The following is a 57671-nucleotide window of genomic DNA, read 5'->3' as shown; positions in this document are numbered from 1 at the left end:
CTACCACTAGAGTTGTCCTTCGAATTGTTTCGTGATGGCGACACCGTTCTTTGTAACTCTTTAGTACCGGCTTCGTTTTTTAATAATTCGCCTTTTTTGCCTGCCTCTTGTGCAAACAAAATTGCTGCAGAAAAAATGGCTATCAGTGTAAAAGTTTTTTTCATGTTTTATTTTGGTTAGTTGTAAAGTGCTTATTTCAGTAATCGTGCCAAAAATAAAAGGATGAAATCAATTTATTGGTGTTTTGAGCTAACTTTTTCCTAATGAATACAATACTTTTTATTAATAAATACCGAAGCGCTAGAGTAAATCAATCAGGTACAGATTAATCCTAGCCGTTTTTTAAAAATGATGTACTCGTAGTTAAAAAAATCAGATCTTTTTTACTGATGGAGTAACTCGTCGGTAAGCCCAAATATTACTTTTCCGGTTTTTAAGTCAAACAAATAGTTAACTGGAATATACCCGTACATGCCGATTGCTTTGTTTTTTGAAAAATAAATCGGTTGATCGTATAGTAGCTTTTACCTAGTATAATAATCCAATAGTTAATTCGTTTAACGATGTCTTTCGTTAGCAACTAAAAATATATCCGCATTTTTAACTTCTCCTTCATCATTTAAAAAACCTTATTTTTGTAAGGTAATTTTTATGCTATAGCCATGTTTTCGGAAAAGCTTTTAAAACAGTTAGACTTTATAAAGGAAATTGACAAAGTCAAATACATCCAACGTAAAACCAAATTATTTCATAGTGATCGCAATGAAAACGATGCCGAACACAGCTGGCATTTGGCGCTTATGGCAATGGTATTGGCGGAGCATTCCAATGAGGATATTGATGTTTTAAAAGTGGTGAAGATGGTATTGATACACGATATTGTGGAGATTGATGCGGGAGATACTTTTATTTACGACACCGTAAACAACCATACCAATACCGATGCAGAAAGGTTGGCTGCACAGCGAATTTTCGGATTATTACCTCAAGCACAAGCCGTGGAATTGATAGCTGTTTGGGAAGAATTCGAGGCTGGAAATACAGCGGAGGCCAAGTTTGCCAAAGCAATGGACCGTTTAGAACCCTTATTGCAAAACATCTCTAATAATGGTGGAACTTGGAAAGAATTTGATGTAAGTTATGATAAGGTAATGGAGAAAAAGAAAGTTATTGGCGAGGGCTCCACTGCAATTTGGAAATATGCAGAGCATTTAATTGACTATAGCGTAGAAAAGGGAATACTCAAAAAATAATAATTTTTTAGATGTCTTCATGGCATTAATTTGGAGTTGATGAAAAAAGCAGAAGCATTGAAATGGAGGATGTGTGAGACCTGTTTGGGGCGTGGAAAAAAAAGCCGTAAACTCAGTACAAAGGCTCGACGCGAATATGAATTGTTGCTCGATGCGTTTATAAAAAACCCTGGAGAACAGACCGAACCCGTACGTCCAAAGGGACATCAATATGATTGTGAACAATGTGGTGGATCGGGTTTGCTTTCGACTGCTGTTTTTCCTTTGGCAGATATACAAAACCATCCACATATTGCCATAATTGGTGGCGGTATAGGCGGGGTGGCACTTGCAGTAGCTTGTTTACACCGGGGAATTCCCTTTACACTTTTCGAGCGCGACCACGATTTTAGCGCGCGTTCTCAAGGTTATGGACTTACGTTGCAACAAGCAAGCAAAGCCATAGAGGGATTGGGGCTTTTTTCATTAAAGGAAGGGGTGGTTTCTACGCGACATCTAGTACACACCACTTCAGGTAAAGTAATAGGGGAATGGGGAGTTCGGAAATGGATGAATTCGGCCCTTAAATCTACTTCAAAACGAACCAATATACATATTGCACGACAAGCTTTGCGTTTGGCTCTTTTAGAACAACTCGGAGGACAGCAGTTTGTGAATTGGGGACACCAATTAATCGATTTGAAGCAGAGCGACTCAGGTGTCGGTATGACTTTTCGTGTCGATGGGGAATTCAAGCAGTTTAAAGCTGATCTGGTAGTTGGAGCCGATGGTATTCGCAGTTCAGTGCGCCGATTGCTGATGGACGAGAACAATGATTCTTTGCGTTATTTGGGATGTATTGTTATTTTGGGGATTTGCCCTTTAGCAGCACTAGATGGAGTCGAAAGTTCTTTATTGGATTCGGCTACGGTATTTCAAACGGCCAACGGAAACGAACGAATTTATATGATGCCCTACAATGCCGATACAATTATGTGGCAACTCAGTTTTCCGATGACTGAAATGGAGGCTAAAATGTTGAGTGCAAAAGGATCTCAAGCGCTTAAGGAAGAAGCTTGCAGAAGAACGCTATGGCACGCTCCCATACCGCAAATTATGGAAGCAACTGACGCAGCGCAGGTATCGGGTTATCCCGTATACGATCGCGAATTGTTGCAACCGCAAAGTTTAGCTCATGCCGGAGCGGTCACTTTAATTGGTGATGCTGCGCATCCGATGAGTCCTTTTAAAGGTCAAGGCGCCAATCAAGCCTTACTCGATGCCCTGATGCTGGCCCGCGGGATATCTAAGGGATGCGGAATTTTTAATCCGTGGAGAACACAAGGAATAAGAAACAGTGTATTAACAGCCTTTGAATCGGCGATGCTCGCACGCAGTGCTACCAAAGTAAAAGATTCTGCTGAAGCAGCACAGTTTTTACATTCGGAAATTGTACTTTATGAAGGCGATGAACCCAGAGGACGTTGTTTAAAGACTACGTATATAGATTGAAAAGTTTTTTAATAAGTAAAAAACAAAATTAATAACTTAATTAAATAAGTTATAATAATAAATCCGATTTTCAGCATTTTATATAAAATTAGAGGTTAACAATTTCACTTAATTGCAAGGCTATTTTTTGTTTAAATACCAACAAATAGAACATAAAAAGTAAAGGAAAGACCATTAGCACAAGGGCGTAAGGAAAGTGGAGTGTTTTACTTAAAATAAAGTCAAGTATTAAAATACTAAAACCGCTATAAAAGAAATACGACCAGTTTTTAGAGAAGTCACCATCTAGGTCCACAACTATTTTTTTATTTTCATCGGAAGTGATAATTGTGGTCAAAAGAGGACTACTACACCAATCTATTGTAGCGTGAAGTTGATGCTTACCTACGGCTTCTATGACAAATGTTCTGGTTTCGCCATTAGTGGCTTCGTTACTAGACGCATGGAAATAATAATACGCAATCTGTTTTTTTAGCAGCTCGTTTGTTGGCTTACGCGTGATTAAGTAATTGAGATTGTCCATGAGCGAAAGATAGGGTTTTTAGCAGTAATTTTCAAAATCCCTTTTCCGTATCAAAATTGAAATGGTTCAGATAAACGTGAAAAAACAGTTAACCATATTGCTATACTCCAAGTCGGACTACAGTTGTTAATTGTGATTTATTGTCGGTTAGATTACTGTACCATAGGAAATATAGTACAGTAAATCCGATTAAACTTATAACTTATTTGTTAGATATAATTGCGGGGTTTCGCTCAACTTTTCGGAGGCTAAAAGCCCGAATTCCCGTATATAGTCTTGTTGATTGTGTGCATCCAGGCCCTCTTGGTCTTTCCATATCTCATAGAAAACAAAAGTGTTCGAATCTGCCAATCCCTGATGCAAATCATATTGTATGCAAGCGGTTTCCTTTTTGGTTTTGTTTACCATGTTTTTTAGAACTGTAGTAAGTTCAGTGCGATACTCCGGTTTTACTTTTATAATTGCAGTTAAATAGATCATGTGAATTACTGTTGCTTTATCACTTGTTGTTGAAGGTGTTGGATATATTGAATGCGGTAATTTTCCAATCGTGCTGCCGTTGCATTTTTCTCTAAATCGTGAAAGTGGAAGCCTTCCATTCGCGTCATACCCGCAAACTGATTCATTTTGTGAAACCCAAATAATACACCTTGGTCAACATCGTGTTGGTCAAAAAACTCTCCCTCTATAGTAAAAGCCGTTTCCGGTGCATTCCACGAAGAGGTAACCATATATTTTTTTCCTTGCATCAATCCACCGGTACCGTAATTGATATCCGGATTTTTTCTGCTTCGTCCGTCGCTGGCATAAATTCCGTTATTGTGGCCTGCTGTAAATACTTCGTCTATGTATTTCTTTAAGCGATTGGGAACTTGAAACCACCAAATGGGCGTGTGATAAATAATAAGGTCGGCCCATTTAAAATTTTCCACTTCCACTGCAGCGTCAAAATCGTCATTGATATTGGTTGTTCTCACTGTAAAACCGCCTTCCAATAAAGTCTCTTGAGTCCATTGGGTAAGGCTATTATTAAAATAACCTCCCGAATGCGCAAAGGTTTGTCCGCCATTTATAATAAATATATTTTTCATTTCTATTATTTTAATTATTGATACTGCAAATTTCTATAATTATTATGTATAATTAAAATTACTTAAATGATGTGTAATTATAATAATTATGATAGTAAAGCAGTATCTTCTAACATTGTCATAAAAATTTCTAATCCGTAGGCTATGTAAGCGATAGATTATTCGTTATTTTTTTGATTTTTAATTTAACTAGTTGTATATTAAAGGTGTAGGAGGTTGTGTGTTGGGGTTTTGCAAATTTTTAAGTTGCTTTATGGTTTTTATACTTTAAATAAAATAATTTAAGTCATACATTTGTATTATAAAAATTATAGGTATGAGATGGAATCTAGAGTGGTTACGCACATTTAAGGCTATATATGAAACGGGTACTTTATCGGCTGCAGCTCAACAACTTTTTATTTCACAGCCGGGTGTGAGTTTGCATTTGAATTCCTTAGAATCCTATACCGGTAATAAACTGTTTGATCGGTCTGCTCGGAAAATGGTAGCTACAGAGAAGGGTAAAATACTGTATAATTGGGTGTTTGAACCACTAGAGAAAATGGAAAGTGCCGAACAGCATTTTCACAAACGTTCTAAGGAAGACCGCGTTACTATTAGTGTGGGAATGTGTTTTGAAACCTTTCAATATACCTTGGAAGAGCACATTGCGAGTTTGCCTTTTAATTTGATTATTAAATTTGGTGAATACCCACAGATGCAACAGGATTTAGACAACGGTCTTTTGGATTTGATTATTACACCTCAAAGAGGCAATCAAGTCAATTTGGAGTATCTTCCTTTTTCCAAAGAGCGCATCGTATTGATTGCAGGAAGTGAAACAGACGCTTCAATAGTTAAAGATTTATTGGCAAGAAATGAAATAAAGGAGGTTGCAGCCTTATTGAAACAGCAACTTTGGTATAGCACTGCTGCAGATATGGATCATTTAAAAAACTTTTGGAAAAAGCACTTTGGCGAACACCCGGATTTTAGTCCGAATTATATAGTTCCCAACATCAGTTCCATCATACGATGTTTAAGTGGCAATACCGGCTATTCCATCGTGCCTGACTTCCTGTGTACAGAAGCAATTGCCAATGGACAAATAAAATTGATATGGGAGGGAACAGTTCCATTGGAAAATACCCTTTATTTTGGAACCAGAAAAAAAACCATTTATCACAGTGAAGTAGCTCAACTCGAAAAGCTATTGATGAATAAATGGGACAAATAGTTTAGAGGTACGTTCAGTCGGTTCAAATACTAAATTACAAATTTCAGCATTAAAGGATAGTATCTCAAAAGTTATCAAAATACCGGGATGATTAGGTTTTTTGTAGTCTATAAAAGCAGAATAAGATTGCGGACAGCATATAAGCCACAACCAAATGCGCCAAAAACAGAAGCACTTAAATCACTTTACCGTTGTGCTGGAATTACCTACCGATGGCTCGTTTAAACATTTTCAAAATACCGATTGTATGGTGATAATGATTAGGTGAAAGTTTTTTTTAATAATTTTTTTTAACAGTATAAAATTTATTTAGAGCATTAAAATGTGAATAATAAATGGTAAATTAGGGAATAATATGTAGATAATGGCAGCGAATAACAGAATTTTTTTTAATGGATTATATGGCAGTGATTGTATTGAATTTGTGAAAGGGCTCATCTATGTATATCCCTTTGGTATTATTGGAAGAAAGAATAACAATAACGTAAAACCGCATGCGCATAACAATCAGTTTCAGATTTTTGTTGTTCTCGAAGGAGAAACCCATTTGCTTTACAACAAAGAAGTTATTTCGGTACAGGGACCTGCTTTTATTACGGTTCCCAAAAATACCGATCACGGTTTTGAGCACCGCACCAACCTAAATGGGTGGATTATCAGCTTGTCAGACAATGTCATAGAGCACATGGTAAAGCGCGAGGCAGAGGTGATTGAAGCCATAGAACTTTTTCAGGTAACTCCCATCGTAACGGGTGAGTACTCAGAAGAGGTATTTAAAACCATGTTATACTGTATAGAAGAATTTAACGCAACCCATACGGGGCGATTGTTGATGTTGGAACATCTTGTAGGCCGATTGATTGTACAGTTGAAAAGATTGCCCCAATCTTCTCAACATAGAATATTGTTCGTTAATAATTCCTTTCTCATTTATTATAGGAGATTTACGCAGCTCATTAGAGAAAGCTGTTCTTATAAAAAAACAATTGAGGAATACGCAGCGGATTTAAAAATCACTAGCGGACATTTAAGTCGTATTTGCAACTCTGTAGCATTTAAATCTCCTAGAGAAATTATTATGGATTTCTATCTTACACAAGCTCAATTGTCTTTTTCCGATGGCGAAAAATCAATCGCCGATGTATCCTATGAATTGGGTTTTGACGACCCAAGTTATTTTGCGCGGGTTTTTAAAAGAAAAATCGGATTAACGCCCAATGAATTCAGGAAAAAAATTAGAACCAAAGATTAAATTACTAGAGATTAGGTCAAATAAACAGATTTGTCTTAGTAATAAAAGAATAGTCCTAGTATCGGTATAAGGATTCAAAGTATGTTTGTTAAGTGGTAAGCAATCAATTGCACCACTAATAGAATACTTACTTTAGAATGTATTATGTCGAAAATAACGATCACACATATTGAAACAATTCTTGTTGATTTACCAACAATAAGACCCCATTTGCTGTCTATGACCGTGATGCAAAAGCAGACGATGGTAATTATTCGCCTATTTTGTTCAGACGGGATAGAAGGGATTGGCGAGTCTACTACTATTGGTGGCATAGCCTATGGGGATGAATTTCCAGAGGGAATGAAATTGGCCATCGACACCTATTTTACACCACTACTTATAGGGCAAGACCCCGTTCAGATTAATGCAATTAGACTCCGCCTAGACAAATACATATCAGGTAATAATTTTGCTAAATCAGGTATAGAAACCGCGCTATTAGACGCACAAGGTAAACGATTAAACGTACCTGTTTCTGATTTATTTGGAGGTGCTATTACAAACACACTACCGGTTTTATGGACCTTAGCCAGTGGAGATACACAAAGGGATATAGACGAGGCTAAACAACTTATAGCGACAAAAAGACATCATACTTTTAAGCTTAAAATAGGTCGTAAAAAACCTGATGAAGACATTGCTCATGTAGCGGCTATTAAAAGTGCTGTTGGAAGGGATATTACCGTAACGGTAGATGTTAACCAAGCTTGGTCCGAGACCGTAGCCAAGCGCGCTATACAAAAATTACAAGATGCCGGTATCGACTTAATTGAACAGCCCCTAGCTAAATCCGATTTCGAAGGTTTAGCCCGACTAACTTCCTATTTCGAAGTGCCTATTATGGCTGATGAAGCCGTTGCCACCGTTCAAGATGCCTTTAAATTAGCAAAAATACATGCTGTAAGTGTTTTTGCTTTAAAAATTGCCAAAGCTGGAGGGCTCATCAATATTCAAAAACAAGCAGCAATTGCCCAAGCCGCCGGAATTTCCTTATATGGAGGTACCATGTTGGAGGGGACCATCGGTACACTGGCCACGGCACACTTATGTGCTACATTGCCCAATTTAGAATGGGGAACCGAACTCTTTGGTCCTTTACTATTAACAGACGACATCGTTAAGACTCCCCTTGTTTATAGCAATTATGCCTTAGAAATTCCAAATGCAGCGGGTCTGGGCGTGGAATTAGATTTAGTTAAAATAGAAAAATATAAAAGAAAATAAACATGATATACGTAGTGGAAATGGATGTAAATATCCCCGAGAGTTGGCATGAGGAAAAAATCGCGGACTACTTAAGCCGAGAAAAGGTTTGTTCACAAGAACATCAAAAGTCTGGAAAATGGATATACCTATGGAGGGTAGCCGGAAGGTACTCAAACATCAGTGTATTGGATGTATCCGGACCCGATGAATTGCATAGTATTATCAGCTCACTTCCCTTATTTCCGTATATGAATATAAAAATAACAAGTGTCTGTAAACACCCCAATGCTTTACGAGACTTGATGATTTAATTAGATTATTAACAACCAAAACACAGTACTATTATGACAAGATTAGACCAAAAGAGAATAGACCAGACCTTAGAGTTGATAAAATCTCAGGAAAAAAAAGGAGCTGGGAACGAAAGAGTCAAAACGATTGTCAATCGTTTATTGGAAGATTTATTCAACGCCATGGCAGATTTAGACATTACATCGGAAGAAATGTGGAAGGCCTGCGATTGGCTGACACAAGCTGGAAAAAACAATGAAATGGGATTAGTATATGCGGGTTTAGGTATTGAAAAATTTATAGACGTTCAAATGGATTGGGAAGACGAACAAGCAGGTATTGAAAATAGAACACCGCGAACGATTGAAGGTCCTTTATATGTTGCGGGATCGCCTGAATCCAATTCCTATGCCGAATTAGAAACCGAAATAGAACCCAATGCGGAACGACTTTATATGAGTGGCGTGGTATATGATTTAGAGGGAAACCCCATTTCAGGAGCTAAAGTAGAGGTATGGCATTGCAATTTAAAAGGACTTTATTCTCACTTTGATTCTTCTCAGCCTGAATTCAACCTACGTAGAGCCATTAAAGTGGCTCAAGACGGAAAATACGAATTCAAATCCTTTGTTCCTGTGGGGTATTCCTGTCCTCCAAAAGGACCTACAGATGTATTGATGTCAGCCTTGGGACGTCACGGCTCCCGTCCGGCACACATACACTTTTTTGTTACGGCACCGGGATATCGAAAGTTGACCACGCAAATCAATATCGAAAACGATCCGTTGATTAATGAAGATTTTGCCTTTGCAACTCGCCCGGAATTAATCCCTCACATACAAAAAATATCGGCTCAGGATGCGAAAAAATACGGTAAGAACGAAGCGTTTGCTAAGATTGATTTCAACTTCCATATGGTAAAAGAAATAGATACCGCCGCCGCTGGAGAAAACAATAGAAAGCGAGCTAGTGTAGCCTAATACTCGCACTACGGTATTGACGAAGGATTCATAGGATACGGCGTACTCGCTTGTTGAGGTAGGGAGTATTACAAACGAAATACTCCCGGTTCTATTTTGGGATACCCCCTGTTTTTAAAGGATTGATAAACCTTTTTCAAAATCCATTGGGTAATATTCGACAAAACGAGCAATGGAGACTATGGTTGTAAAAGCGGTAAAACGTATATTTATAAAGACTATAAAATAAAAAAGATGCAAAAAATAAAACTAAGCCATTTTACATGCAATTATAAATATCAATATTTTGGGCATCAAAAAAATTTGGTACTCTCCAATTCATTGGGAACTAATTATTCCATGTGGGACGATAATATCAAATTTTTAAGTCTACATTTTAACATACTTCGTTACGACAGTCGGGGTCATGGTGCCAGCACGATCAATCAATCGACCGCGAGTATATCCGACTTAGGAGCCGACGTATTAGAATTACTAAAGTTTTTGAAATTAGAACAAGTTTATTTTTGTGGACTCTCCATTGGAGGATTGGTTGGGCAGTGGTTGGCGATCCATTATTCAGGTTCGTTTGAAAAAATCATCATCAGCAATACCGCAGCCAAGATTGGAACTTTAGAAAGTTGGAACGCGCGCATTAAACAAGTTAGCGAATTCGGATTGAGTAGTATACTAGAGCCTACAGCAGCGCGTTGGTTTACATTGGCATACCGAAAACAGTTTCCTCAAAAAGTAGAAGCGATATTAGATGATTTCGAAAACACTTCTATAGAAGGTTACATGGCCAGTTGCCGCGCTGTATCAGAAGCGGATTTTAGAACACAACTAAAACAAATCAAAATCCCCGTTTTAATTATCGTTGGAACACAAGATGAGGTAACCACTAAAGCAGATGGGGAATGGATCCAAAAACAAGTGCCGTTGGCGCAATTAGTCGGTCTCGACGCAGCCCATTTATCCAATATGGAGCATCCAGCGGCCTTTGCAAATCACATCATAGTGTTTACAAAAAATTAAAACAAACAAATGAAAACGACACCACAAATAACCTTATCAGAAGCCGTAGCTCTGGTTAAGGATGGCGATATACTTTTTCAAGGTGGTTTTGGTATGACTGGAAACCCGGTTCATCTGATGCATGCCTTGGCAGAGACAAACACTAAAAACCTCATTTTTATCGGTAATAACGTTGGCGAACCGGGCATGGGAGCTGGACGGCTACTGCGCAACGGACAATTAAAAAAAATAATAGGTTCTTTTTTTACATCCAATCCAGAAGCGGTTAAAGCTGCTCAAGACGGCATCGTTGCCTATGAATTGTTACCTCAGGGTACTTTGGCAGAAGCCATTCGCGCCGGTGGAGCGGGTATAGGAGGCTTTTACACACCGACATCGGCTGGAACTGCTTTAGCAGAGCATCGCGAAACCAAGTTTCTTAGCGGGGTTGAACAAGTTTTTATTCCGAGTATTCGGGCCAATGTGGCCTTTGTACGCGCATGGAAAGCAGACACGGCTGGGAATCTACAATACCGAATGACCGAACAGAACTTCAATCGTGCGATGGCAACAGCGGCAGATTTGGTCATTGCAGAAGTAGAAGAAATCGTTGAGGTAGGCAGCTTGGCACCAGAACATATTCATACCCCAGGGTCCTACGTAGATTACCTCGTTCAAGCCCATTTAACCTTAGAGGATTTAGGAATTTCTGCCTCGGTTTCGTCAAGCAAAAAAGTGTCCGAAAGCCGTATGAATATGGCAAAAAGAGCTCTTAAAGAACTAAAAAAAGGCGATGTAGTCAATTTGGGTATAGGTATCCCGACCTTGGTGGCCGATTTAATTTCGAATGATGACGGCATTATACTGCATACCGAAAACGGCATGTTGGGTGTAGGACCAACTCCTGCAGATGGTGGGGGAGCTATGGAATACCCGGTGAATGCCGGTAAAATTCCGGTAACCGCTTTGGCGGGTGCTTCCTATTTTGATTCTGCTGATTCCTTTGCCATGATACGGGGTAAACACGTAGATACAGCCGTTATGGGAGGACTGCAAGTCGATGAAAATGCCAATTTGGCCAACTGGGCTGTTCCAGGACAACCCTTGCTGGGTGTTGGCGGAGCCATGGACTTAGCTTCCGGAGCCAAGAGATTGATCATTACCATGATGCATACCGAAAAAAATGGCGATGCCAAGATTGTTCCTCGATGCGATTTGCCGTTGACTGCACTAGGAGCCGTAAACATGATTATCACAGACAAAGCCGTATTTGAGTTTATCGACGGAGCCCTCACCTTGATTGAAGTTATGCCGGGCAGTACATTAGCAGAAGTCCGATTGGCTACTACAGCTCACTTTATTGAACGTTTAGCCAATTAAAAACAACCTCATGTGACTGATTATACCCAGTGAATTAGGGCATCTAACAATAGGGGTTTTGTTTAGTGAATTTCGCTATTTTTACTTGTACAACCTTACAAATTACTATAAAAACGATTAAAATGAATAGAGAAGCTTATATAATTGACGGAATTCGCACACCTATAGGAAGTTTTGGGGGAACGCTTTCTGCTATCCGTGCCGATGATTTGGCTGCTTTACCCATAGCGGAACTGATTAAAAGAAATCCCAATATTCCGGTAAATGCTATAGACGATGTGCTATTGGGTTGTCATAACCAAGCCGGCGAAGACAACAGAAATGTGGCGCGGATGGCGGCATTGTTAGCCGGTTTACCCGTTACTGTACCTGGAGAAACCATCAACAGACTCTGTTCTTCTGGAATGGCTGCCATAGCGCATGCGGCGCGAGCTATTAAAGCTGGAGATGGCGACCTATTTATTGCTGGTGGTGTGGAGCACATGACAAGAGGGCCTCTAGTGGTTTCCAAACCGTCTAAAGCATTTGGAGTCGATTCAAAACTGGAAGACTCCTCTTTTGGGTGGCGTTTTGTCAATCCTAAAATGACCGCCATTTACGGAACCGATCCTATGGGACTCACTGCCGAGAATTTAGTAGACATATACCATATTTCTAGAGAAGACCAAGATTTATATGCCTTGGCATCGCAATTAAAAGCGGCCAAGGCCACAGCCAATGGCCGCCTGGGTGAAGAAATTATGGCGGTTCGTATTCCTCAGCGCAAAGGTGGGGATTTGGTATTTAGTGCAGACGAATTTATTCGTTCCAACTCCAACCTAGAAACCTTAGCCCAATTAAAACCGGCATTTAAAGAGAACGGTACAGTAACGGCAGGTAATGCGTCTGGATTAAACGATGGGGCAGCTGCGGTTTTTGTAGCTTCTGCCGAAGCGGTAAACCAATATGGTTTAAAACCAATGGCCCGTATCGTGGCCTCGGCAGTAACGGGTGTGGAACCTCGAATTATGGGGATAGGCCCGGTTACCGCAACTCAGAAAGTTTTAAGAAAAGCGGGATTAACCCTCGATCAAATGGATATACTAGAGTTTAATGAGGCCTTTGCAGCTCAAGTCCTTGCATGCACCCGAGCGTTAGGATTAAGCGATAATGATGCGCGTATTAATCCAAACGGTGGTGCCATAGCGATAGGCCATCCTTTGGGAATGTCGGGTACTCGCATTACCTATACAGCGGCTTTAGAGCTGCAAAAGACCGGAAAAAGATATGCCTTAGCTACGATGTGTGTAGGAGTGGGGCAAGGTTATGCCATTATTTTAGAAAGGGTTTAAATCCAAGATATTTTAGAAAGAGTATTATAGCCTAGGTGATCTGATTTACTAAAGCTGTAGTCTAAAAAGCTAACGCTGCTATTTATTTTTTTTCTATTGTGATTAGACATGTTTTTTGATGATGGCTATATAATGTAAATTTTTATAATTGTTTTTTTGTACGGAATAAATACGTACTTTTTTATTGCTAATATAAACAACAATATCTCCAATGAGTTGGAGTATATCAAATTAAGCAGAGAAATTAAGCAAAGAAAATAAAAAAGATATGGGAGTACTAGTTAACGATAGAATTGATGTTCGTATTAGCAAAGAACAAAAAGAGCTTGTTAAATATGCTTCTTCATTAAGTGGTTTTAAAAGTCTCTCGGAGTTTATAGTTTTTTGTATTTCTAAAGAAGCAAAAAGTATTATTAGCGAGAACAATAAAATTTTAAAATCATTAGAAGACAAAAAGATTTTTGTTGATACGATTTTAAATCCAGCAGAACCAAATTCAAATTTACAACGAGCTCATGAAAAATATATTAATTTTTTAAAGGACTCTAATGGAAATAAAAATATTAAGCGCTAATCATAAAAGAAAAGAGTTTTCATGTGGTGAAGCGTTACTTGATCGGTATTTAAAAAATCAAGTGAATCAAGATATAAAAAAAAGCTTATCTACTTGTACCGTGATAGTAAATGAAAACGATTTAGTTTTAGGTTATTATACGTTATCTAGTAGTTCGGTTGATAAGGATAGTTTACCGGAGAATTTATCTAAAAAATTTCCACCATCTTATGTGGATCTTCCCTGCATTTTACTGGGGCGATTAGCGGTGGATGAAAATTTTAAAAGAGAAGGTATCGGTTCATTGCTATTATTGGATGCTTTAAATAAGTATCTTAACATTTCTAAAGAAATCGGAATATTATGTGTTGTGGTAGATCCTATTAATGAAAAAGCAATTGCTTTTTATAAACATTACGGATTTATCTATTTACCCACTTCCGGAAAAATGATGATTTCGATTAAAACGATTGAAAGTTTGTAATTTGCAAAGGGAGGCTGTCTTAAAAGGATAGCCTTCCTTTGTTTTTGTAGATTGTCGAGAATTTAGTGCTTTTTAACCGCTTTTTCTTGAAACAAACTTATCGATTCAATTTTACCACACCTCCGTATGTAGCAACCCAGATAGTTCCCTGCTTATCCTTGATGATTCTTTCCGCATTGGTACTTTTAATATTGGAATTTTGATTGGTATAAACCTGCCATTTATTGGAATCTAAAGAATAACACAATATGCCCACATCACTCATGGTTATCCAGAGTTCATTGTGGTCTTCATCGATCAAAAAATCTCCGATATAAGCTCTATCTAATTTAGTGATGTCCTTGGGGAACTCAATTTTTGACCAGTTATTGGATGGGTCTAATTTAAAAAGCCCTTCGTCTTTATAACTTTTATCGTTGTATAAAGAAAAATACATATTCCCTTGGTTGTCTTCTACAACTGAAGAAATATAGGCCTTACTTAGGGGTGAGTTTTTATCGTCTAAAATTTGGGTTTGTCCGTTTTCAATGAGCGCATTACCTTCAAAGGTACCTATCCACATTCGATCTTTTCGATCTACGTATAAACCTAAAACTTTATTTGAAGGTAAATGGAAGTTTTCCTTATTTATTTTGGACCAATTCTTACCGTCGTATTTTACAATGCCGTCCCAAGAGGTAAACCAAACGTTTTGTTTGTGATCTAAAATTATTTTTCGGGCCCATTTCATAGGTGAATTAATAGAGTCATACTTGGTCCAATTTCCATCATTGTGCTTGAACACGTTTGATCCAATGATAAACCACTTATTATTGAGGTGATCGATTTGAGCGTATGTCACCCCTTGCATGCGGTCTTTATTATAGGGTGTTGGAGGAATAATGGTGTTGGTTGCATTGTAGTGCTTCCAAGAATTTTGGGTGATTTCAACAATGCCGTTGTCGGTACCAATCCAGATGTTATTGTCGATATCAGCGGCAATGCCTCTGGTCATATCCCAAGGTAATTCGGAATTGGATTGGGTGTATAAGGTCCAGGTATAAGGTCCAGGTATAAGGTAATCGACTACTGTCTGTACCTCTTACTTTAGAAACAGCTGTAGATGACATATTTGTCGCATTTTTAGCATCAAAAATCCAACGTTTTGTCTGTAAGTTTCCCCGGTTAAACTCCAGTATCAAGGTTACAGAACTGGTTTCTTTTTTGTCTTTTGTGATTGCAGGCGTCCAATTTGATAAATTGTTGATCGCTTTTTGTAAACCCAATTTTTTGGTGGAAACATTAGTAGCATTATCAACGCTCAACAAACATGCTTTTCCACTGTCGTAAATTAATACTTGTGCCCTAATGATCCCCACTGCCTTTTGGAATTGAGATTTATTGAGCATGCTTTCAATCTCTTCATTTATAGTGCTTGGAGGTGCAGCTTTAGTTGTACCGCAATCCAAGCAAAATGCCTCGATTATACAGTTGTCAAATTTCTCCTTGTATAAATGCTGTGCATTTAAATTGGAAATTGTTGTGAATATGATTAAAAAACGTATGATTTTGTTCATCTTTTCGTTGTAAATAGTTTAATAAATAACGTACATCAAAATATTTCGCCCGCAATATAAGCAGGATTGATACCAAATGCCATTTATTTTTGGGATTGTGCCTTTTAACCGGGAGTCAGCTGGTATGGTACGGATTTTCTGGAATAGGAATTTTAATGCCGTTGTTCGCTTATAACTGTATCGATTTGTGTTAATTTCAAATATTTTTTGCGCGCGAAAGTAAAGAAGTAAATCATAATAAGCAGACCGGGTAACACAATCACCATCATTAATTGTGATATAAATTCGTTTTTATATACAAAGTTTATTCCCGCAACGAACAAGGTCAGTAAAAAGTAGTATATACCCCATTTAGTAGTGATACTGTTGAGCTTTAACGGAATGGTATCTGCGCTATTTAAATTTAGAAACAGTTCTTGACTGCTGCACCAATCTATAGTAGCTTTTACGGAGTGTGTACCGCTGGAGTCGACCGTGAATTCTTTGACTTCGCCATTGGCTATGGTTCCAACTTTATTGCCGTCTATATAAATATTATAATCTCTAAATCGATTGCTTAAATCGTTTTTTCGTTCAATCTTGATGATGGCCATGAGTTTTTTAATTTAAACGGTGAAAATAATTAAAATAATTTATTATATACCCAGTTAAATTTGAAAATCTATAGAAGTCACCCAGCGCAAAAATTAATTATATAGTAAATGATCGAATTATAAACGCTTAAATTTGAGAATCACTTCTACATGGACTTTTTAAAACAGTTTTTTTAACAAATATTACCTCGAAGAGCCCTACTTGTGTTAAACATAGGGGATTAGTTAGCACAGCTTTTTTTTGTAATTTATCGCAGACCGTGATTAAAATCGATATGGATATAACTGATTCAACGATATTCCACGAACCGAAAAAGATATTTCTGCGCTAGCGTTATCTAATGAATTAAAAAAATAGAACTAAGTCATTTGATAAAGAAACGGTTGTAATTAATTAAATACCGGTAGTAGCTGCCTATACTTCCACGGACTGTATCAATCATTAAAAGGTATATTATTACAGCCTTATCTGTATGGGACGAACAAAACAACAAGAAAATTACCTCCATGGAGTATTATGCACAAATAAGGAAACAGTCAGTTTCCATACTTCGTACTATATTGATAAAGTTCTATGTCAAAGACAGCTCCCTATACGCCATAAAAGTTGTCATTAAAGAAAGGTATGGAATCAATATGTGGCGGATTCCCTTGCTCATAAAACGAATTTAATATACACGATTTCCACGGCTAGGTATTTGTTTGATATCTATCAAGGTTCGATGCAGTCATCAAAACAATCTTAGTTGTTATGGCAGACCTACAGCTCTACAATGTTTTACAGTTGATTAAAACATACGGTTGCATTGGCAGAATAAAATCCACTTTCCTTTATGGAATAAGACTATTTACACCTATATACTTTGATTAAAATTTACCAATATATGTTAATTAAAAATTTATTATTTAGTAATTTAAGGTAATTATAGCATAAGTATTGTTGTTGATATTAAAGTTATTAATAGTACGGTGAAATCATATTAAAATAATATTAATCAATTAAATTTTGTTAAAAAAGCAAATAATAACACTTAATCGCTGTTTGTGTGTGAATTTTTAATTATTTTAGTTGTGAGTATTAAATTTTTATTATGAGTTTAAACTTACAAAATGAGGACTTTCTATCGATGATGGAGTCTTCTGACAAAATCACAGTAGAAGCCAGTAGTTTTTCTTCAATGAATTCGAATATTAATCCTGATGAAATCGATTTGGCTACAGGTTGTTTTGGAACAATTGGAACACTAGGAACTGCATGTGGTTGTGCCGGAACGTTTGGAACGTTTGGGTGCATGGGCTAGCTAATTAAAATCAGGAGATTTTTATTTCCTGATTTTTTTAATTAAAAACAACAATTAGAATTAATTTTCATGAGGCTTAATAAAAACTTAATAGGAGTAATTTTATTTTTTGTGTTCTTAAACAATGGCTATTCTCAAATAACTTTAGAGGTAGTAGTAGAAAAATTTGTTGCCAATTTAGGTGCTACGGAACATCTAGAGAAACTCAAAAGTGTCAAAATTAAGCAATTGGTATTTAATGCTAATTCTGAAATTCCTCAGACACTAATTATCGAAAATAAAGAATCATTTTATCAATCTTCTTTGATGTCAAATGGTCAATATATAATCGCAGTAAAAAGAGACAAGGGTTGGATGCTAAATCCCTATTTAAGCACTAGTAAAGTAACCGATTTGTCTATTGCTCAACAAAAGCAGTTTTTATATCAAGCTAACCTGTTGAGTCCGCTATATGATTATTATTCTAAAAGTGAGGATTCTAAAAAAATAAAAAAAATTGTTTTGTTAGAGAAAACGGAGAAGGTCGAGTGGGATAACTGTTATGTCATTGCTTTGACTTACAATAATGATTTTGAAGAAAAACTTTATATAGATTCTAAGAAATTTACTTTACGGAAAATTAAAAATATGATTGGAGAAGTGATAATGTCTAATTATAAAAGGACGGATGGTATTAACTTTCCAATGTATAGAGAGTTTGTGGGGGCGAATAATTTGAAAATTATAACAGAGATACTGTCTATTAATATTAATCCACAAATAGATGAAAGCATATTTAAAAAACCTGAATAGGAGTTTTTTTATTCTGCCATTATTTTTTTTTAATATCATGTTTTCTCAATCGCAAAGAGGAGTTAAATTAAAACTTGACGTCTATGAGAGTCCTTGCGTAACATGTGATTTTGCTATTGTTATAAAAGATACTATTGTTTTTAAAGGGAAGACGGATCAATGGGGATATGCTTTATTACATGATACGATAGCCTACGCATATGATAAAGTCACTTTAGATTTGGGAGGATTTAGCAGTTCTGTCAATAGGAGTAATGCTATTTTGAAAGAAGATTTTACATATTTTAATTTTACGGATATAGCTGAAGATGTACTAGAAGAGATTGTGATTTTTGCTGCAAAAAATATCATAGAAGATTATGGCTATAAAACAGTATATAATGTAGATAAGGACCGGAGTATTGCCGCTGTAAGTGCAGCAGATTTATTAAGAAGAGTTCCGGGTATATCGGTAGGTTTTGATGGTACCCCCTCGATACGAGGAAGTGTAAATATTCAAGTAAAAGTAAATAATAAAATAATTCGCAATGCTGACCCAAAAACTGTTTTATCTAGCATTCCTCCAATTGATATTGTTAAAATTGAAGTTGTTTTGTCTCCATCAATAAAAGATAGTAGCTCGGCAGAATACATATTACATATTGTAACGAAGAATAGTGTCTATGTAAATAAATCAGGTTATATAAATCTTGGGCTTGGAGATAAAGGGAGTCATCTTTTTTCTAATTACAATACATTAATAAGTAAAAACATGCTATTAACCCAATCATTTTCGTCCCTAACATATACTAATAATACAGAATTTAAAAATCTTTTAAATGATGTTTTGACTTTGGGCGCAGGAGAAAGTAAGGGTTTTTTGTACAATTATAATGCGAATCTTACTTTCTTACTAAAGAATAAAAGTTCGTTTGATTTTTCATTTAGATTTTTAAACCAGGATATAAAAAATAAAGAATCTTATACTACAAAAGATACTCTAGGCAGGTATTACTCCAAAAATAATTCGTCCTATTCTAATGTGGTTTTTTCCTATAATAGTAAGAAAGAGCTTTCAAATTTGGAGTTATCTTATGATTTCGGTTGGATTCCCTTGTTTTTTCGTTCCGAAAATGAAAGTGTCTATCATTATAAGAGTAATAATAAAACAGCTATTTTTTCGTCAAATATAAAACTGGACTACGCTTATAAATTTTCAAGGAAGTATGAAGTCGAAACCGGAGCCCATTTTCAATATGACGAGATAAAAGGAAAATCGGTGATAGAAAATTTAAATTTTAATGCTGAAAAAATGGTATCTAATATTTATTTAAACAATTTGATTAATCTAAGTCCTTTTTCTTTTGAATTGGGGGTAGGTTTTAATACTTATAGTTACCTATGGCGTGATCATAATATTGGAAGAAACGGTTTGTTTTATTCTTTAAAAGGGAATTATAAAAAGGATATTGCCAATACGTTCTATTTTTCATACAATAAGAGTTTTATAAATCCGAACAACTCCTATGTACTACCCATATCTTCATTAATATCACCTGTGATTTTACAAAAAGGAAATCCCCATTTATATCCAGTTGTCTCCAATAAATTTGAACTGGGATATTCCAATAAATCAGATGCTTTTTTCTTAAAGGCTTCTCCTTTTTTTGTCTATAATAAACGAGTTATCAATACCGTATTATCCGATAACTCTATGTCGTATTTAAATTCTGGAAACTATTATGCTGTAGGTGTTAGTAATTGGATTACCTCCAATTTATTGAACAAAAAACTTGCGGTGAATTATGGAATGGATTTTTTCTATAAGCATATTAAATATGATTTGAATCACAACAAAGGATTTCAAATTAAAAACAACCTACACCTAAGCTTTAAGTTTAATAAAAGTATTGATATTCAGTTTTTTGGAAACTTTAATAGCCCTGAAATTCTATTGTATGGAAAGGAAAATAATTTTACTTACAGTAATTTTTCTATTCAAAAGAAGGTGTTCGATAATAAAGCCATCCTTGCTTTTTCTATAGATAATCCTTTTAGTCGCGGATTTAGATATACAAACGAAATTGATAATAGATCTGATATTTATAAAAAAGAAATTTTTTATAAAAACAGAGGTATAAGACTTTTCTTTTCTTATCAATTTGGAAACAATAATACTAATCAAAAGGATCTTAAAAATTCAAACGATTTTCGAACATTTTAAATTTTTAATTATGACAAATAATTTATGGAGTGCGTATTTTGATGAACCCAATGTTAATTTTCCTGGGAAACCATATTTAATAAAAGCTTAAATGAAGTCTGAGCGTTGACGCTTTATTTTTGAAAAATTTTTGACGATAAAAATGAAGCCTAAATAGATAGAAGTATATGTGGACAAACGCAATAGCGAATTGATACCTAAAATGCGACAGTTAATCCCTTTACTAAAGTGTTAAAAATCATAAAACAATTTTTATACTTGCGGGTTACGACAAATAAAACTAATTTAGTCGCCATATGAATAAGACAGTATCCAATAGCGCTATGAATTACAAGCAATACGGCTATGTTATTGCTGTGATATTGATGGTACTGCTCACGTCTTGTCCGGTTAAAGGCAATATTAAAACCTTAACGGGTTTGCCGATAAACACCGAACAGGGTTTTCCCAAAGGCAGTAAGCATACATCTACTATTGCTGTTGAAAAATGTGCTGAATTCCAAACGGAAGACACTACTATTATACAAAAGTTTTCGTTAGCAGATAACGATGTATTACCATTACTTATTTTTACCGTTGCGGTATTCTTTGTCTTTAACTTTCGCTTGGAAAACAAAGAAGATAAACACCCTGTTTATAGCGATAGTGGCAAAATACAAACGGCTATTCCCCTCTTTTTGGAATATAAAAAGCTGATTATCCATTACACACTGTAATTTCCTTTACTTGTAAAACGCAATAGTTTTATAGGTGTATTTCCTTTTTTTATTTTAACATGATGTCTGATTGCCTATGCAATCGCGTCAAAATCGGTACAATAATATGATGAAACATATTTTGGCAGCGGCCTTATGGGGCTTTGTCATGGCTGTTGCATTTCCCGTATATGCACAGCAACCAAAAGAAAATAACTTGGGCAGTTTATGGTCTCAGGTAGCAGATTACTATTCGGGTATCAAATCCAAAACAGCCGAAGTTGAAGCGGCAAATTATCAGCAAAGAGCGGTAAAAAGCAACCAACTGCCACAGCTCAAAGCACAGGCACAGAACACCTACGGCACTTATGAGGGGAGTTTAGGCGCTTTTTTTCCGCAAGCGGGTTTCTTTAATGTAAGCGGTGCCGCTGTTCCTATAGAAAGTAGTACTTCGGCGGCCAATACTTTTGCTTCAGCAACAGTGAATTGGGAATTGTATTCCTTCGGAAAATTGCGCAAGCAAAACCAAGCAGCAGGAGCTTTATACCAGCAAGCACTCAGTGAAAAAGAGGCTTATTTACTCCGTTTAAAAAAGCTGTTGTCCGAACGGTATATCAATCTTTTATACAATCAGGCCAAATGGAATTGGACTCAAAAGCAGGTGGAACGTTTGAATGATATCCGCAAAACTACTGCTGGGTTATCGGCATCGGGACTCAGACCTGCAGCTGATAGTCTGTTGGCTTCTTCATCGCACATCCAAGCTTTGGGAGAACAGCATAAATGGGAAGGATTTAAAAATGCATCGCTGATTAAGTTATTGGAGCTTTATGGCGGAGATACCGTTGATTATATGGAATCTTCGGAGCGATTTATTCAGCTGTCACAGGGGGCTGTAAATCAGTTTAGCAGTGTAGATTCGGCACATCCGATTCTCCATGCCTTAGAAGAGAAATCCCAATATTATACCTTGAGTGGTGAAGCTCAAAAAAGAGCGTCTTTGCCTACTGTCAGTTTATTGGGAGGTTATTCCTATCGAGGAACCGGCATCCAAACCAACGAACCGGTGTCGGGATCGTGGAAAGACGGCTTTAATAATACCGCGACCAACTATCTTGTGGGCATTGGCATCACTTGGGATATTAGCGCCTTGCAACGCGATCACCTCAAGGGGGAAAAACTTTTTAAAGAAGCAGAAAGTGTACAACAGTTACAGTTGCAATACAAGCAAGCCATGCAGGCTGATTTGGCGGCTTCACAATCGAAAATAGCTCAACAATACCAACAGCTTATACAAACAGATCAGGCCGTTAAGCAATCGCAAGCGGCATATCAGATGTATTTGGCTCGGTATAAAAGCGGTCTGATAGCCTTGAGTGAATTATTGCAGATACAAAATTTACTCGAGCAAGCGGCAAACCTTCACATGGAAGCTTCTCGCGACTATTGGATGCAACTCGCTTATGAGGCGGAGCTGACCACCGATTTCGACTATTTGTTTAACCACCTATAAGCCTTACCTATGAACCTGATTAGATTTGCATTAAGAAAGCCTATTGCCATTATGGTGGTTGTGCTTGCCCTCATTTTCTTTTCTTACAGCACTATAAAGAAAATAAACATAGATATATTTCCCGAGGTAGAATTACCTGCTATGTATATCGCCATGCCCTACGGAGGACTAACTCCCGCTTATATGGACGGTTTTATGGCCAATGAATTCCAAAAAGTACTGCTCTTTGTAAGTGGGGTCAAGAACATCGATTTTAAAAGCGTTCAGGGGTTAACCCTGATGAAGCTTACCTTTTATCCGGGAACCAATATGGCACAAGCTGCCGGAGAGGTTTCCACCTCGGTATCCAGAGCGATGGGATTTTTGCCAGCAGGAGCCGTACCGCCTATGGTGGTTCGATTTGACGGCAGTTCTTTGCCCATCGGACAGTTGGTGTTTGAAAGTGATCAGCGCTCCGTTAACGAACTTCAAACTTTAGCTATTACACGGGTAAGACCGATGTTTACAGAAATCCCTGGGATTACATCACCAGCTCCGTTTGGAGGTACGATTCGATCATTGGTTGTCAACATCGATCCCGAAGCCATGCAAGCCAATGGACTAAGTCCGGAAGAGATTACTATTGCCATTACCAAAAGCAGTTTTCCGTCGCCTGCGGGTAACATCCGTATAGGCGATGAAAACCTGATGACTCCGATCAACTCCATAGCAAAAGGTCCGGAAGAATTAATGAAAACTCCAATTACAACCAGCGACCATCGCACGGTTTATGTGGGTGATGTGGCTAGAGTAGAGGATGGAGCAGACCAAACGGTGGGTTATGCGTTAATCAATGGAAAGCGCTCGGTGTACTTACCGATTATCAAAAAAGCAGATGCCTCGACTTTGGATGCAGTAGAAAATCTAAAAGCCTCGATTCCAAAACTAAAAGAACAATTGCCAGAAGATGTCAAGGTCAGTTATGAATTTGATCAATCCATCTATATCGAGCGTTCGTTGTCCAACCTGATTCACGAGGGGTTGTTGGGAGCTATTTTTACCGGTTTGGTTATTTTGTTGTTTTTGGGCGATGTACGCGGAGCCTTGATAGTGGTATTTACCATTCCCATTGCTATACTTTCGGCTGTTACCGTATTATACCTTTTTGGGCAAACCATCAATATCATGACGCTGAGTGGTTTGGCTTTATCCATCGGTATTTTAGTCGATGAGGCCACCGTCACCATTGAGAACATTCACCAGCATATGGAATTGGAAAAACCCAAACAACGAGCCATACTCGATGCCTTGATAGAAATATCCATTCCAAAATTGCTCATCCTATTCTGTATACTTGCGGTGTTGACACCGGCTTTTATAATGACAGGTATTCCTAAGGACATGTTTATGCCGTTGTCTATGGCTGTGGCCTTTGCGATGATTGCTTCTTTCTTGGCCTCGCAAACCTTTGTGCCCATATTGGCGAATTGGATGATGAAGGACAAGCATAACAAGGTTGCCAATACACCGAGGAAACGCGCTTTTTTTGAGAAATTCAGAGTGAACTATTCCTTTCGTATGCGCAAATGGTCCACCAAGGCATTACCGCTTTTTGTGGTATATGTACTTATTGCCGGTAGTATCGCTGCACTATTATTAACTGTAGTTGGTACGGATGTGATGCCCTTGTCTAATAACGGTGATTTTCAATTGCGTATTCAGGCACCGTCGGGTAGTAGAATAGAAAAAACAGAGCAAATTGTCAAAGCCATTACTGACGATATCAAAGCCGAACTACCGGAAAACGGATTGAACATTACTTCTGCTTTTGTCGGTATGCACCCAGCGGGTTCACCTATTAATCCCATTTTCCTATTTACCAATTCCTCTCACGAGGCTGTTTTACAAGTATCTGTTAACCAAAGTGTGTACAGCGGTTCCATAGAAGAACTTAAAGAAAACATTCGAACCAGCATTGCCAAAAAGCATCCGGAGGTGGTTATCAATTTTGAACCGATGGAACTAACGGAAAAAATCATGGGACAGGGTGCGATGACACCTATAGAGATAAAAGTAGGAGCGAACCAAGTAAAGGCAGCCTTTGCCCACGCCTCTAAAATAGAAGCCAATTTAAAGGAAATTCCCTATTTACGAGATATTCGCATTGCAGAACCCGTTGCCTATCCCACTTTGGAAATCGAGGTGAATCGCGATTTGGCGGGACAGTTTGGACTAACGATGCAGGATGTTACTCGTAGTTTAGTAACCGCAACATCATCGACGCGTTTTACAGACAAAAACCTGTGGATCGATCCCAAATCGGGTTTGGTATTCCAAGTACAGGTTCAGATACCGGAACGCATCATGCAATCGGAGGAAAAGCTGCGTTCGATTCCATTGAAAAAGGGACATCTACGCCCGGTACTCGAAGACGTTGCCACCATTAAAAGAGTGAGCAGTCCTGCACAGGTAAACCGCAAAGGTCCCAACAGATATGTTACGGTGATTGCCAATGTATATAACAAAGATTTGGGTACGGCATCACGAGCGGTAAAACAAGCGATTGTAGCTGTGGGTGAAACACCACGCGGTATCAGCGTATGGACAGAGGGAACCTTGCAATTGTTAGACGATACCTTGGACAGTCTTTTGACAGGATTGGGAGTGGCTATCATTGTTATTTTCCTGATGTTAGCGGCCTATTACCAATCGTTTAAAATTCCTTTGGTAATACTTTCGGTTTTACCAGCGGTAATTGCGGGAAGTCTTATTTTACTTTTCCTCACCGGCAGTACGCTTAACCTGCAATCCTATATGGGAATCATTATGTCTTTGGGAGTGTCAGTATCCAACGCGGTTTTACTGGTAAATCAGGCAGAATATTACCGTAAAAACCTGGCGCTAAAACCGGCTAATGCAGCCAGATTGGCGGCATCGTCAAGATTGCGACCGGTATTGATGACAGCGGCGGCCATGTTTGCCGGTATGTTGCCTATGGCCTTAGGCTTGGGCGATGGTTCCGAACAAATAGCCCCTTTGGGCAGAGCGGTAATCGGGGGACTTATCGCTTCTACGGTTACCATTTTACTCCTAGTACCACATTTCTTTTCTTCAATCATGTCAAGAACCTCTATTATCAGTCCGACTTTAGATCCAGACGATATTGAAAACAAGAATTTTTTAGAACAATCCGTAAAGCAATAATATCCAAAATATAAAACGATGTATTACAGTATAATAAAAAATAAAAAAGCGAGTCTAGTAGGTGCGACCGTAGCCTTGTTTTTTGGGGCTTGTTCCCAACCAAAAACAGCAGTAAAGGAGGCTCTAGAAACTAAAGCGATTACACATCAAACAGCCCTTGTGCAAGTGATCAATCCCGAATACGAGATATCGGTTCCGGCAGAACTAAAACCGTTTGAACAAGTGGTGGTTTATGCTAAAGTCAGTGGATTTGTAAAACAAATACAGGTTGACCGTGGCGATCGCGTTCGAAAAGGACAGCTTTTGGCGGTATTGGAAGCGCCCGAAATGCAACAGCAGTACTTGGCTACCAAATCCACCGAGCAAAAGTCTTATAGCGATTACCTATACGCCAAACAAGCTTTCGATCGTTTGGTCGAAGCTTCTAAAACGACGGGTGCCGTAGCTGCGATTGAATTGGACCGTGCTAAGAGTGCTATGGAAAGCGCCAAATCGGCTTATGAAGCCACCAAATCGGGTACGGCACATTCGTCACAACTACAGCAATATTTACGTATTACAGCACCTTTTGACGGAATAATTACAGAGCGAAATGTATCGGTAGGTGCCCTGGCCGGTAGCGGTGCCAATACCCCTTTGTTTGTGATGGCACAGGCAAATAAATTGCGACTCACCCTATCATTACCCGAAAAACACGCCTCATCCGTAAAGGACGGTATGACGGCGACATTTACAGTAAGCTCACAACCAGGCAAAACCTTTGATGCGGTACTTTCTCGTAGTTCCGGTATGCTCGATCAACACGATCGCGCATTAAAGTTGGAATTTGATGTAAACAATGCAGCAGGAGAACTGCAAGGAGGCGACTACGCTCAAGTAAAACTAAAATTACAACGCAAAAAACCATCGAATTGGGTTAATAGCAAAAGCGTGTTACAAACCCAATCGGGAATTTATGTTTTGACTTTAAATGACGATGAGGTTCAGCGAATTCCCATCAGCATCGGTGCACAAATGGATACGCTAACCGAAGTTTTCGGGAATATTTCTGCTCAGGACAAAATTATAGTAAAACCGTCTGAAGAAATTAAAGAGGGTAAAATCAATAAATAATAGTGCTTAAGGCGCAGTTACTAAAAAGGCAATAGTGGTTTTCCCATTATTGCCTTTTTTCTATATAAAAACCATCGCTTTGTGTCATCGTACTTAATCCTACAAAAAACGATGATACAATCGGGTATTATACTTTAGATTTCTTTTTCAGCCAACCTTGGGCAGGCGTAAAGATTACCGCAAGTCCGATGTAATCTCCTTTTATGGTATAAACACCTATTTGAGGTTCTTGTTGATTTAAATGAAATTGATAAATACCCTGTTTAGGATAAGACAATAATTGAGAATTACTAAAAAACTCCAACTGAAACAAACCGAAATTTGTTTTGTAATTTAAACCCAATGAAAAATCTATTGAACCGGTAACTTGTTGTTCATTAGATTCTACTGAAAAAATCGTTTGATAGGTTTCTTGGTTGTAGTCATATATACCAACCGTCAATTGATCATTTCCTCCACTGGTTCGGATGTCTAAACTAATACCTAAGCCAATTACCAAATTTAATTTATCAGTGATATTATAAAAATATTCTGTTTTAAACGTTTCCGAAATAACAAATTGATTTGCCATTTCGAAATGGTCTAAACCACTAGAATAATCGTAGCCTGCATTTAAAATGTCATTGGGAATATGGAGATTAAAGGTCGGAATAAATGCTTTTGCTATAATACCAGCTTTGAAATTAAAATTGTTTTTCTGATAAAAATTGTAAAAAAAACCAAATTGTGGCGAAAAAGAATTGTTAAATGAAATGCCTGGGGTCTTGTCTGTAACCCTTTCAGGACCAATTCCTAATTCATAGCCTCTAAGTATGGATGGTTGTAGTACAAAACTAAATTTAGTCGATTCTTCTCCAAATAATTTTTCCGCAGTTTGACCATGTGATTTAGCAGTGAAGCAAAAAATAAAAAGCAAGAAGATAAGAGTTCTAGTGCATATCATAATAATCCAATTTTAAATCTAATGAACCTTGCTTATGATTACTGTATGCTGTCTTGTTTTTTGCTGGAATGTCAGCACCTTTTTAGATAAAATCGTGGAGTCTATTGTACAACTTTATTGGTTGAATTTTCGCCAAAGATTTAGAGATTTACGTAGGAGGGGATTAGTAAATTCGAATTTTATTTTATGCATTAATCTAAGCATGAGTCATTTACTGTTGGCTAAAATAAAAAAAAATATAAAATAAAAAAAGAAATCTTATTTATTGATTGAAATATTGATGTTAAATTTTACAATTCCGATACCATGACATTGTTTTCAATACTTTGAAAAATTCTTTTAGTGGAGACATTATAGCTGTAATTATACGGTAGGATGGGACTAGTTAGCGCAGCTTGTTTGTTATTGAAATCTTAGAGTGAGCTCGAGATGCTCTCAATTAACCAACGCATTCAAATTGGATAGGAGGTTTTCCAATACAATAAAAACCGAAATCATAAATGGGTTAATAGTTATTTTTGGACTATGCGCACCCTGTCCAACTTTATCTTCGGAAAATAAAACTGTTGATTGATTTTAATAGACTGTAAAATGCTGATTCCCTAAAATATCAGCGCTGTTAGGTGATGCAAGGAATTATAGTATTCACAATATCAATGAAATAGGTTTATTGTTTGGGCTGTATTATTTTAGTGGATAATATAGTAAGATTGGCTACATTTGAAAGCGACCATATGCAATTGAAGAGGTTTTATAAATGGATGAAATAAGCTTGCCGCACTGTAGCTCAGTCGGTGTAAATCTAAAGATGTGAGCGGTAAAAGCTACTCATCGGAAAGTGATGCCGCAAATGATTATTAAAATAAAAAAACAAACATACAACAGTACAAATACCGTAAGAATGAAATTACTAAACTTTAAAACACTTGCTATTTTCGCCATTTTGGCTTTTGTTTCTTGTGAAAATGAGGCAAAAGATTTAAAGGAGCATTACAAAAATCAAGAGCACTCAGAAGCGTTGAAAGGTTGGTGGCGTCACCTAGACCAGGAAGAGAATAAAAATCCTTTATACGAGCATTTTACCGATTTTGAGGTAATAACCTATGAGTATAGTATTTATACTAATAAATATGATCACAATAGAGGTAGGTATTGGTACAATGACGCATCTAAGATTTATTATCTAACACCTGGTGACTTCAAGTCAAAAGGAGAAGAAGATATTTTTAACTATCTGTTAAACCCCACCAAGGATACCTTGAAAATATATATGGAAAATCCTCCGTATATTTTTGTAAAATCTACTGGATTATAGCCAAAACAAACCTGTTCATTTGTTTAACATCGAGGAGTGGTGTTTTAAGCGCAATCGTAACACTAAAAACATCTAAACGGAGTATGGAAATTGTAATTATGGCGTAATCGGTCCTATAAGTTTTATTTCGTATTGCATATTAGGAACGGTTTTAACGGCATTATTTAAAATATGATTTTGAAAAGTATATTGTACTGTTTCGTCTATAGATTTAGGCTCGGGAGTAATTATTTTTAAACCTTCTTTTGTTTTTATTTTTGATGATTTTATGGGATTATCTATTTCTGATAATGCTTTTAGAAATAATCCATACATCGTATCACTTTGTAAAAAAGCGGTAAGTTTTTCTTTGTCTTCTATGGTTTGATCGATTTCTTTTAAATAATTAGTAATGACTTCCCCTTTATAATCTAAAAGTATTTTTCCCTTCGTTTTTTCCCATCTCTCATCCATGTCGGCTGGTTTTGTAACCTCAATTATTCGTCCATTTACATTGACCAAGACCGATATTTCATCAAAAGCATAGGCCACTTTCTTTAGGTAACTTTTATTATTAGGACCTTTAATTTCTATATTCAGACAGAAAAAATCATATTTGACTATTTTGTCGCTAAGTCTTGTTTTGTGTATTTCTACTTCCCGAGTGTAGGTGTTGTCCTGAAGCTTAGAATCGTTTTTTACATCGGTAGTAAAAGTATAGGATAGGGCAAAGGATGCTTTTCCGTCTGTTTGGGTATGTTCTTGTGCAAAAGCACAAAAGCTAAAAATGAAGAAAATAAAGATGCTTGGGATGTTTTTCATTTAGTTTTATTGTAATATAAATTTTTTAAAAATCGTTTTTCGTAATTTTTTGGATTGTACACTATAGAAGGTTTGTTGTTTCCATCAAACAAAATCATTGCTGTTCGGTCATTTAATTTTGTAATGTCTATCAAGTACGTTTTATCTTTTGTAATAAATTTTAATTGTCTGGCGTTAGTGCTGCCAACAAAACGTTTATCTGTTGACGGACCATAGTCATTATAAAGAGAATTTGCGATTCTGTTATGATATTCCAATGCACTTTTGGAGCCCGTAATTTTTTTGTTTTCCACAAAAAACATCCCTTGAGAAGGCGTTGTCATTGTTATTCCAAATTCGGTTTTAGCATCGGCATTGACCACTTTAATATATCTTGAGGAACAGGAAGTTACAAAGCTGATGGTCGAAAAAATACACAGTAATAGGATTAACTTTTTTAGAGAATTTTTCATTTTTTTTGGCGCTATATTGTTTTTTAATGGGGTTTGTACGTTTTGAAAAATCCCTTATTCTCCTTTTAACCGATTTAACAACCACGCTACACTATTTAGGTTGGCAGCCTACCAAATACCAGAAATACCTAGATTACCACAACTGGCTATTTTTTGAAATGGGAATCAGCAGTAAAACATTCGCTGACACACCGATTGTAGTACTACACTTATCGAAATTTTGTACGCTACGAATATAATTATTATTTGTAAACTTTTAACACTCAAAGAAACACACTAATATATGTATTCGCGGCTATTTTGCTAACGTAAATTTCTTAACTCGCATTTGAATAAGGTCGAAATTAGATCGGTTATGGTTTAATACCATTTAGTTATCTATGTTGTTGACGATGCTTGTAATTAACATTTTTTACAAAATACAATCAATTATTATCGTAATAAATTTTTAATATTTTTATTTTTTTGTTAATTAAAAAGCTAATTTTGTCCCAAATCTTAAATGATTGTTAAGGATAAATAATTAAAGAACCATATGATATGAATAAAAAATCCCTTTTAACGGTTTCAATTGCGCTTTTTGCGTTTAGTTTTGCTTCGGCAAAAGCGAAAATTCCGTTGTGTTTTCCGTGTGAAACAGTTGAAACAGTCCAAGAATTGCCTACCGATTCTGAAATTCAAAAATTGGCAGGGCAGAAAGTAAACTTATCCTATATTTATGATGAGTACGGTTTATTGTGGATGTCGCTATGGAATACAAACGGGAGGTATGTCTTAACGGATATCTCTAACAATACGTATTTTGAACTTGATGATCAAACTGCCGACATACTAAAAGAGAAACATAATTTTGATGTAAAAACGGCCGAACAACCCATGACCTTTTGGAAGAAAATAGGAGGTAAGCTGGTTTTTCTAATCTTGGTAGGGTTAGGGATTTGGGGAAGTATTCCATCGAAAAGTAAGGATGTAAAAGCTACGAACGTTTAAAGGAATTAGCTTAATGAATTCCTTATTTTTAATTCCAGCTATTTTGGTAATAGCTGGAGTTTGTTTTATGGTCTATAGGAACAAAAAACATAGTTGTTTGTCTGGATTACTTATCCTAAAGGGAATAATATCGCGTAATTTTATTAAAGATGTTTAACAATTTTAGGAATTGTTTTACCAGTAATATTTTTTCATAACGATCACTTTTTTGTGTATCGTTCCTTTAGAAAGTGACAACTAAATATTTAATTATATTTCAAGACTGTTTAAGAAATTAAATGAATGAGTTTTTAATAAAAAATGGAGTGGTTAATATAACTGCAATTTGCAAAATAGTAGAATATCGATGACAAAAGACATGACCTACGGCAATCTAAATCAAATAGAATTGCTTTCTATTGAAAAATTAAATAAGCATCCAGAACTAGAGGTTTTTTATGTAGCCAGTTACCAACGTGGGTATCGATGGGCCAAAGAGGAAGTAGAGGATTTATTGAATGATATCAATAGTATTGCCAGTGATAAAAAATACTGTATTCAACCTTTAGCGGTTATAAGAAGAGATAATAAGACTTGGGAACTAATAGATGGTCAGCAACGAGCTACAACATTGTTTTTAATCCAAACTGTGCTTAAAAATTGCTTTTCTATACATACGGAGCCCTTTTATAGGTTAGATTACAATACTCGATCGTCTACGAAAGATTTTTTAAATGATATAAGAGAACTTAATATTCTCAAAGCATTTTTGGGTCGTAATTTAGTAGCTAAGTGGGAGGAGTTTATTAGCGATAATCCAGATAAAGATAATATCGATAATTATCATCTATTTAATGCTTACCTAATTATTTACAATTGGTTGTATCTTAAAAAAAGCGAAGAGCGATTAGTTTTTTATAAAAAACTAACAGAACAAACCTATGTAATTTGGCACCCAATTGTAATTAAACAAGAAGGAATTCAGACCGTTGAAGATTTTTTTATCAATATGAATGCAGGTAAAATAAAATTAACAAGTGCCGAATTGATTAAAGCCCTTTTTATAATTGATATAGAAAAGAGCGATGACCCTTGGGATGTACGTGATTTTAAAAAGAAAAAATTAGCTGGAGAATGGGACTATATCGAAAACGAATTGCACAATAATACTTTCTGGTATTTTGTAACTAATTCAATCGAACAGGACTATCCAACGCGAATAGGAAGATTGTTTGATATTCATTGCAAAAAGGTAAAAGTTGATGGTGAATTCTATTCCTATAGTCAGTATAGCAAAGGAAGAGAAGATTTAGATTGGGAAAAAATAAAACAAATTTACCAACGTCTAAAAGAATGGTACGATGATGTGGAAAATTATCATTTAATTGGTTTTATAATCAATGCTAATTTTATGACTTTAGAAGACATCATAAAACAAACAGAAAACAAAACAAAATTAGAAATAAAATCTCTTTTCTTAGAAACAATTACAAAAAATTTCGCTCGAGAAAAAACCAAAAACAATCAAAGTTATCAAGTCTATGCATTAGATACCTTGCATTATGTGGACTCTTATATAGAATGTAAAAACACCTTGTTGCTGTATAATATCAAACTTATAGAAAGAACTTTTCCTAATCAGCGCTTTCCATTTGATTTATATCAAAACCCAGAGACTAGATGGAGTATAGAACATATTCATCCTCAAAATCCCCAGTTATTACAATCGAAAGAAGATGCTGAAGAATGGTTGAATGATTATGAAGAACGATTTAAAGACGAAGAGGATGTAAAGAAGGAATACACAGCTAAAATAGCCGAATTAAAGAAAAAACTAGATGTCTTAAAAGACAGTACTTTAACTATCGAATTATCAAACCAACTGAAAGAGTTTTCAGATACGGTAAACGATGCTTTAGGCTTACATCTAATAGGCAATCAAGCCTTACTTGATAAAGCTACCAATAGCAAAATAGGGAATAAGGGTTTTTTAAAAAAACGCAGTTTAATTTTAGATGCATCTACTATTGCAAACGGCACTTATATTCCTTTAGCTACTATTAATAATTTTCTAAAGAAGACCACCAACACGGGCACAGATAACAAGATAAAAGTGAGTTATTGGTCTGCTCAAGATGCAGAAGATTACACCAGAGATATTAAGAAGTTACTTGAGGATTTTTTACCTAAAAATAATAATTAGTTATGGCAGAAACATTTTGGAAAATAATTCAGGATAAGATTGAAATTCCGGAAATTCAACGCGATTACGCACAAGGTAGAATTAATGAAAGAGTTGACGCAATAAGAGAAAGTATTGTATCTGATTTATTAGATGTACTACAATCGGGTAAGACATTAAATTTAGATTTTGTTTTCGGACAGTCAGTGGATAAAACCAATCAAGCAAACTTTAATAAAAGCAAGCAAAGCTTAGAGCAAATGCTTCAAGTATTAAAACGATATAGTGAAGATGCTGGAGTCGATTTTGAAAGTAAAGTAGCGTCCAAACCGAATGCTAGTAGTGCCGATAAAGTGTTGATTCCTTTCGATGGCCAACAGAGACTTACTACCTTGTTTTTATTGCATTTGTACCTTGGTACTATGGCAGAAAAAGACGTATCCATTCTAGCAAATTTTAATTACAAAACCAGAGATAGTACCACTCAGTTTATTGGAAAAATAATTGAGAATAGAAACGTGATTTTACATTTTAATCCTCAAGAGTATACCGATATTAAAGTGCTTTCTGAATCTATTAAAAATCAGTCGTGGTTTTTTAGTTCATGGCAAAAAGATCCAACTGTAGCTGGTATGTTGGTGATGCTCGACGAGATCAGAAAACAAACCATTGAGAAAAAAATTGATTGTAGTAACTCTTGGTTTAATTTAACAGAAAAGAACTGTATCGATTTTGATTATTTTGACATTCAAGAAGAAGGGTTTGATGAAGACCTATATGTTAAAATGAATGCCCGTGGCAAAGGACTAACCGATTTTGAAAACTTTAAAGCATGGTTAGAAAAACAACATAAAAATTCACTGCCTGATTATAAATGGGAATATCAGATGGATAAAGATTGGTTAGACCTTTTTTGGAAAACAAAAAAAGTGGTGGACGATGTTGATGCTAATTTTATGGCTTTCTTTAAAAACATGGCAATGCTAAAAAAGATAAGTACTTCTACAGTAAAGTCAGATATTAATTATTCATTAGAAAGGGAATTAATTGAACTACTTAAGCCTACTCATTATACGCCCAATTCAAAATATGAACAACACAATGTGTTTAATGAAACTACTTTAGATTACATTTTTAAAATTTTAGCAATTATTGCTAGTGATAAGGAAAGAAAACTAGATGAGATAATCAATGAAGTTTGGACAGATACATTTAAAGGCAAAATAGAACGAAGTTTCACGGAATCTCTTCTAACAGAATTTGATGGGCTTAATTTGTACCATAAAACCTTTTTCTTTTCCATTTTTAAGTTCCTTGAAGTAAAAGGTGAAATAGATATTAATAAATATACCCAACAAGACTGGGATAAATTTAAAGATTGGTTACGGGTTAGTAGAAATTTAATTTATAACTCTAGGATTGACGATAGCACGGCGTACATTTCAGCTATTATGGCTTTAAACAATCTGGACAAAGCAAAAGTTTTGGATATAAACAAAGGTTTGTATATTCTAGCTGAAGATGACGAGAAGATAAACTGGATCAGTTTTTTTAACGAAAATCAACGTAAAGAGGAATGTGAAAAAACCTATTCAATTCTTTCTGATGTGGATGCATTAAAATGGTCTGAATTAATAAATAAAGCGGAAAATCATTTTTATTTCTACGGTCAAATTGACTTTATTTTTAAACTATCCAATGGCAACATTCAATCGTTTGAAGAGTACTTAAATAAATTATCTCTTTTATTTAGTGAAAGCAATGTTACTTCGGATACGTATATTTTACAATGTCTATTCTTTGCTTTTGATGAAGCCAATACCTGGTTAAAAAGAGAAAGTGCAAACCGATTTAAATTTTATAAGTCATCAACTGGAACTTCAAGGGATAGAAATGAAAATTGGAGAATTCTATTTGATGATGATGTTAAAAGAAGTGTTTTAAAAGATTTATTGGATAGCAATAGCTGTGAATTTGATGCGATTACTGCATTAATCGCCGCTAAAAAAACCAATTTAGCTATTGATAATTGGAAATACTTGATACTTGATGAGCCCACGATTTTTGACCATTGTGGTAGTGCTTTGTTTACAATGCCGGATGAGTATACTATCCGCTTCTTAGAAAAGACATTAAATTCTTCGAGACAAAGAGAGTTGCGTTCTTATTATTGGTACACGAAAATTAAAAAATCTACAGATTTAGCTTTGCCACCATTTACCAATTTGTGGTATTTTACTGGTGAACGAGGAAATCTTGAACCATGTATTGCCTTAACCGGGTGGATATATGACGAGGTTGATTACTTCATGGATTGTCATTTTGTTTCAAATTCATTTGAAATAAGATTTGGTAGAAGAACTGTAGGAGAAATTGACAAAGAAATCGCAAATACTTTTATGGAGAAACACCAATTTGAAAAAAAGGGTACTTTTTTAGTGCTATCAAATATACCATTTGATACGGTGAAAAGTCAATTATTATTGATTTTAAGCAATCTTAAAGACTTTAATAAAAAGCAATGAATTGCTATGCGTACCGCGAGATTCCTCCAATAAATGCGAAACTCTATTTTCGGGTGATTTTACTAAATCAGCACCTTATGCTTAGTAAAAAGCAATTTCATCTTTTATTCTGATTCTCGAATTAAAACGAAGTGTCTTGCGGTAGGTTTCTATAGAAATATAACCTTTTTCCATTTCGATTTGCAATAGGTTTTCCAGATAAAGATAAAGCGTTAAATGCAGGCTCAAATCGGACTTTTTGTGTTCGAGGAAATCGAGCAGTATCAGGATTAACTCATCGTTATAATAGGCTTTGGATTGTATGGAAGTACACTCGGCATCTCGAATCAAAACCGCTACCGAAAGTAATTGACGATTGTCTACAAAAAAATAAGAGAGTTGGTTTATTTCTGCTTCATTGAGATTCTTTAAGTAGTTCTTAATACAACGGACTAGGTGTTTGTTGAATGAGGGAGGAAGTGAATCAGTTAGTGAACTTATAAAAGCCCTTGACAATCGAATGGGACTTTGTTTAGCATCGACAAACGGCTTGCCGGTGAGTATGCTGTTGATCAGCGGTAACAGTACGGTATAAAATTCTTTCGTTTTCATAAGCTGGGGAGTTTGAAGAGTGAAAGTATAGCGTTGTTTTTCGTTGGTTTAAAGCCTAAAGTGGAGATGGAGTCATCAATAGCTGTTTTAATAGACAGGGTCTTTAAAATCGCATTAAAAAGGGGAGTGGTGTTGGTTGGGGTTTTCATCGTGCCGGTTTTTTTAAGGTTAAAAAAGGCGTGAAGCTAAAGTCAATCGGTTGCAGTGGCACTCGGATGCCCAAAACCCAGAAAGACTTAGCCCACGCCAATAGTTGGCACGAGCGTAAGTCCATCGAAGTTTGGGTTTTTAGAAGATTCCGAGTTTTCTGCAACCAAATTCGACAGCTTACGCTTAATCGTAATATTTTCTAAACCAAATATAAATATTTCTGGCGCAATACCAAAAATGAGCTAAAAATAATTGTGTTAAAGTTTTGGTAGTGAGTGGGTTGTTTGAAAGTTTCTTGGTGATTCCCCGCTAGCGCGCCAATTGTATAACTATTCAACTACGCTACCGTCCGAGTCCTAGTAAATACAAGAATTCTTTATCATGTTGGACGTTTAGGTATTCACGAAAAATTTGTCTTTTCGATTTTATATTATTTTAATTCATAAGAATAAAACGACTCATTGGAGTAGGATTTATATTTTAGAAAAGGTATCCTTAGTAAGGAAGTGATGTGTTGTTTATATAGTTTAAAGTAAGTAGATGTTTTAGTAGTATTATTGAAGAGCATTAGCAACGCGAGAGGACTCGCGCGGCAGCGGGGGTTTTGTTATTCATGAAAGATTTGTCTTTTCGATTTTTTATTATTTTAATTCAGATGAATAAAATGAGTCGCAATTATAGTTTTTTATAATCCCCGCAGGTCCCCGCTAGCGCACGAATATTGTAACTAATCAACTAAGCTACCGCGCGAGTCCGCTCGCGTGGTCTATATTAAGTACAAGAATTCTCAATCATATTGGACATTTAGGTATTCATGAAAGATTTGTTTTTACTATTTTTTATTATTTTAATTCATAAAAATAAAACGACTAATTGGAGTAGAATTTATATTTTATTATTCCCGTTGGCATCTGCATTTTATTGGTGTATATTATATGTTTTTCTATTTTATAAAAGGTATATTTAATATATGATATGCTCTTTGCGTTGTTTAAAGTAACTGTTTTGGCTGTAGTATTGAAGAGCATCTACCACGCGAGAGGAGTCGCGCGGCAGCGGGGTTTTGATAAGGCTGCCTGATATTTAAAGAATTACACTCAGCAATTCAATAAAAAACAGGGGTTTTAGTCCCTCACTAGGCATTCGCTAAATAAATTTTAAGCTGTTGAGCGTTTTTATTTCAACCATTGTTCAACGGTATTGATAAACTCAATTTGTTGATCAACAAAGGGGTAATGCGAACAATTGTCAATGCTTTTAAAGTTGTCGTCTGTGACGATATTCTTGATGTCCTTAAATTGTTTGGGCGAAAATATCTGGTCTTGTACGCCGTAAATAGCATACAATTTGACGTGTTTTTTAAGGTTTATTAGAATAGGAGAGGTGTCCATATTATTGTTGACTTCGTTTCTATAGAATAGAAGTGGGGCATTGTCGTTGCGAATGTTGTTTTTAGCAAAGTCACTATTTTGATAGTTTTCTTGAAGTAGCATGGATTCTTTTGTCGGGAACGGCATTTTGAAATAATTGTTTTTAGCGGCCACTTCATAACATTTCTTTCGATATTCCGCGGAGTTTTTTGGCAGTTTTTCAATCTCCAAAATTTTTGAAACCATCAAGGAATCCTTTTTCTCGAGGTAATTTTTTTTCGCAGTCGCCAAAATATGGTTATATGTTTGCTGTTGAGAAAACAAAGCCCCTACCAGTATTAATGACTGCACTTTCTCAGGGTACTGCTGTGTATAAAGTGTTCCTACCAATCCGCCAAAACTATGAGCGATAATATGTGCACTTCTAAGCTGGTAATTTTTATAGATAGCGTTTAAATCTTCTAGGGCTTCTTGGAATGTAAAGGTCGCTGTAGTGTCGACAGAGCGGCCTTCACCTCGTCTGTCGTAAACGATCACATAAAATCCTCGATTAGCTAAGCTTTCGGCAGTTGTTCCTTCAAAAAGTGTCGAATTGCCTCGCGGACCTCCGTGAATGTAAATAACAGCAGGGTTATTGCTTTCTCCATAAGCTTTGGAATATATAGTCGATTGGGCCTTTAGAATCGGGCTTGCTAAAATCACGAGTAGCACTAAAATAAATCGGGTCATTTCTATATATCTTTGATGCTCAAATACAGCAGTTAGTTGTTTTAAAAAATCTACTTGTTCGATGACTAAAGGGCATACAATGCTTTTATGAAGTTGTATGTACAAATTGTCGGTTTGTAGGTTACTTACAAGTTTTGTATTAATTTCTCCAAGTGTTTGATCAATGGAAACCGCTAGGTTCAGGTTCTCGAAATCATATAAAGCTAATTTTATACCCTTTTAGTTGGGCTCAAAAGTAAGGAATTGCTTTTTTGTATAAAACCGAATTAAGCTTTTTTATCGAGCCATTCCTCTTTACTTATTTCAAACCAGTTGTGTTCGGTTCCCTCAAAATCAAAGGTTTCTATCAGGTTTAAACCGCTTTTTAGTAAAACGTTTTTTGAACCTAGATTTTCTATATGGCAGATGGCGTAGACTTTAGCTGTTTTTAAGTGCTCAAAAGCATATGCTAACAAGGCTGTAGTTGTTTCAGTAGCAAATCCCTTTCCCCAATGTTTTTCTATGAATCGATAACCTATTTCATAAAAATTAAGGTGATTATTCATCGGTTCTTTGATCAGTTTAATTCCTGACCAACCTATAAATTCTCCGCTAACTTTATCGATTACCGCCCAACGTCCAACGCCGTTTTCTTTGTATTGCTGCTGTACGAACTCAATATATTGTGCAGCTTCGTCTATTTTTGTTATTGGATTATTACCTAAATAGGTGTGAACGGCGGGATTGCTATCGAGTTCAAATAATCCATCTTCATCGCTTGGTAACATTTCTCTTAAGTATAGTCGCTCGGTTTCAATTTTAATATTCATGTTTTTTACGATTTTAATTCTGGTTTATTGGTTTCGAAAATGATTCACAAGGTTTTGGAGCTATGTAATTTTGAGCAAATTAAAAATCGAAACTTTAAATTTAGCAACCAATTGATATGGAAACCGGTTTATGGGATAAATTTAAGCAAAAAAGTCAATCTAATTTGTATCACGCTAGCATACTGTGTTTATTTTCTGTAAAGTCTAAAATCGTAGTTTGTATGTTGATTGGTATGCATTGTCGACATAAAATCATTAAGGGATGCATGCCGGAGATGGACACTAATTTAAGCAGTAGAATTCTCAATCACGTTGCACATTTAGGTATTCATGAAAGATTTGTTTTTTCGATTTTTTATTATCTTAATTTAGGTGAATAAAAACGAATAAATGGAGTAGAATTTATATTTTATTATTCCCGTTGGCATCTGCATTTTATTGGAGCATATTAAATGTTTTTTTATTTTATAAAAGGTATATTAAATATTTAATATGTTCTTTGCGTAGTTTAAAGTAAGTGTTTTAGGTGTAATCTTTAAGAGCAGTTGCCCCGCTAGCGCACGAATATTGTAACTAATCAACTAAGCTACCGCGCGAGTCCGCTCGCGTGGTCTATATTAAGAACAAGAATTCTTAATCGTGTTGGACGTTTTGATATGCTTGAAAGATTTGTTTTTTCGATTTTATATTATTTTAATTGATAAGAATAAAACGACTCATTGGAGTAGAATTTATATTTTATTATTCCCGTTGGCATCTGCATTTTATTGGTGTATATTATATGTTTTTCTATTTTATAAAAGGTATATTTAATATGTGATATGCTCTTTGTGCAGTTTAAAGTAAAGTTGATGTTTTAGCTGTAATATTCAAGAGCATTTGCAACGCGAGAGGACTCGCGCGGCAGCGGGGGTATCCTTAGTAAGGAAGTGATGTGTTGTTTATATAGTTTAAAGTAAGTAGATGTTTTAGTAGTATTATTGAAGAGCATTAGCGCCGTAGTTGTTTCAGTAGCAAATCCTATGCTACCGCGCGAGTTCGCTTGCGTGGTCTATATTAAGTACAAGAATTCTCAATCACGTTGCACATTTAGGTATTCATGAAAGATTTGTTTTTTCGATTTTTTATTATTTTAATTCATGCGAATAAAACAATCACAATATGTGAATATTATATGATTTTTAATCCCCGCACGCCCCGTATATCGAAGTTGCCCCGCGCGCGCGGACTCGCACTGCAGCGGGGGACTGTTATAATCTATATGTTTTCTGTGGTTTTTACTATTGGCAATTCAATTCCTATTTTAAAAAACTTTACATAATTGTATTCTGGAACATATTCAAAATTATCCTTTACAAAATCTTTTCTTTTTGATTTTTGATCGGAATATATTATTAGACAATCAATTACTTCATTATATTTATCTTCCATTTCTAACTCATTGTAAATAGATTTCATTCTAGCGTAACCGCTTACTTGGCGAATATCCTCTTTACTAATATTTCCGTCTTTGTATTGAGGTTTGTATTTAGCATCAACAACCATCTGATACTTTTTATCTTTTGAATTAATTATAAAATCTAACTCTTGCCGATTTGTTTTTATATGGTATTCCACTTCACCGTTTAATGGAAACAGTTCTTTTAATTTAGCAAATACATACAACTCAAACAATTTACTCATGTCAATCCAAAATGGAGGTGTTTCAATTTCAACTGGATGTAGTGTCGAAATCGTATAACCATATCGTTTTAATATAAATTTCGCTAATTTTAAAGCTTGTTTATATTCTTTGTATAAAGGATTTGGTTTTATTGTTTTTAATTCTTCAATCTCTACTTCATCGTATACTGAATGAAAAGCGGGTTGGATATAATTGAATAAACCTTGTAATTGTTCCGGATTAATTCCATTTATGTTTTGAATTGCTTTTTGAGAAAACAGTAATGCTTTCTTTAAAACTTTGTTTTCTATTGTGTTAACGCCAAATTCATCATACTTACAATAACTGTAAAGCATTTTGCTTTTAGTATGATTGTTTTTGATTGTGGCATTAACTAATATTTTACCTTTAACTCTGACGTTTAGATTTTTAACCACTGGATAATATGATTTCTTTAATCCTTTTTGAACTATTCTTTTCAATAATTGCAGGTATTGAATCACTAAAAGTGGAGATAATAAATCTTGAGTTTGGTCAATTTTAATACTAGGTTTGTCAAAATTGATTTCACACAAATAATCTAAATGATTGAAGTTTTCAGGTTCTTGCAATGCGTCAAAAAGCATTCTGACATAGTTGACTTCTGATTTGTCTTTGTTTAATTTGGGTTGAATATAGATTGGTAATTTATTCTCAATAAACCAATCTACGCCTACAAAATAAGAAGCTTCAATATTTAATTCTTTTTCATTTTTTGTTACTTCATAGCAAAAACCATTGCTTTTTTTCTGTTTGAATAATTTTTTATGAGGTTCAATAGTCGTATAAGCCGATAAATCATACTCTATTGATTTCGGGTTTTTATAACCATATTGTTCTTTAATTATAATCATTACAAGCTACTTATCAATGTTTCTATCTCTTTTGATTGCTTTAAGATGCCATCTTTTACATATTCTTTTAGAATTGGAACAATTTCATATTTCAATTTCAATTCTATTTGTTTTATTTCATCTAAAGGTTTGCCTTCTTCGTCTTTTTCATTCGTAATGAAATAGCTATGTCCAATCATAACATCTTCGGGCTTAAATTCATTAGATAAATGTTTTGATGTTTTGAATTTTGGATTATTCCAAACTACAGTGTCATAATCTTCTATAAACAAATTACAAACGCTTTTAAACTTTTCTATTCCCGCTTCTCGGATAGGTGCAGGGTTTGGCAACACATCCACAAAAGCAAAACGCCTTCTTATTGCATAATCTATATGGCCTACATTTCTGTCAGAAGTATTCATAGTTCCAATAATGTATAAGTTGTCTGGTAATTTTAGTATTCTGTTTGATTCGTTTTCGTCATCTGAAATATCATATAAACTTTCTACTTCATTATCACTATTATTTTCGAGCCCATGTTTAAATCTATATTCTAGAGCATAAATTAACTCCCCTAATACTGAGGGTAAGTTGGCTCTATTAATTTCATCAAGAATTAATACATATTTGCTCTTGGAATTATTCAAAGCTTCTTTTGCAAATTCCATCAAAATTCTATCTTCCACTTTATAGAATACCTTATTATCTGAGTTTGTTTTGGCAGATATTCCTCTCACAAAATCTTCGTAGCTAAATGATGGATGAAATTGGATTATTTTGTACTCGCCTCTTGAAATTATTTGATTGGTTTTTATTTCAATTTTGCCTTTCAAATCAAAGTTTCCAAATAAGAATTGCATAAATTCGATACTTGTAACATCTGAACCTAATGCTTTTTTTCTTTCTGTAAATAATTCTTGTACTTTTAAATTTTTCTCAAAACCATTCAATAGCGAATGATTTTCTCCGAATAATTTTAATATATTTTCAAGACAAGGGATGCTATTAACAGGGAAATATTTTTCTGGATAATAGCTATGCAGAATTTTTAGTAGAAAGCTTGTTCCTAAGAAAGTAGTTGCTAATTTGATGTTTTTATCTTCAAGTAAATCGGAAATTAGTAAGCCTATCCTTTTAGTAGCTTCATCATCATTTTCAATCTGTGCGGCTAATCCATGTTTACTGTATTCATTTTTTATTTTACTCCAATAAATAAGATAAGACCTAGCACTTCCAGGAAAATAGTAGCCTAAAGAAATCAATCCCCTTTCAATCCACCAACAAAAACTATCGTTTGATCCTGTACCTATACAATAATTTTCTTTTGATATGTCTTTGAGACTTTCGATTGAAAATTTCGATTGAAAATCATTTAAAAGTTCTTCATGCCTAGTCCGTGTATTTAAGACATCTTTACTTTTAGTGTTAAAATTTTTCAAAAAACCATCAATTAATTCAATTGGATTTACAACTTCGGAAGTATTAGTCATTTTATTAGCAATCATTTTCGCCAATCTTGTTTTTCCTGTTCCTGGAGGTCCCTGAAGAATGATTTGCTTTTTATATTCAAGTAATTCTATTTTATCTTGCATGTTTCTAATTTCTTTTTCTTTCCAATATTCATCCTTAATCTTGTCCCAAACCATATCGCAAATATCTCTTGCTCCTTCTCCAGAATATTCAATTATTGTATTTCTATTAGTATGGGATTTTGAGACAATATGTGGATTAAAGTATTTTACTAACTCTGCTTTTCTTCTGTGATAAAACCAATCTGATTGCAAATCACCTTCGCCATTAACATCATCATAATGATTTGAAGTTATTTCTACTACTCCAAAAACTCTATTAAAACCCTCAATAACTACTATTAAGTCCCCAATTTTAATACGGTTCCAAAGACTGTAAAATTCTTCAATTTTATCTCCTTCTTCTTTTGTGTAGCCAATTATCTTTTTCCCGCCATCTTTTACAAATAAGTTTTCAAAATACTTTTTTGTATCACCAGAACCTCCTGGTGTGATTTTCATAATCCACATTTTTGGATTTTTATGACTCATAAATTATCATTTTTATTACATCAATCAAATAACCTACGTTCGCTCGCGAGTCCGCTCGCGTGGTTTATAGTAAATATAAGAATTCTCAATCATGTTGGACGTTTTGTTATTCATGAAAGATTTATTTTTACTATTTTAATTCATAAGAATAAAACGACTAATTGAAGTACAATTTATTTTTTATTATTCCCGTTGGCATCTGCATTTTATTGGTGTATATTATATGTTTTTCTATTTTATAAAAGGTATATTTAATATATGATATGCTCTTTGCGTAGTTTAAAAGTAACTGTTTTAGCTACAGTATTAAAGAGCATTTGCAACGCGAGAGGACTCGCGCGGCTGCTGGGGCCAAACCGATGTTAGCTGTAGTATTTATATCTTTCCGCCTCCATAAATTTGGTCATAAAAAGAATCAGTATATCCAGTAATAGTATATGTTGGTAGCTTATCAAATTTGAAATCATTTAAAGCTCTATTTAATATTCTTTCTCGGAAAGGAATATGTATTGTTTTAACGGAATCATCTTTTATCAAATCAGCAAGTTTTGAAGGTAACAAATTTTCTAACTCAAAAGGTAAATTATTAGTAATTCTATTTCTATAAGTTACGTAACATACAATTACAGGAAGATTACATGTTTTTACTGCATATTCTATTTCATACGGAACAAAATCATCATCAAGTTTAGTTGTTTTACCAACTAGTAAAAGCAATCTATTACTATTTTTAAGTCTTTCTCTTAATGTTCCTTTAATTGTTTCCTCTAAACTACCTCTTCTAATACTTGGACCTTTTTCATGAGAATTGATTAAACTAAATTCTCTGTTTTTCATTAAGTTCCAAGCTTGAATTAATCGATAATATTTAATATCAGAAGTCAAAATATTTGTTGCGCCGTCCGCAGCAAAAGCTACATAAGTTCCATTTCTATATGCCATTTTGTTAGTTGTTATTAGTTTTAGGAATAGAATTTCCAAGTATCATGGTTAAAAAAATAAAACTGATTAGAAGTTGTGTAATAGTAAGTTCGACTCCGATTTTAGTTATCGGCTTAACAAACTCATAATTCGCTGTTAAAGAGTTAGCAAAACTAAACCATATTGCTTTTGTAGTTAATGGAATTTTTTCACTCCATTCGAATTCTGATAAATAAGGTAATCGATACAAATATGCAAAACACAGATTTGAAAAGCCAATTGATGTTAGTAGGTTGATAAATCTTCTTCTAATTCTTTCTGGAGTATTAAATTGATTATTGGCAGTATCATTGTGCCATATATGATAATAAAAATAGGTGTAAAGATTAGAATACAATAAATACCAAACTAATACTGTTAATAAACAATTAGATGATTTTGTATATATAATACAAATTATAAATATCCATTTTAAAATAATAAATGAGTCAATGGCAAATCTATTGACCGTTAATGTATTAGATTTATTAAATATAGAAACGAGGATATTCTTGTAAATTTCAACTAAATTGAAATATTTAAGAATATCAATTACGAAATTTATTGCTGGATATAATAATCCATTTTTCATTTATATTGAGTTTTCTTGGTTAAATATTACAGCTAACATTGTTTTTCACGAAACAAAATGCACTGTAGTTTCGTAAAACTCCATCTATATCCGTATTTCGTATAATGCGCTATCTTAATAATGAAACATTTGTAAATTAAATATTTAGCAAAGTAATTTGTTGTGGATAGCGAAACAATATTATTTTTTTGCCAAACATAACATCTATATCTATATTATAAATACGGAAATCCGTAAATCCCTAAATATTTTGAGATAGCATTTTATTTCGAGAATAAATTAAAGAGTTCGGGAGTAGTTTTCTAGCTCCCCCGCTAGCGAATGAATAACATAACTACTCGACTACGCTACTGCGCGAGTCTGCTTGCAGGGGCTTTAGTACATACAAGAATTCTCAATCATGTTTGGTGTTTTGATATGCGCGAAAGTTTCTTTTTACATTTTTTTTTATTTTAATTGAGATGAATAACATGAGTCGTAATAATAGTTTTTTATAATCCCCGCAGGTCCAATATCTTACTTGTGGTTATCAAGTTTTTTTCTATTTTAGAAAAGGTGTGTTTAGTGAAAGAGTAATATGTTCTTTGCACAGTTTAAACTAAGTAGCTATTTTAGCTGTAGTATTGAAGAGCATTTGCAACGCGAGAGGACTCGAGCGGCAGCTGGTGTAATTAGGTTTTGGTGCGAGTAAGTGGACGCATAATATTATGATCAATTTTAAACAAATACGTATGAGAGTGAATTTTTTAGCATTTTTATTAATTTGCGGTTTTTTGTGTTTTGGGCAAAATGCCAAAACGGAGATGGAAAAATTCATTCCAATAAAAGAAAACTATTCTTTTGCTACGGTTAATTTTAATGTACCGGCATTTGATCGAAAACAAAAGATAGATAGCGTTTCTTTTGAGGGAAGTTTAATAGTTCCTAAAACAGCGTTTGATAAAGTAGTTATCATAAAACCCGGTACAGGGTACAACACACGCAATACGCACACTGATTTAGCCGAAGCTTTATTAGATCGTAACATCGCGGTGTTTCGGTATGATGAGCGACAGAAAGGCAACTCTAAAGGATCTAGAGGGAGTGATATGTTATATACTGCATCCATGATGGGAGCGGAATTAGAACGTGCTTTTAATACATTGACGAATCGAGAGGAGTTAAAAGGAAAAAAGATAGGAGTTATAGGCCACAGTATTGGAGGAATAGCGGCAATGGATGCTCTAAAACTCCAAATGAATCCTGATTTTTTAGTCATTTTATCGTCACCCGTGATTTCTGGTAAAGAACTTTTTATTTATCAATTAAAGCATAAGGAAAATGGAATAAACGATTATTTCAAGTATGATTCACTTGAAGAAAAGGAAAGCATCTGTAGTCATTTGATTGATTTTTATCTTGCACATCCAGATGAGAAAAGATTCTGGAAGTTGTATAGGAAAGAAATTAAAAAGATAGGCTATTCTACGGCTAGGTATAGTAGTAGATTTCCGTTTTTGTTAGGAGCAACTGATAGAGATTTAGCAATAAAAGACAATAGTCCACTGTATAGAAATCTTTCTATCCCTTTGTTTTATATGATCGGTGATCAAGACATTCTAGTAGATCCTGTGGCTAATGTAGCACTTCTAAAAAGTTATGCCAATCCCAAAATCACTATAGAGGTTCTCGAAGGGGAAAATCATTTTTTTGCTGAGGGTTACAGTTATGATATTCATCAAAACCCCAAGGATAAAATTGTAGAATGGATTTTACAACAATAATTCGGATTTAGTTTGGATTGCAAGGTTTTTGGAAGTTTTGCCAATTGTAAAAATTATAAAACAAGGAAAGATTAAAAGGTTTTAGAGCTTAGAATAGAAACACTCGCTCTTAAAAAATCAAATAGCTTCTCACTTCAAGCAATCAGGTCTATCATTTTATTAAAGGTAATGTAAGTAGGAGTTGGCTTTGAAGAAAACACTATATATTGAATTATAAAATTATACGGACAAAACTTTATTTATTGGATCAGTAACCACTCGACTACGTTAGCGCCAGAGTCCTCTTGATTCGTCAATATCACCGGAGTTCGCAGCTGTTTTATTTTATTTTTTTATTCACTTTGTTAATTTTAGGGTCTTTTTGTAAATAAAAAAACCATAATTTTATTGGCTAAACAAATAGAGTAATGACTTCGATTGATTTTATCATAAAAACATACGAACTTTTAAATAGTCAAGATTATAGAATAACATTTTCCCCTGCAAAAAATAAAAACTGGATGCTGCTGTGTAACAACCATTTTATAGGCGGATTATTTGATGAAGCGTTATACTTTGTTTATACAGAAGCTGCAAGCCAATTGCTAGATAATCCCCCAGCAGTATACAAGGGCTATTCAACGCAAGCGCAACATAAAATGCTTTTAATACCGCTCGAAAAGGCGATGGATTTACTAGTTGTTACCTATAAAGAAAAATTTGATTGGGCCAATTTTGTTTGTGATATCTCCAGTCATTTTACGGCCAATAGAAAATATCCAGAACACATCATCAATACCTACGAAATGTTTGTTGTTTTTCTTCGTTTTTGTTATGAGAAGGAATTATTGGTGCTAAATCCATTGGATAAAAATAATCGCATTCTGTATATGAACTACAAAAACCAAGATCTTACTGATAGTGGAAAACTGGTTTTTACTGATCTTATGATAGATTGGTTTACGTACACAGATAGAACCAATAAAATTGATAACACTAAAATGTTAGAGAAATATTACTTGAAAATTCTTCAAAAAAATCAAATACTAGACTAAAAGATGGAATCAACCATAAGGTCAAATCAAGCTTGTCGCAGAAAATATATACAGTTTTTTTGTGTAATGTACTCAACAACTGATAACGTTTGCGATGGTCTAGCCTCAGAAATTTTAATCTTTGTAAATGCCTATACAGAAGAACCAATTTTTTATTAATCAAGTTAGCATGAAATTTACCAACGATCACAAAATAGCTTTCAATCATTGCAAAACAGAGGCAGAGTTTAAGCTGTTTTTAGATGATTTTGAAATAAATTCCATAGATGAAAGTTCTAAAAACATATTGCATTATTACCTCGGTAGTTTAATTTATGATAGCAATTTGGAGCAATTTGCCATAAATCGCCCATACCTATTAGATCCCATTCCAATCATCGATGAGCTGCTAAAAAGAGGTATTGACATTAATGCACAACCACAGCGAGGCCCAAGAATGTATACCGCATTATGTCTTAGTGTTGGTTTTACCTACAAATCAAAAGAAATATTTGATTACCTTATTAAAAATGGAGCAGATGTACATATTCGCATCGGACATGGAGGTACTGTCTTGACAAAAGCCATGTCGAGTACCGGAGTTAAAGCAAATGACGATGTATACTTTGTAGAAAAACTCTTAGAGCATGGAGCCGATATTTATGCAGAAAACAATTTCGGCATATCAGCATTTAGCTTAGTTCAAGGATTTGCGGATGATGCCTTAACGCTTAAAAACTTGATCTTGAAATATCAGGATCAGGATCAATAATTTGTTGCTACCTTAGATTTTAGAAGTACAATTAAAACGGTTTAGTACGACCGCAAGTAGCTTATATTTATGCCTTTTTTTGACAGAAAATAAAACAAACCAAATAGGGTAGCAGAACCGAATGCTTAATTATAGTTGCCGTTCGATGGGTAGCTAGCAAATAAGAGCAGCACATAAAACAGACGAATGACAACAACAAACTTTGAAAATTGGGGTATAGAACTTGAAAAAGTTTGGGATTTAAAAACAGCGGAAGATTGTGTGAAATTTAGTGAATTAATGTATTCTTTAAATGGCGAGGAGGACAGTAATTATCTACATAAACTCATCGACGCGATAAGACTAAAAGACGATTCCGGTGTTTATGAAAGTTTGTATAATGCAATTTGGGTATTCCATCCAAAGTTGGTCGGCGAGATTCTTGCCCAAAAACTATCCGAGCTTCAGAAAAGAATGGGGAAGTTTGACCAAGTTTTCCGGTTTTATATTCCCCTTCCAACTGCAGAAGTCGCCTTGCATGCCTTTCTTGAAGGGGCGAAGCAATGGACTATAGCCGAAAGAAGAACTGCTATGGCTGCGCTAAAAAATTGGTTTATAGCCGACGAAGCGTGGGGAAGCGTTTTGGAAAAATTAGGTAAACCCATAGCAAAAACGAAAGAAAGTGCTATTCCCGAATATTGGGACGAAAATTGGAGAAAAAGATTTGTAGAAGGACGGCAAAAAGGTGGCGAGTTTTCGGTAAGTGGGATATTTTGGAAAAAAGGAAAAAAAGTATGGCTTGAAGATTTAGATTTTCTAATCGAAGTTTTAGCCTTAAACCTTGGTAAAGATTGGCGACAAATTGATACGCTGACAAACCCTTTTTGGTTCTATGCCAACAAGACCGTTTATCCAACATTTATTGAAAAATTAAAAGAACTACCCCGCGAAAAACAAACGGAAATTCTGGACAATATAAAACGAGTTAATAAGAATAAATTCAAACAACTTAACACAGAAATAAACGGCAACTAAAAATTGGTTAGGGACAGTAGGGGGCAACGGTAATTTCTACCGTAGTTCATCCATTCCCTGTTTGTACTTAGATTGGTCAGAATCATTACACAACACCGAGACCTTAGCAGCAACTTATTGAACGATATGGCAGAGAAATTTTATCCAGTTAAAAAAAACGGCAAATATGCTTTTATAGACAAGCTGGGAAGCCTGATTACAAAGTTTGACTTTGACTTCGCCAATATGTTTGGAGGCATAAAAGTTAATGAGGAGTTTGGATATATGGACGGTAAAGGTACTATACATATAAGCCCCAACTATAGATACGAATATGGCTTTGGAGGTTTTAATGATGGGTTAGCAATTGTGGAAGTTGACGGAGAATTTGGGTTCATCAATAGCGAAAATGATATCGTTATTGAACCTAAATACTACCGCGTAAATGAATTTCATAACGGAATAGCATTAGTACAAGACAATATGTTTACTTCCGCTTATTTCATAAATACAAGTGGCAAAACAATACTGAATAACAGGGAATTTGGCGTATCGGAATATAATGAAGGTTTGATTAATTGTAAATCTTTAATAGAGAAAAAATGGGGCTTTGTTGATATGGATAACAACTTTATTATACCGCCCATATACGATTATACCAGCTCCTTTCATGAAGGCATGGCAGCCGTAATACCAACGCTTATTGGCAAAAAAGTTAATAAAAAACAATTATTTGGCTTTGTAAATAGAAACAACGAAGTTTTAATTCCGCCTGATTTTAATATAGCTAATGGACATTTTTCAGAAGGACTATGCTGTATTTGGGATAATGGCAATGGGTACATGGATACGAAGGGAGAAGTTGTTATCCCTTGTGAGTACTTAGTGGGCGAAAATTTCTCAGATGGTTTGGCAAGTGTTCAGTTGAAAAAGAATAACAAACATGGATTTATAAATCGCGATGGAAACATGGTTATTAAACCAAAATTTGAACATGTAGAACGTTTTGAAAATGGGATAGCAAAAGTTACCATCGGAAAAGACCACGCTGTTTATAAAGAGGGGTATATCAATAAAGACGGGGATTACATTTGGAAACCGACACGGTAAAATAAGCGGATAGAAACTGCTTCGGTTATATAAAATACCGGAAAAGAATTGGATATGCTGATCAAGCTGACCTCAGTACAGAATAAACGAAGTGAATTTATCATGATAAAATATTATAAAACTGACGACAAAGAGCAACTACTTTACAAAGAAACCTGGTTTGACGAAAAGAGAAAAGTAGCCGTTGTTCACTATGGAAAAGTGGGTTTTAAAGGGAAAGTAGAAGAGATTCCGATTGAAACAAACCAGGCCAATGACGATTTTGTCCTTAATTTCTGTAAAGAATGTGAAAGTCAGGGCTATGCTCAAATCGATGAAGACCATCATCATTGGGTTGTTGTTCAGTTTCCTTTAAAGAGTGAATTGGGAAATAAAAGAGATTTATGGCTTAAAGACAAGGTGCAAGAATATCTAAAAGACCATCTAGGTTGGAATGGGGTAGGCGATGTAGATGGTTTTGATATGGGGCAAAAGAAATTAAATATTTTTTGTAAGGTTGTAGACAGTGAAAAAGCGGTTAGCAGTATCAAAACTTGTTTAAAAGAATATCGACTTGACCTTAACCAAGCCAGAATTGCCACAAAAAAAGTAGGCGAAATAAATTATACGCTGAAGTTTTCTCACAAAAAAATAAATAATTTTGAATTATGAAAAAGTTAGAATTACAAGAGATTGATTTTAAACAGTCCCTTCCAGTAGTTTATGAAGATTTAGAGCCCATTTTAATGGCGGAGCTCAATGCACTGCGCGACAAACTAAAGGCACTTCCTGAAAACACAGAAAGTAGCGAAATACTCAATTTGTTTGAAAACTGTGTTTTATCACTAAACAAAATCGAAGACAACGATGCTATTGAAAGTACCATTGACACAGAAGAAAGAGAAGGATTATGTGATGCTTTATATAAAATGGGAACGATAGTAGGACTTGATGAAACAACGGAATATATCGATAATTGGCGAGCGTGGTAACTAAAATAAAAAAAATATGTTTATAGAAAAATGGAAAGACACCGCATTTGGAAGTGATTATGGTGGAGACTTTCAACAATTTTTAGAGAAAATTCCGTGTGAAAAATTAACCTTGACGGAAATTTACAAACGGTGCGACTTAAAAAAATATTTTGATCAACCCGAACTGCTCGATGAACGCACGGATAACAACGTCCGACTTGATAATCCAGATTTTGAACAGTTTGTACATTATGAAGATGCTGTGATTGCACTAACAGCAATTGTTGCTGAAAGTGAACTAAACGGAAGTGCTGATTTGACAACTGCTTACGGTTCAAAAATACTAACTTGTGACATCTCAAAAGAGGAATTGCTAACATTAAAAAATGCCCTGACTGATATTCATAATAATACAGAGAAGTTTGTGTTATTTGAAATGCTGGGAGACTATAAAGAGGATACACTTCTTGATATTTTAGAAATTATCGAGTGTATAAAAGAAAGTATTAATAAAAAGTAAAACGCTTTTGGTTGCATTCGACAAAAAGCGACACAAATATGGATTTTGCGATAGGGAGATTTGGTTAGAAAACTTTCTTCTCACTTTTCACCAGTAATTTTACAAAACACAACCAAATATATAAGACACAATGAACATTGACGAAGTTTTTAATCACATAAAAAACAATCCCAAACTCGCCTATATTATTGTCGGTCTTGTTTTTATAGTAATTTTAATAGGATATATAAAGCGATGGAAATGGGCAACAGACCCAACGGGAAACAGAAAAAGTGTGGTACTCGTTGAATGGTTTGGTTATGAAAATTACCGCAAAATAATGATTGTCATCCTTATCCTTGGCATAGTAGCCATCAGTTCTCTATATCTATTAAGTAACTAATACATGAAGACACTAAAAGAATTAATAAACCTAGACGAACCGGGTTGGGAGTTGGTCTCCGAATGGATAAGCGAAGCCGAAAACGATGTTGAGATATTGCCAAGGGCTAGCGCACGCGCAGAGAGAGAACTGCTAAATGCACAAGTGACAACCCGTTCGCCCATGGGTGCTGTAATCTATGAAACGGGGGGGATATTAATTGACCACGGATGGTTGCGGATTTTAGGCTCAGGCAGTGAAAAACTCGACAGAGGGTTGACAAGCTGGAACAAAGGCAAAACCTTTGAGAACTATGGCGATCAACCTTCTCATTTTTTAATTGCCGATGATATCATCGGGGGCTATTTTGCCCTAAATGCTGGCGGAATTGGAACGGAGATAGGGAAAGTGTACTATTTAGCTCAAGACACCTTAGCCTGGGAATGTTTAGATAACAGCTATTCAGAATTTCTTTACTGGGCCTTTACTGGTGATATCCATAAATTCTACAAACTTTTTAGATGGGAAAACTGGCAAAACGATATAAAAACAGCCAACGGAAATCAAGTGTTTTCCTTTATACCGTTTTTGTGGACCGAAGAAGGAAAAGACATTGCGAAAACAACCAGAGCCTTAGTCCCAATTGAAGAGAATTACCATTTAACACTTGATTTTCAAAAGCAGTTGAACGGGAAATAAAACATACATTAAACAGGGCTTTTGGTAGGAATGTATAAACTGTAATTTCATTTTAAGCCCTACATTAAGATCCTTTAAACCTTTATTAACAATGAAAATGACCACGGAAGAATTCCAAGATTATAAATTAGAAATAGAAGAATTAACAGAATTACTAAATGTGGAATGGCTGGATCTGAAAAAATTAATAATATCAAACAACATTAATTTAGAAAAGACACTACTAGTCGGTTACTATGAAGATGATGAAGGGATAGAGCATGGATTACTTTACAACAAAAAAGACAACTTCATACTAAAATTTGAAGTGCTTAACAACAGGATATCACTGACTAGCATTGATCATGTGAATGAAGTAAGTGATGAGTTTCCGCAATTGTTAGTCGCTATAAGTTTAGAAGATTAACTGTTATACCATCGTATCACATAAATAATCAAAAACTCATCTTAGCTTTTTAAGATCGGGTTATGCGTGTAAGAGTTAGTGAAATAAAAAAAGGGTTAGACTTTAATTAAAAAATCTAACCCAAGTATGTTTAACTTACGGATCTTATGAGACTGTGTCTAGAGACTCTAAATAAAATACTATTAGTTGTAACTAATAAAATACGTTGTGATTTCTGATACGTTTTCTTTCTTATTGATTTTACCAATTGTTACCTTTTCAATAAGGCCTTTTGTGTTTGTATTAAATATATAATCATAACCATAGACACTGCTATTGACATTTTTAATAAGGTATTTGGCTTTCTCACCTAAATGACCACTATATACGGCATATTTTGGATGTATGAAGTTAGGGTAATTACTAATTAATGCGTTAATATCAATTGATGCGTTATTTAAAAATTCACTTCCTTCAAAAGTTAAATATTCAATATCAAATTGACTTACGGTTGATACAGGATAGGAGTAATCCTCCGACCATATATAAGTTTCCTTGTCAAATATATTTTTATTAGTGAAGGTAATCGATGATAGTTGAATTTTGCTATTGTAGTCAAATATAAATTTATCTGTATTTACATAAGGGTTATCCTGAGATTCAACCTGTAACGATAGAGCCATTTTCGTTTTTGAATCTAAAGCAAAAATATACTTGGTTACATTTTCCGATGCTATATCTGTAGCATGAACTACCAGGCTATTTTCTGATAGATATTCATATTTTAAATTTTCTCCTCGTAAATTTTTGATCTCGAGTAAGCGGTTTTGATTATCATACGTAAACTCAACTTTTGAAGTTGTTATAACATCTTCTTTCTTTTGTGTAATTTCAATTGACTTAACTAAATTCTCTTGTTTTTTGATTATTAATGGTTCTTCTATTTTAATGATTTCTTCCTTTTTGATTAACTCATTGTCATCACTATGATTGCAATTTGCAAAAAAAATCGTTGAAAGAACAAAAATGAATAATTTTAATCTCATATTTATATGTTTTAAATAAAAATTCTGTGTAAAAGTAAAGTTTCAGCACATATAAAAGCATTTAATATTATTATTTAATATATTGTTTGGTTTTCTTTTAAAATCAAAGCTTGGCCCAACCCGTTAGGCGCGAATGCTATAAGTACTCGGCTCGGCAGCGAGGGGGAAATTATTGCGGGTATTACCATATTAAACCAATTTAGGTTTTTAGTGACTATAAATACTTCCAGGCTTGTGATGCGCCGTTACGATTTAGGAGGTCGCGTCTCAGTCCATGGAGTTTCTGTACGAATTCTGTGATGTTACTTGTTTTAAGTGATTTATTAAAAGAAAAACATGCTTCTGTTACACTCGCATTACTAGATGTGATAAAGCCATTTAGTAGCAGTGGCTAAACCTTTTTTTTACTTTTCCCTATCGTACTAATTCGTAAAACCTAGTAGCGGTGTCCTAATATATAGGCTTCTGGGGGTTGAGGAGGTAGCAGCAAAGCTAGTGGAAACACACAAGAGGAGGGTAGAATTAAATTAGCAACAATTGCGATTGTAGTCCCAACAGCTATTATCGTGACTTTTTTGTAATTGTTTTCCAGTAAATCCAAAGCGCACTGTTGGTTTAAAGATTAAATTTCACTGCAACCATTGCTTGTTGTGGTTGTATTAATATTCTTAATAGATTTAAAACCGCTAATTGTATTTGATTTATGTATAATTATACCGTTTGTTTTTCGGTGTATTTAGATTATTTATATTAAAAAGTTGCATTTGTTGTTGTTTTGTTTGTTTTTGATTTGTTAATAAAAATTTAAATTTTGTATTTTGTTAATCGAATATGATATATCTTTATGGCATAAAAAGATTTATATATGCGTCTTGAAATAAAGAATCTACACGATGTTTGGCTTTCAAATCGAACCAACATAAACACACCTTTATATCAGTATTCTTTTGATGAACTGACCAATTCAATTATAAGTTCAGGACCATTTTCTTTTTTTATTATCGATTTTTTTGACATGTCTATTTCTAATATCAGCCCGTCTTTCTATGAAATGCACGATTTGAATCCAGAATTGCTGTCGATCAATAATATCTTGGGGGGTATTCATCCAGAAGACATCGACTTTGTCGTTAAAGCAGAAACCTTTTTGGCTCATTTTTTTTCCGAAAAAATAGGTCGTGAGAAATTGTTAAGTTATAAAATAAGCTATAGTTATCGAGCCCGTTTAAAGGATGGTAACTATGTCCTAATGAACCATCAAGCTTTAATGCTGACTATGGATGATCAGGGTGGTTATGGTAAGTCTTTAAATATCAATACATGTATTGATCATCTCAGTAATTTGAATACATATAAAATATCGCTGATCGGTTTAAATGGAGAACCTTCTTTTATGAATTTAAGTCTTGATGGAGGTACTCGATCCGTTATTGAGTTTTCTAAAAGAGAAATTGATATTATTAAACTGATAAGCAATGGCTTAAGTAATCAGGAGATTGCAGATACGTTATTTATTAGTGCCTTAACCGTAAAGAAACATCGCAATAATATTTTGACCAAATCCGATTCCAAAAACACAGCTCAACTCATAAAAAACTGTGTTGTACAAGGATTGATTTAAGATCCTATTCAATAAAATACTCCTTTTGGTGTATTTTATTAAGTTTTTAATTGCAGTAATTTTATAAGGAAATAAAACCGGTATCGCATTCGAAATACGCTAAACTCTCTATGTAATTAGGGAAACTCAAAACTTGGAAGCGGTATTAACTGGGTACTAACGAAATCTGCAACAATCATGAAAAAAATATTATGCGTTTTATTGATTTTATTTTCCTTAATCACTAACGCTCAAAGTGGGTATCAACATGTTAATTATAGAACAACACCAGAAGATAGTTGGGAGGGTATTGACGCGGTGTTTAACATTAAAATAATTTCAGAGCTAACACAAGGTGGAATTACTTATACTTTTATAGTCGATAATATTAAAATCAATAGTATAAAAATTAGAAAGCGGGAAATTCCGGTT

At 34.9% G+C, this 57671-nt stretch carries 55 protein-coding genes (2 of these 55 only partly in view); 36 read left to right on the top strand and 19 right to left on the bottom strand.

Going from position 1 to position 57671, the window contains the following annotated elements; all coding sequences use genetic code 11:
- On the bottom strand, positions 1 to 164 hold the 5' end (the start) of the coding sequence (locus KO524_RS02835) for a DUF4476 domain-containing protein (RefSeq protein ID WP_219289602.1). It extends 733 nt beyond the left edge of the window; 164 of the gene's 897 nt are visible here — the first part of the coding sequence; it begins with the start codon at positions 162 to 164; the stop codon falls past the left edge of the window.
- 498 nt (positions 165 to 662) lie between these two features.
- Between KO524_RS02835 and KO524_RS02830 the strand changes: the two genes are divergently transcribed.
- Both KO524_RS02830 and KO524_RS02825 read left to right on the top strand, forming a co-directional pair.
- The gene (locus KO524_RS02830) at positions 663 to 1253 is read left to right on the top strand and encodes an HD family hydrolase (protein ID WP_219289599.1); all 591 of its coding nucleotides are present in this window, start codon (positions 663 to 665) and stop codon (positions 1251 to 1253) included.
- A 39-nt stretch (positions 1254 to 1292) separates the two neighbouring features.
- Positions 1293 to 2744, top strand: a complete 1452-nt coding sequence (locus KO524_RS02825) for an NAD(P)/FAD-dependent oxidoreductase (RefSeq protein WP_219289583.1) — start codon at positions 1293 to 1295, stop codon at positions 2742 to 2744.
- Positions 2745 to 2832: 88 nt separating this feature from the next.
- On the opposite strand, the gene KO524_RS02820 is transcribed toward KO524_RS02825, so the two are convergent.
- The 3 genes from KO524_RS02820 to KO524_RS02810 form a co-directional block, all read right to left on the bottom strand.
- Positions 2833 to 3267, bottom strand: coding sequence for a hypothetical protein (locus KO524_RS02820; RefSeq protein ID WP_219289581.1), 435 nt, complete (start codon positions 3265 to 3267; stop codon positions 2833 to 2835).
- Between the two features lie 195 nt (positions 3268 to 3462).
- Entirely contained in the window at positions 3463 to 3747 is a 285-nt protein-coding gene (locus KO524_RS02815) for a putative quinol monooxygenase (RefSeq protein WP_219289579.1), read from the bottom strand.
- Between the two features lie 5 nt (positions 3748 to 3752).
- Positions 3753 to 4358, bottom strand: a complete 606-nt coding sequence (locus tag KO524_RS02810; protein ID WP_219289577.1) for an NAD(P)H-dependent oxidoreductase — start codon at positions 4356 to 4358, stop codon at positions 3753 to 3755.
- Positions 4359 to 4674: 316 nt separating this feature from the next.
- Here KO524_RS02810 and KO524_RS02805 point away from each other — a divergent pair, with 316 nt between their 5' ends.
- The 10 genes from KO524_RS02805 (at position 4675) to KO524_RS02760 (ending at position 14089) form a co-directional block, all read left to right on the top strand.
- Positions 4675 to 5577, top strand: coding sequence for a LysR family transcriptional regulator (locus KO524_RS02805; RefSeq protein ID WP_219289574.1), 903 nt, complete (start codon positions 4675 to 4677; stop codon positions 5575 to 5577).
- Positions 5578 to 5941: 364 nt separating this feature from the next.
- Entirely contained in the window at positions 5942 to 6829 is an 888-nt protein-coding gene (locus KO524_RS02800) for an AraC family transcriptional regulator (protein ID WP_219289571.1), read from the top strand.
- A gap of 144 nt (positions 6830 to 6973) precedes the next feature.
- Complete coding sequence (locus KO524_RS02795; protein WP_219289568.1) at positions 6974 to 8095, top strand: muconate/chloromuconate family cycloisomerase; 1122 nt, start codon at positions 6974 to 6976, stop codon at positions 8093 to 8095.
- 2 nt (positions 8096 to 8097) lie between these two features.
- Entirely contained in the window at positions 8098 to 8388 is a 291-nt protein-coding gene (locus KO524_RS02790; RefSeq protein ID WP_219289565.1) for a muconolactone Delta-isomerase family protein, read from the top strand.
- Positions 8389 to 8421: 33 nt separating this feature from the next.
- On the top strand, positions 8422 to 9348 hold the full coding sequence (locus tag KO524_RS02785; protein ID WP_219289562.1) for a dioxygenase: 927 nt from the start codon (positions 8422 to 8424) through the stop codon (positions 9346 to 9348).
- 234 nt (positions 9349 to 9582) lie between these two features.
- Positions 9583 to 10362, top strand: coding sequence for a 3-oxoadipate enol-lactonase (gene pcaD, locus KO524_RS02780; RefSeq protein WP_219289560.1), 780 nt, complete (start codon positions 9583 to 9585; stop codon positions 10360 to 10362).
- Positions 10363 to 10371: 9 nt separating this feature from the next.
- Complete coding sequence (locus tag KO524_RS02775) at positions 10372 to 11721, top strand: 3-oxoacid CoA-transferase (protein WP_219289557.1); 1350 nt, start codon at positions 10372 to 10374, stop codon at positions 11719 to 11721.
- Positions 11722 to 11843: 122 nt separating this feature from the next.
- Complete coding sequence (gene pcaF, locus KO524_RS02770) at positions 11844 to 13052, top strand: 3-oxoadipyl-CoA thiolase (protein WP_219289554.1); 1209 nt, start codon at positions 11844 to 11846, stop codon at positions 13050 to 13052.
- A 268-nt stretch (positions 13053 to 13320) separates the two neighbouring features.
- The gene (locus KO524_RS02765; protein WP_219289551.1) at positions 13321 to 13626 is read left to right on the top strand and encodes a DUF1778 domain-containing protein; all 306 of its coding nucleotides are present in this window, start codon (positions 13321 to 13323) and stop codon (positions 13624 to 13626) included.
- Positions 13601 to 14089 (top strand): GNAT family N-acetyltransferase, encoded by a 489-nt coding sequence (locus KO524_RS02760; RefSeq protein WP_219289548.1) that lies wholly within the window; start codon positions 13601 to 13603, stop codon positions 14087 to 14089. Before KO524_RS02765 ends, KO524_RS02760 begins: the two co-directional genes overlap by 26 nt.
- A gap of 97 nt (positions 14090 to 14186) precedes the next feature.
- Here the strand turns inward: KO524_RS02760 and KO524_RS02755 are convergent, their stop codons facing one another.
- From KO524_RS02755 to KO524_RS02745, 3 genes are all read right to left on the bottom strand, one after another.
- A complete protein-coding gene (locus KO524_RS02755) occupies positions 14187 to 15083 on the bottom strand; it encodes a two-component regulator propeller domain-containing protein (RefSeq protein WP_219289531.1) in 897 nt (298 codons plus the stop codon).
- Positions 15061 to 15645: a hypothetical protein gene (locus tag KO524_RS02750; RefSeq protein ID WP_219289528.1), complete on the bottom strand. Its 585-nt coding sequence runs from the start codon at positions 15643 to 15645 to the stop codon at positions 15061 to 15063. Before KO524_RS02750 ends, KO524_RS02755 begins: the two co-directional genes overlap by 23 nt.
- A gap of 152 nt (positions 15646 to 15797) precedes the next feature.
- The gene (locus KO524_RS02745; protein WP_219289524.1) at positions 15798 to 16238 is read right to left on the bottom strand and encodes a hypothetical protein; all 441 of its coding nucleotides are present in this window, start codon (positions 16236 to 16238) and stop codon (positions 15798 to 15800) included.
- 1091 nt (positions 16239 to 17329) lie between these two features.
- Here KO524_RS02745 and KO524_RS02740 point away from each other — a divergent pair.
- From KO524_RS02740 to KO524_RS02710, 7 genes are all read left to right on the top strand, one after another.
- Entirely contained in the window at positions 17330 to 17539 is a 210-nt protein-coding gene (locus tag KO524_RS02740) for a thiocillin family RiPP (protein WP_219289521.1), read from the top strand.
- A gap of 69 nt (positions 17540 to 17608) precedes the next feature.
- Positions 17609 to 18331, top strand: a complete 723-nt coding sequence (locus KO524_RS02735) for a hypothetical protein (protein WP_219289518.1) — start codon at positions 17609 to 17611, stop codon at positions 18329 to 18331.
- A complete protein-coding gene (locus tag KO524_RS02730) occupies positions 18303 to 20534 on the top strand; it encodes a TonB-dependent siderophore receptor (RefSeq protein ID WP_219289515.1) in 2232 nt (743 codons plus the stop codon). The genes KO524_RS02735 and KO524_RS02730 overlap by 29 nt, the downstream gene beginning before the upstream one ends.
- A gap of 296 nt (positions 20535 to 20830) precedes the next feature.
- The gene (locus KO524_RS02725; protein WP_219289512.1) at positions 20831 to 21250 is read left to right on the top strand and encodes a hypothetical protein; all 420 of its coding nucleotides are present in this window, start codon (positions 20831 to 20833) and stop codon (positions 21248 to 21250) included.
- A 106-nt stretch (positions 21251 to 21356) separates the two neighbouring features.
- Entirely contained in the window at positions 21357 to 22742 is a 1386-nt protein-coding gene (locus KO524_RS02720; protein WP_219289509.1) for a TolC family protein, read from the top strand.
- A 9-nt stretch (positions 22743 to 22751) separates the two neighbouring features.
- A complete protein-coding gene (locus tag KO524_RS02715) occupies positions 22752 to 25925 on the top strand; it encodes an efflux RND transporter permease subunit (RefSeq protein WP_219289506.1) in 3174 nt (1057 codons plus the stop codon).
- Between the two features lie 18 nt (positions 25926 to 25943).
- Positions 25944 to 27038, top strand: a complete 1095-nt coding sequence (locus KO524_RS02710; protein ID WP_219289504.1) for an efflux RND transporter periplasmic adaptor subunit — start codon at positions 25944 to 25946, stop codon at positions 27036 to 27038.
- Between the two features lie 127 nt (positions 27039 to 27165).
- On the opposite strand, the gene KO524_RS02705 is transcribed toward KO524_RS02710, so the two are convergent.
- Positions 27166 to 27981 (bottom strand): hypothetical protein, encoded by an 816-nt coding sequence (locus KO524_RS02705; RefSeq protein ID WP_219289501.1) that lies wholly within the window; start codon positions 27979 to 27981, stop codon positions 27166 to 27168.
- A 901-nt stretch (positions 27982 to 28882) separates the two neighbouring features.
- On the opposite strand from KO524_RS02705, the gene KO524_RS02700 reads away from it, so the two are divergent.
- Positions 28883 to 29296, top strand: a complete 414-nt coding sequence (locus tag KO524_RS02700; protein WP_219289499.1) for a hypothetical protein — start codon at positions 28883 to 28885, stop codon at positions 29294 to 29296.
- Positions 29297 to 29392: 96 nt separating this feature from the next.
- On the opposite strand, the gene KO524_RS02695 is transcribed toward KO524_RS02700, so the two are convergent.
- Together KO524_RS02695 and KO524_RS02690 are read right to left on the bottom strand one after the other, a co-directional pair.
- Positions 29393 to 30097 carry a hypothetical protein gene (locus KO524_RS02695; RefSeq protein WP_219289496.1) on the bottom strand — a complete coding sequence of 235 codons (705 nt, stop codon included), beginning with the start codon at positions 30095 to 30097 and terminating at the stop codon, positions 29393 to 29395.
- Positions 30094 to 30549, bottom strand: coding sequence for a hypothetical protein (locus KO524_RS02690; RefSeq protein WP_219289494.1), 456 nt, complete (start codon positions 30547 to 30549; stop codon positions 30094 to 30096). The genes KO524_RS02695 and KO524_RS02690 overlap by 4 nt, the downstream gene beginning before the upstream one ends.
- Before the next feature lie 540 nt (positions 30550 to 31089).
- Between KO524_RS02690 and KO524_RS02685 the strand changes: the two genes are divergently transcribed.
- From KO524_RS02685 to KO524_RS02675, 3 genes are all read left to right on the top strand, one after another.
- Positions 31090 to 31539 carry a hypothetical protein gene (locus KO524_RS02685; protein ID WP_219289491.1) on the top strand — a complete coding sequence of 150 codons (450 nt, stop codon included), beginning with the start codon at positions 31090 to 31092 and terminating at the stop codon, positions 31537 to 31539.
- Between the two features lie 346 nt (positions 31540 to 31885).
- Entirely contained in the window at positions 31886 to 33721 is a 1836-nt protein-coding gene (locus KO524_RS02680) for a DUF262 domain-containing protein (protein WP_219289488.1), read from the top strand.
- Between the two features lie 2 nt (positions 33722 to 33723).
- Complete coding sequence (locus KO524_RS02675) at positions 33724 to 36225, top strand: DUF262 domain-containing protein (protein WP_219289486.1); 2502 nt, start codon at positions 33724 to 33726, stop codon at positions 36223 to 36225.
- Positions 36226 to 36306: 81 nt separating this feature from the next.
- Here the strand turns inward: KO524_RS02675 and KO524_RS02670 are convergent, their stop codons facing one another.
- The 8 genes from KO524_RS02670 to KO524_RS02635 form a co-directional block, all read right to left on the bottom strand.
- Complete coding sequence (locus KO524_RS02670; protein ID WP_219289483.1) at positions 36307 to 36816, bottom strand: hypothetical protein; 510 nt, start codon at positions 36814 to 36816, stop codon at positions 36307 to 36309.
- The gene (locus KO524_RS02665; protein WP_219289480.1) at positions 36813 to 36965 is read right to left on the bottom strand and encodes a hypothetical protein; all 153 of its coding nucleotides are present in this window, start codon (positions 36963 to 36965) and stop codon (positions 36813 to 36815) included. The genes KO524_RS02670 and KO524_RS02665 overlap by 4 nt, the downstream gene beginning before the upstream one ends.
- A 1176-nt stretch (positions 36966 to 38141) precedes the next feature.
- The gene (locus KO524_RS02660) at positions 38142 to 39170 is read right to left on the bottom strand and encodes an alpha/beta fold hydrolase (RefSeq protein ID WP_255555109.1); all 1029 of its coding nucleotides are present in this window, start codon (positions 39168 to 39170) and stop codon (positions 38142 to 38144) included.
- A 161-nt stretch (positions 39171 to 39331) separates the two neighbouring features.
- The gene (locus KO524_RS02655) at positions 39332 to 39874 is read right to left on the bottom strand and encodes a GNAT family N-acetyltransferase (protein WP_219289477.1); all 543 of its coding nucleotides are present in this window, start codon (positions 39872 to 39874) and stop codon (positions 39332 to 39334) included.
- Positions 39875 to 41131: 1257 nt separating this feature from the next.
- Entirely contained in the window at positions 41132 to 42430 is a 1299-nt protein-coding gene (locus KO524_RS02650) for an McrC family protein (protein WP_219289474.1), read from the bottom strand.
- Entirely contained in the window at positions 42430 to 44472 is a 2043-nt protein-coding gene (locus KO524_RS02645; protein ID WP_255555108.1) for an McrB family protein, read from the bottom strand. Before KO524_RS02645 ends, KO524_RS02650 begins: the two co-directional genes overlap by 1 nt.
- Positions 44473 to 44847: 375 nt before the next feature.
- Complete coding sequence (locus tag KO524_RS02640) at positions 44848 to 45414, bottom strand: TIR domain-containing protein (protein ID WP_219289471.1); 567 nt, start codon at positions 45412 to 45414, stop codon at positions 44848 to 44850.
- 4 nt (positions 45415 to 45418) lie between these two features.
- Positions 45419 to 46024 (bottom strand): hypothetical protein, encoded by a 606-nt coding sequence (locus KO524_RS02635; protein WP_219289469.1) that lies wholly within the window; start codon positions 46022 to 46024, stop codon positions 45419 to 45421.
- Positions 46025 to 46755: 731 nt separating this feature from the next.
- On the opposite strand from KO524_RS02635, the gene KO524_RS02630 reads away from it, so the two are divergent.
- The 11 genes from KO524_RS02630 to KO524_RS02580 all read left to right on the top strand — a co-directional run bounded on the left by KO524_RS02630 (position 46756) and on the right by KO524_RS02580 (position 54614).
- Positions 46756 to 47787 carry an alpha/beta hydrolase gene (locus KO524_RS02630; RefSeq protein WP_219289467.1) on the top strand — a complete coding sequence of 344 codons (1032 nt, stop codon included), beginning with the start codon at positions 46756 to 46758 and terminating at the stop codon, positions 47785 to 47787.
- Between the two features lie 407 nt (positions 47788 to 48194).
- Positions 48195 to 48821 carry a hypothetical protein gene (locus KO524_RS02625; protein ID WP_219289465.1) on the top strand — a complete coding sequence of 209 codons (627 nt, stop codon included), beginning with the start codon at positions 48195 to 48197 and terminating at the stop codon, positions 48819 to 48821.
- Positions 48822 to 48990: 169 nt separating this feature from the next.
- Positions 48991 to 49572 carry an ankyrin repeat domain-containing protein gene (locus KO524_RS02620; RefSeq protein WP_219289450.1) on the top strand — a complete coding sequence of 194 codons (582 nt, stop codon included), beginning with the start codon at positions 48991 to 48993 and terminating at the stop codon, positions 49570 to 49572.
- A gap of 186 nt (positions 49573 to 49758) precedes the next feature.
- Positions 49759 to 50586 carry a hypothetical protein gene (locus KO524_RS02615; RefSeq protein ID WP_219289434.1) on the top strand — a complete coding sequence of 276 codons (828 nt, stop codon included), beginning with the start codon at positions 49759 to 49761 and terminating at the stop codon, positions 50584 to 50586.
- Between the two features lie 126 nt (positions 50587 to 50712).
- A complete protein-coding gene (locus KO524_RS02610; protein ID WP_219289431.1) occupies positions 50713 to 51675 on the top strand; it encodes a WG repeat-containing protein in 963 nt (320 codons plus the stop codon).
- Positions 51676 to 51729: 54 nt separating this feature from the next.
- Positions 51730 to 52326 (top strand): hypothetical protein, encoded by a 597-nt coding sequence (locus tag KO524_RS02605; RefSeq protein WP_219289412.1) that lies wholly within the window; start codon positions 51730 to 51732, stop codon positions 52324 to 52326.
- Positions 52323 to 52646 carry a hypothetical protein gene (locus tag KO524_RS02600; protein ID WP_219289409.1) on the top strand — a complete coding sequence of 108 codons (324 nt, stop codon included), beginning with the start codon at positions 52323 to 52325 and terminating at the stop codon, positions 52644 to 52646. The genes KO524_RS02605 and KO524_RS02600 overlap by 4 nt, the downstream gene beginning before the upstream one ends.
- Positions 52647 to 52662: 16 nt before the next feature.
- Entirely contained in the window at positions 52663 to 53148 is a 486-nt protein-coding gene (locus KO524_RS02595; RefSeq protein ID WP_219289406.1) for an imm68 putative immunity domain-containing protein, read from the top strand.
- A 130-nt stretch (positions 53149 to 53278) separates the two neighbouring features.
- Positions 53279 to 53530, top strand: coding sequence for an immunity 17 family protein (locus tag KO524_RS02590; RefSeq protein WP_219289403.1), 252 nt, complete (start codon positions 53279 to 53281; stop codon positions 53528 to 53530).
- Positions 53531 to 53533: 3 nt separating this feature from the next.
- Complete coding sequence (locus KO524_RS02585) at positions 53534 to 54208, top strand: DUF2625 domain-containing protein (RefSeq protein ID WP_219289400.1); 675 nt, start codon at positions 53534 to 53536, stop codon at positions 54206 to 54208.
- Positions 54209 to 54305: 97 nt separating this feature from the next.
- Complete coding sequence (locus KO524_RS02580) at positions 54306 to 54614, top strand: hypothetical protein (RefSeq protein ID WP_219289397.1); 309 nt, start codon at positions 54306 to 54308, stop codon at positions 54612 to 54614.
- A gap of 182 nt (positions 54615 to 54796) precedes the next feature.
- Here KO524_RS02580 and KO524_RS02575 read toward each other — a convergent pair whose 3' ends face one another.
- Positions 54797 to 55639 carry a hypothetical protein gene (locus tag KO524_RS02575; RefSeq protein ID WP_219289395.1) on the bottom strand — a complete coding sequence of 281 codons (843 nt, stop codon included), beginning with the start codon at positions 55637 to 55639 and terminating at the stop codon, positions 54797 to 54799.
- A gap of 865 nt (positions 55640 to 56504) precedes the next feature.
- Here KO524_RS02575 and KO524_RS02570 point away from each other — a divergent pair.
- Positions 56505 to 57260: a LuxR C-terminal-related transcriptional regulator gene (locus tag KO524_RS02570; RefSeq protein ID WP_255555107.1), complete on the top strand. Its 756-nt coding sequence runs from the start codon at positions 56505 to 56507 to the stop codon at positions 57258 to 57260.
- A 177-nt stretch (positions 57261 to 57437) separates the two neighbouring features.
- Positions 57438 to 57671, top strand: partial view of a tetratricopeptide repeat protein gene (locus KO524_RS02565; protein ID WP_219289392.1) — the beginning only. The gene runs 1311 nt beyond the window's last position; 234 of the gene's 1545 nt are visible here — the first part of the coding sequence; its start codon is at positions 57438 to 57440; the stop codon falls past the right edge of the window.

The organism is Flavobacterium sp. NKUCC04_CG (assembly GCF_019345525.1).
Lineage (GTDB): Bacteria > Bacteroidota > Bacteroidia > Flavobacteriales > Flavobacteriaceae > Flavobacterium.
This window is presented reverse-complemented; position numbering and strand designations above follow the sequence as displayed.

Coding starts and splice junctions, on each gene's coding strand:
- KO524_RS02615 (WP_219289434.1), top strand. CDS start 49,759: ATGACAACAACAAACTTTGAAAATTGGGGTATAGAACTTGAAAAAGTT.
- KO524_RS02635 (WP_219289469.1), bottom strand. CDS start 46,024: ATGAAAAATGGATTATTATATCCAGCAATAAATTTCGTAATTGATATT.
- KO524_RS02710 (WP_219289504.1), top strand. CDS start 25,944: ATGTATTACAGTATAATAAAAAATAAAAAAGCGAGTCTAGTAGGTGCG.
- KO524_RS02585 (WP_219289400.1), top strand. CDS start 53,534: ATGAAGACACTAAAAGAATTAATAAACCTAGACGAACCGGGTTGGGAG.
- KO524_RS02805 (WP_219289574.1), top strand. CDS start 4,675: ATGAGATGGAATCTAGAGTGGTTACGCACATTTAAGGCTATATATGAA.
- KO524_RS02570 (WP_255555107.1), top strand. CDS start 56,505: ATGCGTCTTGAAATAAAGAATCTACACGATGTTTGGCTTTCAAATCGA.
- KO524_RS02775 (WP_219289557.1), top strand. CDS start 10,372: ATGAAAACGACACCACAAATAACCTTATCAGAAGCCGTAGCTCTGGTT.
- KO524_RS02815 (WP_219289579.1), bottom strand. CDS start 3,747: ATGATCTATTTAACTGCAATTATAAAAGTAAAACCGGAGTATCGCACT.
- KO524_RS02605 (WP_219289412.1), top strand. CDS start 51,730: ATGCTGATCAAGCTGACCTCAGTACAGAATAAACGAAGTGAATTTATC.
- KO524_RS02625 (WP_219289465.1), top strand. CDS start 48,195: ATGACTTCGATTGATTTTATCATAAAAACATACGAACTTTTAAATAGT.
- KO524_RS02735 (WP_219289518.1), top strand. CDS start 17,609: ATGAGGCTTAATAAAAACTTAATAGGAGTAATTTTATTTTTTGTGTTC.
- KO524_RS02750 (WP_219289528.1), bottom strand. CDS start 15,645: ATGAACAAAATCATACGTTTTTTAATCATATTCACAACAATTTCCAAT.
- KO524_RS02800 (WP_219289571.1), top strand. CDS start 5,942: ATGGCAGCGAATAACAGAATTTTTTTTAATGGATTATATGGCAGTGAT.
- KO524_RS02705 (WP_219289501.1), bottom strand. CDS start 27,981: ATGATATGCACTAGAACTCTTATCTTCTTGCTTTTTATTTTTTGCTTC.
- KO524_RS02595 (WP_219289406.1), top strand. CDS start 52,663: ATGTTTATAGAAAAATGGAAAGACACCGCATTTGGAAGTGATTATGGT.
- pcaD (WP_219289560.1), top strand. CDS start 9,583: ATGCAAAAAATAAAACTAAGCCATTTTACATGCAATTATAAATATCAA.
- KO524_RS02665 (WP_219289480.1), bottom strand. CDS start 36,965: ATGAAAACCCCAACCAACACCACTCCCCTTTTTAATGCGATTTTAAAG.
- KO524_RS02575 (WP_219289395.1), bottom strand. CDS start 55,639: ATGAGATTAAAATTATTCATTTTTGTTCTTTCAACGATTTTTTTTGCA.
- KO524_RS02830 (WP_219289599.1), top strand. CDS start 663: ATGTTTTCGGAAAAGCTTTTAAAACAGTTAGACTTTATAAAGGAAATT.
- KO524_RS02630 (WP_219289467.1), top strand. CDS start 46,756: ATGAGAGTGAATTTTTTAGCATTTTTATTAATTTGCGGTTTTTTGTGT.
- KO524_RS02590 (WP_219289403.1), top strand. CDS start 53,279: ATGAACATTGACGAAGTTTTTAATCACATAAAAAACAATCCCAAACTC.
- KO524_RS02655 (WP_219289477.1), bottom strand. CDS start 39,874: ATGAATATTAAAATTGAAACCGAGCGACTATACTTAAGAGAAATGTTA.
- KO524_RS02795 (WP_219289568.1), top strand. CDS start 6,974: ATGTCGAAAATAACGATCACACATATTGAAACAATTCTTGTTGATTTA.
- KO524_RS02715 (WP_219289506.1), top strand. CDS start 22,752: ATGAACCTGATTAGATTTGCATTAAGAAAGCCTATTGCCATTATGGTG.
- KO524_RS02790 (WP_219289565.1), top strand. CDS start 8,098: ATGATATACGTAGTGGAAATGGATGTAAATATCCCCGAGAGTTGGCAT.
- KO524_RS02765 (WP_219289551.1), top strand. CDS start 13,321: ATGGGAGTACTAGTTAACGATAGAATTGATGTTCGTATTAGCAAAGAA.
- KO524_RS02760 (WP_219289548.1), top strand. CDS start 13,601: ATGGAAATAAAAATATTAAGCGCTAATCATAAAAGAAAAGAGTTTTCA.
- KO524_RS02720 (WP_219289509.1), top strand. CDS start 21,357: ATGATGAAACATATTTTGGCAGCGGCCTTATGGGGCTTTGTCATGGCT.
- KO524_RS02810 (WP_219289577.1), bottom strand. CDS start 4,358: ATGAAAAATATATTTATTATAAATGGCGGACAAACCTTTGCGCATTCG.
- KO524_RS02695 (WP_219289496.1), bottom strand. CDS start 30,097: ATGAAAAACATCCCAAGCATCTTTATTTTCTTCATTTTTAGCTTTTGT.
- KO524_RS02675 (WP_219289486.1), top strand. CDS start 33,724: ATGGCAGAAACATTTTGGAAAATAATTCAGGATAAGATTGAAATTCCG.
- KO524_RS02650 (WP_219289474.1), bottom strand. CDS start 42,430: ATGATTATAATTAAAGAACAATATGGTTATAAAAACCCGAAATCAATA.
- KO524_RS02620 (WP_219289450.1), top strand. CDS start 48,991: ATGAAATTTACCAACGATCACAAAATAGCTTTCAATCATTGCAAAACA.
- KO524_RS02680 (WP_219289488.1), top strand. CDS start 31,886: ATGACAAAAGACATGACCTACGGCAATCTAAATCAAATAGAATTGCTT.
- KO524_RS02740 (WP_219289521.1), top strand. CDS start 17,330: ATGAGTTTAAACTTACAAAATGAGGACTTTCTATCGATGATGGAGTCT.
- KO524_RS02825 (WP_219289583.1), top strand. CDS start 1,293: ATGAAAAAAGCAGAAGCATTGAAATGGAGGATGTGTGAGACCTGTTTG.
- KO524_RS02820 (WP_219289581.1), bottom strand. CDS start 3,267: ATGGACAATCTCAATTACTTAATCACGCGTAAGCCAACAAACGAGCTG.
- KO524_RS02580 (WP_219289397.1), top strand. CDS start 54,306: ATGACCACGGAAGAATTCCAAGATTATAAATTAGAAATAGAAGAATTA.
- KO524_RS02745 (WP_219289524.1), bottom strand. CDS start 16,238: ATGGCCATCATCAAGATTGAACGAAAAAACGATTTAAGCAATCGATTT.
- KO524_RS02785 (WP_219289562.1), top strand. CDS start 8,422: ATGACAAGATTAGACCAAAAGAGAATAGACCAGACCTTAGAGTTGATA.
- KO524_RS02730 (WP_219289515.1), top strand. CDS start 18,303: ATGAAAGCATATTTAAAAAACCTGAATAGGAGTTTTTTTATTCTGCCA.
- KO524_RS02645 (WP_255555108.1), bottom strand. CDS start 44,472: ATGAGTCATAAAAATCCAAAAATGTGGATTATGAAAATCACACCAGGA.
- KO524_RS02755 (WP_219289531.1), bottom strand. CDS start 15,083: ATGACCAGAGGCATTGCCGCTGATATCGACAATAACATCTGGATTGGT.
- KO524_RS02670 (WP_219289483.1), bottom strand. CDS start 36,816: ATGAAAACGAAAGAATTTTATACCGTACTGTTACCGCTGATCAACAGC.
- pcaF (WP_219289554.1), top strand. CDS start 11,844: ATGAATAGAGAAGCTTATATAATTGACGGAATTCGCACACCTATAGGA.
- KO524_RS02685 (WP_219289491.1), top strand. CDS start 31,090: ATGAATAAAAAATCCCTTTTAACGGTTTCAATTGCGCTTTTTGCGTTT.
- KO524_RS02725 (WP_219289512.1), top strand. CDS start 20,831: ATGAATAAGACAGTATCCAATAGCGCTATGAATTACAAGCAATACGGC.
- KO524_RS02700 (WP_219289499.1), top strand. CDS start 28,883: ATGAAATTACTAAACTTTAAAACACTTGCTATTTTCGCCATTTTGGCT.
- KO524_RS02610 (WP_219289431.1), top strand. CDS start 50,713: ATGGCAGAGAAATTTTATCCAGTTAAAAAAAACGGCAAATATGCTTTT.
- KO524_RS02600 (WP_219289409.1), top strand. CDS start 52,323: ATGAAAAAGTTAGAATTACAAGAGATTGATTTTAAACAGTCCCTTCCA.
- KO524_RS02640 (WP_219289471.1), bottom strand. CDS start 45,414: ATGGCATATAGAAATGGAACTTATGTAGCTTTTGCTGCGGACGGCGCA.
- KO524_RS02690 (WP_219289494.1), bottom strand. CDS start 30,549: ATGAAAAATTCTCTAAAAAAGTTAATCCTATTACTGTGTATTTTTTCG.